The organism is Salipaludibacillus agaradhaerens (assembly GCF_002019735.1).
Taxonomy (GTDB): Bacteria; Bacillota; Bacilli; order Bacillales; family Salisediminibacteriaceae; genus Salipaludibacillus; species Salipaludibacillus agaradhaerens.
Window position 1 is genome coordinate 1,506,211 of record NZ_KV917378.1, and the last position, 57,671, is coordinate 1,563,881.

At 37.2% G+C, this 57,671-nt stretch carries 51 protein-coding genes and 3 pseudogenes (1 of these 54 running past the window's edge); 6 read left to right on the forward strand and 48 right to left on the reverse strand.

The window, feature by feature from the left end; all coding sequences use genetic code 11:
- The 13 genes from BK581_RS07300 to BK581_RS07355 all read right to left on the reverse strand — a co-directional run.
- On the reverse strand, positions 1 to 181 hold the beginning of the coding sequence (locus BK581_RS07300; RefSeq protein ID WP_245828926.1) for an erythromycin esterase family protein. The gene continues 938 nt to the left of window position 1, outside the view; 181 of the gene's 1,119 nt are visible here — the first part of the coding sequence; the start codon lies at positions 179 to 181; its stop codon lies off the left edge, out of view.
- A gap of 166 nt (positions 182 to 347) precedes the next feature.
- Positions 348 to 3,254 (reverse strand): type 2 lanthipeptide synthetase LanM family protein, encoded by a 2,907-nt coding sequence (locus BK581_RS07305; protein WP_078577548.1) that lies wholly within the window; start codon positions 3,252 to 3,254, stop codon positions 348 to 350.
- Positions 3,255 to 3,348: 94 nt separating this feature from the next.
- Positions 3,349 to 3,516, reverse strand: a complete 168-nt coding sequence (locus BK581_RS20095; protein WP_169837599.1) for a class II lanthipeptide, LchA2/BrtA2 family — start codon at positions 3,514 to 3,516, stop codon at positions 3,349 to 3,351.
- Positions 3,517 to 3,647: 131 nt separating this feature from the next.
- Positions 3,648 to 5,777 carry a peptidase domain-containing ABC transporter gene (locus BK581_RS07310; RefSeq protein WP_078577549.1) on the reverse strand — a complete coding sequence of 710 codons (2,130 nt, stop codon included), beginning with the start codon at positions 5,775 to 5,777 and terminating at the stop codon, positions 3,648 to 3,650.
- A 16-nt stretch (positions 5,778 to 5,793) separates the two neighbouring features.
- A complete protein-coding gene (locus BK581_RS07315; protein WP_078577550.1) occupies positions 5,794 to 8,952 on the reverse strand; it encodes a type 2 lanthipeptide synthetase LanM family protein in 3,159 nt (1,052 codons plus the stop codon).
- Positions 8,953 to 9,066: 114 nt separating this feature from the next.
- Complete coding sequence (locus BK581_RS07320) at positions 9,067 to 9,240, reverse strand: plantaricin C family lantibiotic (protein WP_078577551.1); 174 nt, start codon at positions 9,238 to 9,240, stop codon at positions 9,067 to 9,069.
- Positions 9,241 to 9,662: 422 nt separating this feature from the next.
- Complete coding sequence (locus BK581_RS07325) at positions 9,663 to 10,322, reverse strand: response regulator transcription factor (protein WP_078577552.1); 660 nt, start codon at positions 10,320 to 10,322, stop codon at positions 9,663 to 9,665.
- Between the two features lie 238 nt (positions 10,323 to 10,560).
- Positions 10,561 to 10,755, reverse strand: a complete 195-nt coding sequence (locus BK581_RS07330; protein WP_078577553.1) for a hypothetical protein — start codon at positions 10,753 to 10,755, stop codon at positions 10,561 to 10,563.
- Positions 10,756 to 10,838: 83 nt separating this feature from the next.
- Positions 10,839 to 11,573 (reverse strand): ABC transporter permease, encoded by a 735-nt coding sequence (locus BK581_RS07335; protein WP_078577554.1) that lies wholly within the window; start codon positions 11,571 to 11,573, stop codon positions 10,839 to 10,841.
- On the reverse strand, positions 11,557 to 12,483 hold the full coding sequence (locus BK581_RS07340) for an ABC transporter ATP-binding protein (protein WP_078577555.1): 927 nt from the start codon (positions 12,481 to 12,483) through the stop codon (positions 11,557 to 11,559). The genes BK581_RS07335 and BK581_RS07340 overlap by 17 nt, the downstream gene beginning before the upstream one ends.
- Before the next feature lie 207 nt (positions 12,484 to 12,690).
- Positions 12,691 to 14,049, reverse strand: a complete 1,359-nt coding sequence (locus BK581_RS07345) for a HAMP domain-containing sensor histidine kinase (protein WP_078577556.1) — start codon at positions 14,047 to 14,049, stop codon at positions 12,691 to 12,693.
- Entirely contained in the window at positions 14,046 to 14,720 is a 675-nt protein-coding gene (locus BK581_RS07350; protein ID WP_078577557.1) for a response regulator transcription factor, read from the reverse strand. Before BK581_RS07350 ends, BK581_RS07345 begins: the two co-directional genes overlap by 4 nt.
- A 747-nt stretch (positions 14,721 to 15,467) precedes the next feature.
- Positions 15,468 to 16,379, reverse strand: coding sequence for an AraC family transcriptional regulator (locus tag BK581_RS07355; RefSeq protein ID WP_078577558.1), 912 nt, complete (start codon positions 16,377 to 16,379; stop codon positions 15,468 to 15,470).
- A gap of 381 nt (positions 16,380 to 16,760) precedes the next feature.
- Here BK581_RS07355 and BK581_RS07360 point away from each other — a divergent pair, with 381 nt between their 5' ends.
- Entirely contained in the window at positions 16,761 to 17,213 is a 453-nt protein-coding gene (locus BK581_RS07360) for an OsmC family protein (protein ID WP_078577559.1), read from the forward strand.
- A 280-nt stretch (positions 17,214 to 17,493) separates the two neighbouring features.
- Here the strand turns inward: BK581_RS07360 and BK581_RS07365 are convergent, their stop codons facing one another.
- The 4 genes from BK581_RS07365 to BK581_RS07380 all read right to left on the reverse strand — a co-directional run bounded on the left by BK581_RS07365 (position 17,494) and on the right by BK581_RS07380 (position 20,854).
- Complete coding sequence (locus BK581_RS07365; protein WP_078577560.1) at positions 17,494 to 17,937, reverse strand: methyltransferase family protein; 444 nt, start codon at positions 17,935 to 17,937, stop codon at positions 17,494 to 17,496.
- Positions 17,938 to 17,960: 23 nt separating this feature from the next.
- Positions 17,961 to 18,959, reverse strand: a complete 999-nt coding sequence (locus BK581_RS07370) for an NAD-dependent epimerase/dehydratase family protein (protein WP_078577561.1) — start codon at positions 18,957 to 18,959, stop codon at positions 17,961 to 17,963.
- Between the two features lie 71 nt (positions 18,960 to 19,030).
- Positions 19,031 to 19,633 carry a TetR/AcrR family transcriptional regulator gene (locus tag BK581_RS07375; RefSeq protein ID WP_078577562.1) on the reverse strand — a complete coding sequence of 201 codons (603 nt, stop codon included), beginning with the start codon at positions 19,631 to 19,633 and terminating at the stop codon, positions 19,031 to 19,033.
- A 321-nt stretch (positions 19,634 to 19,954) separates the two neighbouring features.
- Positions 19,955 to 20,854, reverse strand: a complete 900-nt coding sequence (locus BK581_RS07380; RefSeq protein WP_078577563.1) for a LysR family transcriptional regulator — start codon at positions 20,852 to 20,854, stop codon at positions 19,955 to 19,957.
- 206 nt (positions 20,855 to 21,060) lie between these two features.
- Here BK581_RS07380 and gdhA point away from each other — a divergent pair, with 206 nt between their 5' ends.
- On the forward strand, positions 21,061 to 22,443 hold the full coding sequence (gene gdhA / locus BK581_RS07385; protein WP_078577564.1) for an NADP-specific glutamate dehydrogenase: 1,383 nt from the start codon (positions 21,061 to 21,063) through the stop codon (positions 22,441 to 22,443).
- Between the two features lie 168 nt (positions 22,444 to 22,611).
- On the opposite strand, the gene BK581_RS07390 is transcribed toward gdhA, so the two are convergent.
- From BK581_RS07390 to BK581_RS07440, 12 genes and pseudogenes are all read right to left on the reverse strand, one after another.
- Complete coding sequence (locus tag BK581_RS07390) at positions 22,612 to 23,430, reverse strand: GNAT family N-acetyltransferase (RefSeq protein ID WP_078577565.1); 819 nt, start codon at positions 23,428 to 23,430, stop codon at positions 22,612 to 22,614.
- Positions 23,431 to 24,315: 885 nt separating this feature from the next.
- Entirely contained in the window at positions 24,316 to 25,509 is a 1,194-nt protein-coding gene (locus BK581_RS07395) for a macrolide family glycosyltransferase (protein WP_078577566.1), read from the reverse strand.
- On the reverse strand, positions 25,506 to 25,946 hold the full coding sequence (locus tag BK581_RS07400) for a helix-turn-helix transcriptional regulator (RefSeq protein WP_078577567.1): 441 nt from the start codon (positions 25,944 to 25,946) through the stop codon (positions 25,506 to 25,508). Before BK581_RS07400 ends, BK581_RS07395 begins: the two co-directional genes overlap by 4 nt.
- Positions 25,947 to 26,343: 397 nt before the next feature.
- Positions 26,344 to 26,700: a hypothetical protein gene (locus BK581_RS07405; RefSeq protein WP_078577568.1), complete on the reverse strand. Its 357-nt coding sequence runs from the start codon at positions 26,698 to 26,700 to the stop codon at positions 26,344 to 26,346.
- 317 nt (positions 26,701 to 27,017) lie between these two features.
- A pseudogene (locus BK581_RS20260) lies at positions 27,018 to 27,125 on the reverse strand (GNAT family N-acetyltransferase); the annotation flags it as partial.
- 13 nt (positions 27,126 to 27,138) lie between these two features.
- A complete protein-coding gene (locus tag BK581_RS07410) occupies positions 27,139 to 27,672 on the reverse strand; it encodes a ClbS/DfsB family four-helix bundle protein (RefSeq protein ID WP_169837601.1) in 534 nt (177 codons plus the stop codon).
- 192 nt (positions 27,673 to 27,864) lie between these two features.
- Positions 27,865 to 28,818, reverse strand: a complete 954-nt coding sequence (locus BK581_RS07415; protein ID WP_078577570.1) for an arsenic resistance protein — start codon at positions 28,816 to 28,818, stop codon at positions 27,865 to 27,867.
- 184 nt (positions 28,819 to 29,002) lie between these two features.
- Positions 29,003 to 29,608, reverse strand: coding sequence for a class I SAM-dependent methyltransferase (locus BK581_RS07420; RefSeq protein ID WP_078577571.1), 606 nt, complete (start codon positions 29,606 to 29,608; stop codon positions 29,003 to 29,005).
- Between the two features lie 193 nt (positions 29,609 to 29,801).
- Entirely contained in the window at positions 29,802 to 30,020 is a 219-nt protein-coding gene (locus tag BK581_RS20265; RefSeq protein ID WP_245828930.1) for a hypothetical protein, read from the reverse strand.
- A gap of 415 nt (positions 30,021 to 30,435) precedes the next feature.
- Positions 30,436 to 30,723, reverse strand: a complete 288-nt coding sequence (locus tag BK581_RS07430) for an RNA polymerase alpha subunit C-terminal domain-containing protein (RefSeq protein WP_078577572.1) — start codon at positions 30,721 to 30,723, stop codon at positions 30,436 to 30,438.
- Positions 30,724 to 30,840: 117 nt separating this feature from the next.
- Positions 30,841 to 31,635, reverse strand: coding sequence for a class I SAM-dependent methyltransferase (locus tag BK581_RS07435; RefSeq protein ID WP_078577573.1), 795 nt, complete (start codon positions 31,633 to 31,635; stop codon positions 30,841 to 30,843).
- A gap of 302 nt (positions 31,636 to 31,937) precedes the next feature.
- Positions 31,938 to 32,594: a GNAT family N-acetyltransferase gene (locus BK581_RS07440; RefSeq protein ID WP_078577574.1), complete on the reverse strand. Its 657-nt coding sequence runs from the start codon at positions 32,592 to 32,594 to the stop codon at positions 31,938 to 31,940.
- Positions 32,595 to 32,972: 378 nt separating this feature from the next.
- On the opposite strand from BK581_RS07440, the gene BK581_RS07445 reads away from it, so the two are divergent.
- Positions 32,973 to 33,557, forward strand: a complete 585-nt coding sequence (locus tag BK581_RS07445; RefSeq protein WP_078577575.1) for a TetR/AcrR family transcriptional regulator — start codon at positions 32,973 to 32,975, stop codon at positions 33,555 to 33,557.
- A 272-nt stretch (positions 33,558 to 33,829) separates the two neighbouring features.
- Here the strand turns inward: BK581_RS07445 and BK581_RS07450 are convergent, their stop codons facing one another.
- The 5 genes from BK581_RS07450 to BK581_RS07470 all read right to left on the reverse strand — a co-directional run bounded on the left by BK581_RS07450 (position 33,830) and on the right by BK581_RS07470 (position 38,173).
- A complete protein-coding gene (locus BK581_RS07450; RefSeq protein WP_078577576.1) occupies positions 33,830 to 34,306 on the reverse strand; it encodes a DinB family protein in 477 nt (158 codons plus the stop codon).
- A 222-nt stretch (positions 34,307 to 34,528) separates the two neighbouring features.
- A complete protein-coding gene (locus BK581_RS07455) occupies positions 34,529 to 35,248 on the reverse strand; it encodes a VanZ family protein (protein WP_078577577.1) in 720 nt (239 codons plus the stop codon).
- Entirely contained in the window at positions 35,245 to 35,571 is a 327-nt protein-coding gene (locus BK581_RS07460) for a PadR family transcriptional regulator (protein ID WP_078577578.1), read from the reverse strand. Before BK581_RS07460 ends, BK581_RS07455 begins: the two co-directional genes overlap by 4 nt.
- Before the next feature lie 303 nt (positions 35,572 to 35,874).
- On the reverse strand, positions 35,875 to 37,284 hold the full coding sequence (gene rlmD, locus BK581_RS07465; protein ID WP_078577579.1) for a 23S rRNA (uracil(1939)-C(5))-methyltransferase RlmD: 1,410 nt from the start codon (positions 37,282 to 37,284) through the stop codon (positions 35,875 to 35,877).
- A gap of 16 nt (positions 37,285 to 37,300) precedes the next feature.
- Entirely contained in the window at positions 37,301 to 38,173 is an 873-nt protein-coding gene (locus tag BK581_RS07470) for a DNA-3-methyladenine glycosylase family protein (protein WP_078579886.1), read from the reverse strand.
- A 127-nt stretch (positions 38,174 to 38,300) separates the two neighbouring features.
- Between BK581_RS07470 and BK581_RS07475 the strand changes: the two genes are divergently transcribed.
- Positions 38,301 to 38,666, forward strand: coding sequence for a GAF domain-containing protein (locus BK581_RS07475; protein ID WP_078577580.1), 366 nt, complete (start codon positions 38,301 to 38,303; stop codon positions 38,664 to 38,666).
- Positions 38,667 to 38,706: 40 nt separating this feature from the next.
- On the opposite strand, the gene pdaA is transcribed toward BK581_RS07475, so the two are convergent.
- The 3 genes from pdaA to BK581_RS07490 form a co-directional block, all read right to left on the reverse strand.
- Positions 38,707 to 39,501: a delta-lactam-biosynthetic de-N-acetylase gene (gene pdaA, locus BK581_RS07480; RefSeq protein WP_078577581.1), complete on the reverse strand. Its 795-nt coding sequence runs from the start codon at positions 39,499 to 39,501 to the stop codon at positions 38,707 to 38,709.
- A gap of 259 nt (positions 39,502 to 39,760) precedes the next feature.
- A complete protein-coding gene (locus BK581_RS07485; protein WP_078577582.1) occupies positions 39,761 to 40,405 on the reverse strand; it encodes a histidine phosphatase family protein in 645 nt (214 codons plus the stop codon).
- Between the two features lie 774 nt (positions 40,406 to 41,179).
- Positions 41,180 to 41,458, reverse strand: a complete 279-nt coding sequence (locus tag BK581_RS07490) for an SE1561 family protein (RefSeq protein ID WP_245828933.1) — start codon at positions 41,456 to 41,458, stop codon at positions 41,180 to 41,182.
- 128 nt (positions 41,459 to 41,586) lie between these two features.
- On the opposite strand from BK581_RS07490, the gene yfkAB reads away from it, so the two are divergent.
- Positions 41,587 to 42,711 (forward strand): radical SAM/CxCxxxxC motif protein YfkAB, encoded by a 1,125-nt coding sequence (gene yfkAB, locus BK581_RS07495; RefSeq protein ID WP_078577584.1) that lies wholly within the window; start codon positions 41,587 to 41,589, stop codon positions 42,709 to 42,711.
- A gap of 101 nt (positions 42,712 to 42,812) precedes the next feature.
- Here yfkAB and BK581_RS07500 read toward each other — a convergent pair whose 3' ends face one another.
- The 7 genes from BK581_RS07500 to BK581_RS07530 all read right to left on the reverse strand — a co-directional run bounded on the left by BK581_RS07500 (position 42,813) and on the right by BK581_RS07530 (position 52,191).
- Positions 42,813 to 43,733: a C40 family peptidase gene (locus BK581_RS07500; protein ID WP_078577585.1), complete on the reverse strand. Its 921-nt coding sequence runs from the start codon at positions 43,731 to 43,733 to the stop codon at positions 42,813 to 42,815.
- Positions 43,734 to 43,758: 25 nt separating this feature from the next.
- Entirely contained in the window at positions 43,759 to 44,505 is a 747-nt protein-coding gene (locus BK581_RS07505) for a gamma-glutamyl-gamma-aminobutyrate hydrolase family protein (RefSeq protein ID WP_078577586.1), read from the reverse strand.
- Between the two features lie 165 nt (positions 44,506 to 44,670).
- Positions 44,671 to 45,594, reverse strand: a complete 924-nt coding sequence (locus BK581_RS07510) for a S66 peptidase family protein (RefSeq protein WP_078577587.1) — start codon at positions 45,592 to 45,594, stop codon at positions 44,671 to 44,673.
- A 634-nt stretch (positions 45,595 to 46,228) separates the two neighbouring features.
- Complete coding sequence (locus tag BK581_RS07515; RefSeq protein WP_245828936.1) at positions 46,229 to 47,053, reverse strand: YfkD famly protein; 825 nt, start codon at positions 47,051 to 47,053, stop codon at positions 46,229 to 46,231.
- 93 nt (positions 47,054 to 47,146) lie between these two features.
- Entirely contained in the window at positions 47,147 to 49,822 is a 2,676-nt protein-coding gene (locus BK581_RS07520) for a tetratricopeptide repeat protein (RefSeq protein WP_078577588.1), read from the reverse strand.
- A gap of 362 nt (positions 49,823 to 50,184) precedes the next feature.
- Positions 50,185 to 51,552 carry an MATE family efflux transporter gene (locus BK581_RS07525; RefSeq protein ID WP_078577589.1) on the reverse strand — a complete coding sequence of 456 codons (1,368 nt, stop codon included), beginning with the start codon at positions 51,550 to 51,552 and terminating at the stop codon, positions 50,185 to 50,187.
- A 255-nt stretch (positions 51,553 to 51,807) separates the two neighbouring features.
- Positions 51,808 to 52,191, reverse strand: a complete 384-nt coding sequence (locus BK581_RS07530) for an OsmC family protein (RefSeq protein WP_078577590.1) — start codon at positions 52,189 to 52,191, stop codon at positions 51,808 to 51,810.
- A 160-nt stretch (positions 52,192 to 52,351) separates the two neighbouring features.
- Here BK581_RS07530 and BK581_RS07535 point away from each other — a divergent pair, with 160 nt between their 5' ends.
- Entirely contained in the window at positions 52,352 to 53,581 is a 1,230-nt protein-coding gene (locus BK581_RS07535) for an MFS transporter (protein WP_078577591.1), read from the forward strand.
- A gap of 59 nt (positions 53,582 to 53,640) precedes the next feature.
- Here BK581_RS07535 and BK581_RS07540 read toward each other — a convergent pair whose 3' ends face one another.
- From BK581_RS07540 to BK581_RS07555, 4 genes and pseudogenes are all read right to left on the reverse strand, one after another.
- Positions 53,641 to 54,435, reverse strand: a complete 795-nt coding sequence (locus tag BK581_RS07540; RefSeq protein WP_078577592.1) for a VLRF1 family aeRF1-type release factor — start codon at positions 54,433 to 54,435, stop codon at positions 53,641 to 53,643.
- A gap of 479 nt (positions 54,436 to 54,914) precedes the next feature.
- Positions 54,915 to 55,352 (reverse strand): hypothetical protein, encoded by a 438-nt coding sequence (locus tag BK581_RS07545; RefSeq protein ID WP_078577593.1) that lies wholly within the window; start codon positions 55,350 to 55,352, stop codon positions 54,915 to 54,917.
- A gap of 260 nt (positions 55,353 to 55,612) precedes the next feature.
- A pseudogene (locus BK581_RS07550) lies at positions 55,613 to 56,209 on the reverse strand (5-methyltetrahydropteroyltriglutamate--homocysteine S-methyltransferase); the annotation flags it as partial.
- Between the two features lie 228 nt (positions 56,210 to 56,437).
- Positions 56,438 to 57,599: pseudogene (locus BK581_RS07555) on the reverse strand (IS3 family transposase).
- Positions 57,600 to 57,671 lie beyond the last annotated feature (72 nt).

The following is a 57,671-nucleotide window of genomic DNA, read 5'->3' on the forward strand; positions in this document are numbered from 1 at the left end:
TCTCAAACGCTAGAACATTGAAACCTAATTGCGCATGCAGGAATTTAATGAGTTGTATTTTCGCCATGCTGTATTGTTTGACACAATGGCTGCTCTCTCCTATAAACACAAACCTTTTATCTTTTAGTTGATCTTTCAAAAAGTCAAAACGGTATTGCGACTCCTCTTGGCCGATATCCACACTTTTTTCTTGTACTTCTTTTATTAGGCTCTCCGTGTTCATCCTCGCATTCCTCCCATCACGATTAGGCTGTGACACCCTCTGAATTTAAACTGTAAAGGTGAGGATAGTAACGTTTCATTTTAAACGCTGTCTCATAAACTGGAAACAATGAGGGAGGAGGAAGTCAATCTAGTAACAAAACAGAAGGAATGTGATTATTTTGTGCTCTTAATAGTGTGTATAATTGACCCGTTCTACCAAGCATAAAACCAACACTTGAAAAATCATTTTTCACACCATTGTTCCAACCATTTGTAATCATATCCTCACGATAATGAGTTAACCATTTGTTAATCGTTTGTTCAATTTCTTCTTTCCTCTCTGCTAAGAAGGGATCGTCTTTTATCGCAAGTAAACTATCAAGGTTGCCTAACGTGCCATGACATAAGGAATTTCCTTGTGTATGATCGTCACCGTATTTTAAAGTGGTGGATAACGCGTCATTAATATAATTTACCGAGCACATCGTCCCCATATTTTGCTTAATTTTCAACCTTCCTAGTAAAATCCCTGTAGCACCATGACACCAAAAAGGGGAAGAAAAAGTCATGTTATTTTGTCGGTTATCTTTCCAATCACGTTTATCATGATCGAAGAATTTATCTTCATAACGTAAAGCTTTTGTAATAACATTTGCTATGTCTTTTTTTGTTTCAGTTGATGCGATCAGCGAGAATTCTGACAGAGCATAACATATACCTGTTAAGCCATGAGAAAAACCTGTTAATACAGTATCTTTAAAAGAATCTGCTTCCCAATATAACTGATTATTCTCTCCCTTAACTTTGGAAAGAAGCGAACGATAAACGAGAGACGCAGTCTTCTTTAGCAAAGGTAACTTATGATTTTTGTAAAGCAGGCTAAGTAGTTTGAGGATACCTGCTAATCCACCGATAAAATCAGTTGCATGGATATTATCAAGGTTCTTAGTTAGCTGGAAACAAAACTTTTCATACTGTTTGGTGACATTTTCCGTCGTTAATATATTTAATTCTCTAAGCTTTTCGATATAATAGATATACGATCCTAAGCCATAATAAGCTGAAAAGCTATCTTTCACCGTGCTATTTTCTAGTATGTTGACTACTGAATGATGTATATGTTGTAGTTTTTCATCCGAAATTATTGCTCCTGGTGCATGATAATGAGTATACGTAGCTAAGTATAATACAATACCAGCGAGTCCATCATATAATCCGAAACTTAGAGGCCCAGCCACCATCTGTCCGGATGGACTTATAGATAACGACATCCACTGAACGCCATCTCCATATTCTAAGCGTTCGTTAAAAATAGTTGTCGTCTCTTTTTGTAGTAAATCATCTATACCTTTTATTTCCAATCCCACCCTATACACTTCCTCCGTATTAGAAACCTCATGTGTATCACAATTAGCCAAACTAGCTGACAATGACATATTAATTAATTTCACTTGAAAATCAAGGTCTTCAGTAGACAAGTTTGCCATTCGACTTTCTACTTCTTGTTTCGGACTATTTTTAACGATTTGACAGTTAACGACCTCATCTTGACTATTGTACAACTTCGTTTCATTAAAATTTGCATAAAAATATGGGACATCTCCTTTATAAAGATCACACTTTTCATATGGCACGATGGTACGAAATGATTGAAAATCTTCATAGGAGTCATTAAAAAAAGACAATACTCGTTCTCTTTCTGAAAACTCCCCTAAATACTTTGGGTGAAGTAATGACTTTAAGAAACTCGTATATATATAAGTGGGTCTCGTGACGATCCGGACAGGAAAGTCTGGGAACTGATTAATGATTTTGCTAATAGAAAGATAGTTTTCCCTAAAAAAGGCATATACATGTTCAAATCCTTTAATAAATTCCTTTTCATATCCAAAAATCTCAATAATCTCATTTTGATAGACTGGTAAGTTGTCTCCCCTTGTCATCAATGTAGGCACCTTTTGAAGGGCCAGATGATCCGTTCCCTTATACATCACTTGTTCCTCGTCATACGACTGATTCTCTACATTCGAAAGCGCATATAAGTGCATTATTTTCGTCTCTTCCGGATATGTCGTATGATTTAAAAAAAGTGATTTATAAACTGTCCGATTCAGGTTATCTAGAAATTGTTTTGGTTTTTCTATCTCATCAACGCCGTTAAAATACAAGTTCGGTTGAAATAACGTTTCAAGATCTATTAATACCGGTTTTGATCCATGTGCCATTATATTTTCATAATGAAAATCAGAGCCTTGAAACATATAAATAAATCCTAGATGCATGCCTAATTCTTTATAGAAAACCTCTGCCTCTTGTTTTTCTTTCAAAGGTAATGGTTCTATATATTCCTGCCAACCGTAATCACCTCTATCACATGTTCTCATTGTTTTTAAATTGGTTTGACACGTTTCATTAAAAAAAATAATAATGTCTTCGTATAAGCAGTCGACGGTTAGGGATCTTGGTTTATATACGAGTGTATTTTCTTCACATTCGAGGATAGCTACTGAATTTCCATCTCGATGTGTATCACCCATATCAATGGATGCCTTTAATAGATCACCTAATGTTATCCTCAGTTTTTTTTCTATATATGTATGGTCATTTTGATAGCGTTGAATGATTTTTATATGATTATGGAGAAAATTATCTTCAATAGAAGTGATCATTTCAACTAATACAGGGTATTTCTCTAAGATGGCCTCAATATTATTAGGGTCACCCAACAAATTGTTAAACGCTTTATAATATTTCGTATCATCGGACGGATCATACTTCTCAAATGTATTATGAAATTCGTAAATAACCATTTTAGACATGACATTAACTATTTTTCGTTTATAATTGACTAGTAATGATGCAAGCAGAGATTCTTTTTGAACCTTATCATCTGGAAGCCTGTTTATTGCTTCAGTGACGCGTTTTTCAAAGGTTGAAACAAAGTATGAGAAAAAAGGAATAAAAAAGTCATCTTTATTAAATACGTTATTAAACTCTGTGATACTTTCTTTTACTATTTGATAGCTTGCCTCTTCTACATATCTATCCACGTGAGATGTCCCCTCCTTCTTTCAATAGTACAGCCTTTTAAATGGTTATCGGGTGTGATAAGCATCACACCCGATATTCATTAAGTATCTAAAATTAGCCATTACACGGTTTTACTACTGAAGCGCATTGTGTTGTTGGACAAGCAGCAGCTGAAATCGGGATTGTGATTGTCCACGTTGCAGGTTGGTTATCATTAGATCCACCAGCAAGGTTCTTAAGCTCTGTTTCAGAAATTTCTTCAATTCCGTTAACTCTTTTCATGTTCTCACCTCCTTTCAATAAAACGAACCTTCAATCAGGATATTAGCGGCCGTTATCTCTCTCCTAAATAGATTTAACTCTTCTTTCTATTTTGAGTCGGCCGTTATACAAACGGTTATCTGTGATATAGGTTATACTAATTGTTTTTTATCTCTCGACTTTAATTGAATTAACATGCCATTGTTTAATTCATAAATGGATTCATACTCGCTTATTGAATCTGTACGATGGGTGATAGAAACCACGGTCATATCTCTTTTATATAAGTTAAACAATATTTCTTTCTCCGTCGCCTTATCGAGGTTGCTTGTCCCCTCATCAATGAGAAGAATTTTTGGATCTTTGGCTAGAACTCTCGCAATAGCAATTCTTTGTCTTTGTCCCCCAGACAGGCTGACGCCATTTTCTCCTATTACCGTGTGATAGCCCATTGGAAGACGTTCAATATCGTCATGAATACATGCATCCTTTGCCGCTTGTATTGCAGCATCATCAGAAACTAAATCGTTGAAATACTTAATGTTATTCATAATGGTTTCATTAAAAAGACTCACATCTTGTACAATAAACCCAATATTTTCCCTTATTTTCATTAAATTAATATCCTTGATGTTATGAGGACCGAAGTATATCGAGCCTTTTGTAGCTGGATAAAGACCTGCAATCAGTTTGAATAGCGTTGATTTTCCACTTCCAGTTTTACCGATGAGCGTTATCTTCTCTTTTGGATGAATGACTAAACTAATATTTGAAAGAATATCTTCTCCATTGTCATAGCTAAAATGTACGTGCTCGAACGTAATATCATCCGTAGCAGGATTAAAGGTTGCATGACTTTCAACGTTATTTTGTTCATCTTCTTCTTGAAGAACATATTCCACTCGATCGACCATTTCTTCAACCATCTTGACAGATTCTAAACTACCAATAATCGAACCTAATGGTGCCATAAATCTTCCCGCAATTGTGGCAAAAGCAACTATGGTACCAATCGTGAGCCCGTTTTGCATGCCAATCGCTATACCGATAATTAAAACAAATAATGGTAATGATAAATTAATAGAATTCGAAACTCCTCCAAGTAAAGCCGAAGTATTCATCCTTTTTGAAAAATGACCGATCTGATCATTGAATAATTGATTCATTCTCATTTCGATCGATTTTGTATCTCCTACGGTTTTGATAAATGTCATAGATCTCAATATTTCAACGAGTTGACTTTGAAAATTGGCTTGGCTGTTTACTTCTTGTTTTGTGAACATTTCAATTCTCGGCAATAAAAATGTGGTGAAAAACACTTGTAATCCAGCGCCTATAAATACTAGCAATGATAATGTTGGAGAATAATAGAGCATAACTCCGCAAAAAACAATTAATAAGCTGATATCTAAAATAAGTGTTGAAGCTAATCTTGAAATTATTTCTCTTATAACTGCTATATTATTAATCCTTGTGGCAATATCACCTGAAGAATTTACTTCGAAGAAATTCATAGGCAAAGAAAATATTTTTTTAATAAATTGATTCGTTAATCCTTTGTTAATACAAACTTGAAGCTTGATTATCCAATACATTCTGAGAATTGATAGACCAAAAAATAGGATGGTCACGCATACTCCTAATATGGCTAACAAGTCCAAGCGTATAGCGGTTTGTTTATTGTCCATAAAAGCGTCAATCACATATTGCGTGAGAAAAGGTGTAATTAAATTGAGAAATTGAAAAACAAATGAAAGGAGAATAATGTAAACGAGCATTTTCTTTTCTTGAAGTAAATATTTCCTAATTTTATTAACTAAGGAAACACCTTTTAACTTAGTATGAGAGCGTGCTGCGTCTTTCTTTGTAAGTTTAATCGCAACTCCGCTATAATCTCGTTCAAATTCTTCTGCTAAAATCGTTTTTCTACCTGCGGCCGGATCAATGATAGTAATAGTATTATCTTTAATTTTTTCAATAATGACGAAATGGTTGTTTTTCCAGTGAACAATCATCGGACATTTAAGTGCATTTTCCGCTATTTTTTCCGTTAAATTTAGGGCTTTAAAAGCCTTTAAATCGTAACCATGCGTCTTCGCCAAAGTTTTTAGATAAAGTAAATCAGTGCCTTCACGTCCTATCTGCTTCCTATCTTGTTTTAACTTTCTTGGATCAACACGGTAACCTTCTTCCCAACTCATGATCATCGCAAAGCATATGATGCCACAATCATAATTGCTTTTTTGAAGAATCACTGGTATTTTCTTTTTTAACAATTTCATAATATGCACCCTTTGGCTACTCTATTTTATCGAGTTTCAAACTCAGAATATTCGGAACTCGTTCATCACATGCAAAGAGCGCTCCATAGATAATCCCAGCCATTCCTACCATTAAATTCGGGGTTTCTACTTCCCTTCCAACGCCACATTTATAGCCTTTCTCTTCACCAATTTGTAAGCTTTCCAACATTAAATTTTGGGCCATTTCGACCACATCAGGCTGGTTTGTTTCCCGCCCATAGGCAATTAATATTGCGGCATTTCCTATATCTCCGTGACATAAACTATGTTCTCGCCCAAAACCATCATAGAATATATTATCCCTCGCCATATTCATATCAATTTCAGCTTGCTGGGATATTTTCTTCTCATGAGAAACGGCGAGACCTAACCGACTCAATAAAATACCTGGAGAGCCATGGCACCAAGCAGAAGTGGCTGCTTCTTCAATCGGTTTCCTTCGATCAATCCAGTTGTCTTGAACCATTTGATTATTCTCGTAATTCATCCCTTTCATAATCACTTCAGAAATGGTTTCATCCTTTAAGTAATTATTAAGCAATGAAAGCGAATATATGATGCCGGCATTTCCATGAGAGTAGCCAGTTAAAGGCTGTTCCGCTACACCAACCCATGAGATCTCATTCTGATTAATGTCTACTGCATTGTTCATAATATGTTCGCAGCATTGCGCTGCCGTTTTTAAAAATACATCGTTTCTCGTCCACTCATAACAACTTATTAAAACTGTTATTGCGCCAGCTGCCCCTCCGATAATGTCGAATTCTTTATCCTGTTCAATTAGTATTGTAATCTTATCTGTTAACTCCAATGAAAGTTCTTTATATTTCTTTTCTTTCGTTGCAATGTAAAAGTTCATCAACATATATATGATAGAGGAGACTCCAGAAAAAGCACCAACGGAGATATGTGTTTTTCTTTCCTCTGATAGCTCTAAATCTTTAAATCTAACACTTATATCCTCTACAATGTCTATTGCTATATCTAAGTACTTTTGCTTTTTAGTCACAATCCATAATGACAGATACGTCATCGCCATGCCCGACAACCCGTCATACATTGTGTCCCCCATCGGAACGAGATTCCATTGAATTTCCTCTACACCTACAGGGGTTGAATTTAGCCAGGAATAGTTAGGCTTACCATTATTAGTCCCTTTAAAAGATTGTGAGTAGATATGCTCTGCTATCTCCTCAGCCTTTTTAATAAAATACTGCTGGGAATGAAATGGCTTCTTGTAGTCCTCAGGATTTTTTGTAACAAATTTCTTTAATTCTCTCTGTCTGTCATCTCCTGATGCCAGCATCGATAAATCAATGACTTCTAGTTGAAAATCTAACTCTTCTTTGCTTAATCCATTTATTTTCTTCCGCACAAGCTCAAATGGGGAATGTGTGAAATAGTCTGCTATGACTTTGTTTCTCGACGTGAACAAGTCTTTAGAATGAATAGGTAATTTAAAATAAGGAATATCATCATTTATCAAATCACTGTATTCATGTTTGGCTAAAGGAATATAATTCTCATTCACTTTTATTTCTTCCCAAATCTTTGCTAAGTAGACCTCACGATCAATCGCATTATGGAGAAAACGAGGGTGTAAACTTAACTCAAGAAAAGAAGCATATTTAACAGTTGGTTTTGGAATGAATCGTACAAATACAGCGTCCGAAAAGTCGTTAATAACTTTTAAGATTTCCTCAGAATATGAAGAGATAGTTTCAAACACCTTAGCGAATCCATCTTTTATTTCACTAACATAATCTTGTGCATAAACAAACTCACCATTCCATTTAGGATGATTGGATGAGGAGTCCATGCTGACATATTCTCTCTCAATTTTCATATCATCTTTGTTAGGATTTTTAATCTGCGGAAGCTTGATAAATGATTGCACTTTACCTTTTCGCCCTATTCCACTAATATCAACATTTTCCTTACCAAAGAAAAATGGAAGTAACCCTAACGTCCTTACCGAAGAATTTAATTTTTTTTCAGCTTTCACATAGGCACTTTCTGTATCGGTCTTTAAATGTTCATATGGAATATGGAATAGAGATTCTAAATCTACTAGTACTGGGAAACTACCATTGGCAATAATGTTTTCCGAGTGAAAATCTACGGCGTTCAGTGTATATAAAAGAGCTATCTGTCCACCCATTCTCCGATAAAAGTTTTTGATATCTTGTTCATCTGAACATTCTTCATAATGGATAAATTCAACCCAACCGTATTCTTTTCTACTTATCACTTTAGGAGTAGAGATCTGGTATTGATCACCATCAACCTTTTCATTGAGCCAAACGACTATTTTTTCGTAAAGTAAATCGATATTTAAGTTGCGTGGTTTATATATCAAGACGCTATTCTCTAAAATGACTTGGGCTACTTTCCTACCATCCGAATGCGCATCTCCCAATCCTACTTCTATCGTTTCAATTTGTTCAATTTCAGTTTGATTAGAGAGTGTTGCGGAAATTTCCAATTTATCATGGTCGTATCTGGTTAGTAATTCAGTTATAAACTTTTTAAATTTTCTTATCTCATTGGCTATAATTCTTAAAAGACCTAGATAAAAATCAAAAAATGAATTTAAATACTCGGAATCGTTTAAAAGGATATGATTATAATAGCGATACTTCTCTTCTTTAGTATTCCCTTGTAATTTCCCATTTTCGCGATTTATATTTAAGTCCAATACAAGCGTTCTATAAGAAGTTTTTAAAATTTGCTTTTGAAACTGAGTAGAGACATCCTTTAAAAATTGACTTTCATCTTTTAAATTATGTTTGGCTGCTTGATAGCGATTTGAAACCGTTAATTTTTTTATAAAATAGGAGGTAATTTTTAAAGCAAATGTATGAAATAAAATATCCTCCGAACGCTCTTTAGGATCTATTTCTTGATTGGCTATTTCTTGCTTTAAACGTTGATAAACGTTCAATTTAAATGTATATTTATGTAAATCAGTGTTATAAAGGCGACGGACTCTCTCTAAAGAATTAATAGATAAAACATTATGTAAGCTTTCTGTGGCGAGTTGTGTATCACCTTTGTATACAATGTCAATATTACGATCTAAGAGGCTTGCGTCTTGAGCCGCTCCGCTCTCCTTTTTCTCGCCGCATCTTAAGATTTTCAGCATATTATTCATAAATCTATCAACTCCTTTTAATGAAGAAGGGGGAAGCCCCCTTCTATCGTCTTTTGCAATACTAGGTGGATCTTTTTTGCTATGATGTGTATGGAGCCTAAGTATGATTTCTTACTAGCACCAACATGTGTGAGTTGGGCAAATGCTGCATTCCCAAGTAATGGTACAATATTTCCCATCATTACCTTGGGAAATCCCTTGAACGTCAGCTCCTCCGCTAACAGAATTCAAAGAGATCTCTTCCATCTCTTCTGCTACATTTCCAGCAATAGCATATAGCTCTTCCATCTTTATCACCTCCTTTAATTATTTAAAAACTTTACTATTTTCTGTTAATTCAACTTTAATAGATTTATAGAGTTGTGTCAGCGAAAATATTGCTTCGCCTATACGCATTTATAAACTGGTTTACCGAAGCATATTTTGCGTCCTTTCACTAAATTAACCTTTTCACGTTAATTACTGAATGTTGATTAGCTGCATCTGAAATAAAAACGTGCCCCACCTACCTCTCCCTCGATTATTTGATGAACGACAAAAAATAACAGCAAGATACCGCAGAAACACGACATCTCGCTGCTGTTATATTAACCATTGTATACACTAGATACGCTAAAAAATCGTTCACTCTCCTCAAAGGTAAATTCATCGTTCCAATGATTTTACTTGATTAAACGTTACTTAATACCTTTTTTAAATTACATGGCAGACTAGCTAGGGATTTCTTTTAACGTAATAAGCGAATACTTATTTGCCTTACTTAAAGCCTCCGTTCTAGATTTTACGCCTAACTTATGGTAAATCTCTGTCAACGAATATTCTACTGCTCGTTGACTAATAAGAAGTCTATCGGCAATTTCCCGATTCGTTAAGCCTTCAGAAATAGATAGAATAATCTTCTGCTCTCTTTCCTTTAACGTAATATCTCTTAAACCATGTTTAGTAGTGAGTTCAGCTTTTGGCTCTGTTCGTCTTAGCTGCTTAAACAGTTGAGTGGGAAGAACTGTTTCACCTCGGACAACACATTCTATCGTATTAATGACCGTTTCATATGAGGCTTCTTTGCTGATGAATCCAGACACCCCAATTTCCATCAGTACATTGAAATACTGAGATATATCGCCCCCTGTAAAAATAAGGATTCTTTTATCAGGATCATTCATTAAAATTTGTTTTGATAACTCAAAGCCATTTAAATAGGACATGAATAAATCGAGTAGAATAACATCGTAATCAACGTTTCCAATTCGTTCAAGAACATTTCTACTATCCGTCGCAATATCTACTGCCATTGTTTTATTTTTCTCCAATAATAACTTGAGACCTTGCACAACACATACATGATCATCTACCAAAAGCATATTTATCATAATATTTTTCTCCTTAATTATTATTCATCTCTTTATCAACAAGAGATCTTATCTAAAAAGTAGAAACATATCACTCTATGAATGATTTAGCATATCATGTACAGGTTACTTCAGCCTGTACTAAGTCACTTTGAAGCTAGGTTCAGAGAAGAAATCTTCCCTGTCCCTTTCACGATTGCGTTGTATAAGGTATCTCACTAAAATTTCCATACCGAATAAACTTTTTATTCGTATAAATCTAATTGGAGCTAATAAAAATAAACATTGCAAAACTAATAATATAAACAATAAATAACCCAATTACCCATTTAGTAGACTTACGTCCTTTATTCAATATACCTCCTTTGAGTCCAAAGTTAAGAAGGTTAGCAATAAAAACTGCCAGCGCTCCACCCAATGAAATAATGGCGATAATAAATGTTATTTTTTCCATTAGAATCCTTCCTCTCTATTGAATGTATTTAACACTTCATAGAATGTGAGGCTGACGTTTAATACCCTCCTGATTTCGTACCATCAACTCATTCTAGTCTTTTGCGAATATTTATATAATCCTAATAAGGAGGTCGCAATATAAGCAAAAAAGATAGCACTTCCCCACAATTCTAGCTGAGTTCTACCGTATCCCATCGATGAATCAAAAAATTGGATACTTAAGCGATAGGCAAATGAAAAAGGGAAAATAATTGAAAAATCAGCTCCAAGTAAAATCGTCGTAACGAAAATAAATGCAACACCTGCAATCACTACGCTGAGAATATTCCTTGTCATAAACACCAATAATGCCGCAACTGGAATAATCAGCAATATTAAAAATGAAAACAGAAAGGAGGTGAAAAAGTGGGTAACAACCGTCATTAACTGGATTTCTGTTCTAAATAATACCCACAAAGTCACGAGATGGATCACATGATTTAAGATAGCTGTCCCTAGTAATAATATAAAGGCAGCAATCATCTTCGAGCCCATTAGACTGAAATTATGAAACGGATACGAGATCCAATTTAATGTCGTCCTGTTTTGAAATTCAGTGTAAAAAAAGAAGCCAGTAAAAATGAATACAAGTGTAGGGAAAAGAATGGCATATTGATTAAACACAAAATAATAGTATTTACCTGCATCCATCTCGCCACTCATCATTAACATGCCAGCTGTATTGATCAAAAAAGGTAAAAAGCTGACGACTAAAATAACATACACCATCTTCAAACGTTTTAATTTGGTTAATTCATTTTTAATAAGTAAGTTCATATTCTTCACCTCTAGATAATAGCTTTAAATATAAATCTTCTAATGAAAGCTCGAATACTTCTAGTTTTATAACTGGAATCTTATATTGTTCCAGTAACACCTTGACCTCCCTTTGTCCAAAGGGGGACACAAATTCTACGTAATCTTCTTCTTGAAATATCCGTTGTCCATGAAGTTCTGTCATTAGCTCTGGTTGTAAATCAAAAGGTGTACTCAGCTTATACATATAATTTTTTGTCCGATCCACCATATTCATAGCCATTTCAAAAATAATGTTGCCATTATTCATAAAAATGATGTCGTCCGCCATCAAATCAATTTCATTCAGTAAGTGACTGGAAATAATCACCGTCGTTCCTTTACTTGCTACCTCTTGGATAAGCATCTCTCTTACTTCCTTTATTCCGTGTGGATCTAACCCATTTGTCGGTTCATCAAGTAACAACAGTTTTGGCTGATGAGCCATGGCTCTCGCTATACCTAACCGCTGTTTCATACCTAATGACGTTTCAGAAAATAACTTCTCTTTATGTTTGTAAAGACCAACCTTTTTTAATAAAGAACAAATGTGGGCCTCTGACAAATCTTGATTTAAATATCTCATATGAAGAAGGAGATTTTCCATCAATGTTAAATTGTCATAAAAACCAGGAAATTCAATAATACTGCCAATCGAACTTATTAAACTCTTATCTGGATGATCATATAAATTTTGTCCTTGAAAAGTAATGGTGCCTGACGTCGGGCGAAAAACACCTAGTAAAACTTTTAAAAGTGTCGTCTTTCCAGCACCGTTAGGGCCTAAAAGGCCATAAATCTTTCCCTTTTCAATATTTAAGTTGACCTCACTAAGAACCGTTTTCTTTTTTATTTTCACCGTCAAGTCTTCTACTTTTAATATATTTTCCATATAAATGACACCTTACCTTCCTCTCCATTTATAAGTTAAGTATAAACAGGCAAGGTTAAATTCTATCCTTTTTCTAGGTTAAAAATAGATTAAAACACCGTCCCCTGTAGCCCAAATTAAAAAAAGTGTGTATCCATCTTGCTTACGGATACACATTTAACGTACATGTTCATATACATATCAAGTTAGAGACTCAGTTAACCTTCACTACTCACTGCCTGTCTTTTTAACGATAGGCTGAATCGTAATTGTCGTCCCTAGTGTTTTATCAGAAACCGTTTTCTTTAAGTTCATTTGCTGCAACATCATATCTACAATCGATAGTCCAATCCCCGCACCACTTAACTTCGAAGGCGTTGTCATGCCCGGACCGTGATCGCATATTTTTAAAACAGAGGTACCTTGTTCTCTCATCGTTTTCACAGCGATATACTTTCCTTCCCTTGCATGCCGTTGCACATTTTGAAACAGATTATCTAGAACCCTCCGCAGCCATGTTTCATCAACTTCCCATTCAATCGGCAGTGTCAAATCTACCTCAATATCAAACCCGAGCTCTTCAAAAATAGGATACCAAGCGATGATAGACGAGCGGACGACTGTTGTAATATTCAATGATTGTTTATTAATTGGTAGTTTCCCTTCACTTAGTACAGTGTACGACGACAAGTTATCAATTAGTTCAGCCATAAAGTTAACCTTTTCATTGATAATTTTAAGTGATTCGTTTGCTCTCGGATTTAATTCGTACTGATTTAATTTATGGGAGTGACCATTTATAATAGACAACGGTGTACGTAAATCATGCGATAAATTAGCAATGAGTCGCTTACGAATGACCTCCTCCGTTTTTTCTTTTTCTCTACTCTCCTTTAATTGCTTTACCATTCTGTTAAATGAGTGCTCTAATTGACCGATTTCATCATCCTTTTCTACGTTCATTTCCGAAGGAACGAGCTGATTTTTACTGACCTCCATGTTTTTTTGAATTCTCACAAGTCTTTTCCTTAATTGGTTAAAGAACACCCAAGAAATGAAAACAAAGAGAAACCAAATTAACCCTAAAGCAATAAACCAGACAAACGAATAACGGTCTCGAAGAACTTCCCACTCTGATCCAATATAAGCTTGAGGAATTCTCAGCAAGGCATAGCCACTATTTTCCGCTCCTTCTACATAAGAAAATGTTGTAAAATAATCATCCTCTTGTTCTGCCTTCATATATGCAATCGTCTCAGATACACGCCATTTTTCATTTAGGTCCTCGGTTTGACCGTCAGACATGAGCAAATCTCCTTCATCACTGAGCCAAAAAATCATAGATTCAGGGAACAAATCAATACTTTTTAGATGATCTATCACATCATCGTTCGCCATTCCTGTTAGGGAAGTGACTTGCTTGTTCCATTCTTCTTCTATTTCATCCTGTTCATAAAACTCTTCAGACGTAAAATTGCCTAACTGCATAATAACGGAATAGTAAAGGAAATTCACACCTAAATAAGAAATCGGAAAGATAAAAAGCGACAACAAAATGATCATGATATACTTTGTTGATAGTTTCACTGTTTCACTCTATAACCGAGTCCGCGAATCGTTTGAATGATTTTCGGGTCCTCTGGCTTTTTCTCAATTTTTTGTCTTAAATAACGGATATGTACATTTAACGTTTTATCTCCCTCAATATACGGCTGGTTCCAGACATTGGAATAAATTTGTTCTTTCGTTAAAATTTGATTTGTATTTCTTAATAAATAATGAAAAATTTTAAACTGCTTTTCAGTTAGAAAAATCTCTTCATTCGTTTCAGTATTAAAAATCTGATTTGCTTTTAAATCAACTTTTAAATGGTCAATATACACAACGTCTAACGTTACTTTCTCAAATCGACGCAGCAAAATATCAATTCTTAGTAGAAGTTCTTTCGGGTGAAAAGGTTTAGTTAAATAATCATCCGCGAATTCTAATCCTTTGAGTTTATCCTCGATGGCCGTTCTTGCTGTCAAAAACAAAATAGGAATAGTTTCATTCATTTCCTTTATTCTTTGTCCTACTGTAAAACCGTCCAACCCTGGAAGCATTATATCTAAAATAACCATCTCTACCTTATCAAGGTACCGATCAAATTGGTTGCCTGATTTTAACCATGTCAATTCATAACCATTATCTATTAAGTTTTGCTTTACTAAATCTCCTACCTCATTGTCATCCTCTATGTATAAAATATGATTCCCCATAGTATAGCCTCCTCCGAAACAATAATTAAATGTGCGGATCATATCTTTCCATCAGTCCCTTTTAATACCTTTTTAGCTTAACATGATTTTCCAAGCTCGTGAATATTTAATTAGATATTTGGGAGATGACCAAAAACTTCCACTGATTGAAGCTTCGTTTTATGACAGAGGTAAATAAAGTATTGAGCTGTGCAGGCTTCCATTATTTTAAGGACTTCAGAAGGACATTCCTCTACTTAAAGGCATTCAACTGTTGAGTCACGTTGAAATTGCACCTCCCGTCTATCTAAATTTTTCTCTTCTCTCTATTTTGACACGGGCGTTTTAGGGGCGATCATTTGGAAAAAATAGGTTTACCATTATGGAAGACTAACCCACGTTATCACTTTAAGAGCGGTGTATGTTTATTTCTTGTCAACTTGAAAAAAATTGAATCATGCAACATTATCAAGCTAAAAAAGCGTCAGGAAAGAAAATTGTCCTTACTGACGCTTTTGATTTAATAGATGGAAGAATTCAACATCTAAATAAATATATTTATTCCCTTTTCATGAAATACCATTATAATGTTTACTAATTATAATCTATTACAAATCACCAATGATCAATATATCCCCCATCCGTTTATTAAAGTTCAGTTCCCAATGTTACTAGCCTTAATTCATAGTTTGTCCGTCTCTTTCTGGAATATCATTTTTTCAAATGACAAATTAATCCGAACTATTTAATTTCTCATCTAGAACGAGATTACTTTCCTACTGGTCTAACCCATATTTCCATATATGCCACATCCGAGTTAGTTTTATAATATTTTTCTACTGAGAAAGGGTGTGTTGCCAACTGATGGTTAACAAGCCACGTGCCAAAAAGGTAATTCATCGCTTTACTTAGGACTGAAGTTGTTAATAACTGGAAGTTTTCTGCCTCAAAACAACATACTACATACTCCCCAGGGGGTAACGACCATGTCACAAACTCTCCAGCATCATAAGAAGTAGCGCTCATCTCACCCCCAACAAAATAAGTAAATGTATTTTGTCCATCATCACCCATAGAAGAAACGCCTACTTCTTTCCCATCTGGCTTAAGTATTGGAAGGTGTGATACCATGCTGTGAAAGGTATCCCATAATTGACCAGGCTCATCAACACCAGTGGTTTCTCCAATTGGTGTTTGAGAGATCAAAACTTGACCGGACAAACCGATATATGTCTCAGCTACCTCAAGTGTCTTTCGTTTTATTTCTAGAACCATGCTGTCTGTAATCAGAGGAACACCTAAATCAACCACCGTATACTTTAACAGTAATTCAGGTTTCATAATATGATTAAGGTGAACAGGATGAGTACGGTATTCTTCTGGTGTTATGCCGTATGCTTCCTTAAAAGCACGAGTAAACGTTTCGTGCGATGAAAACCCAAAATCTAATGCGATGTCTATAATCCTTTTACTGAGATCTCCTAATTTTTCAGACGCTCTTGCAAGACGTCTTAGCTTTATATACTCGTTTACAGATCTCTTGACCAACCTCTTAAAGAGACGTTGAAAATAAAACTGTGATAGGGCCGCTTTTTTGGCCAGTCCTTCAATTTTAATTTCTTCAGACAAGTGTTCCTCAATATAATCGACAGTTTTTTGAATCTGTTCCCATGAGTGCATGATAAGCACCTCCTCACAAACAAGATAACACGATATTTGCCCATATCGCTTGACAACCAATGCCATCTTTATGAGATGTGGTATTATTTTTGAGTTCAGCATTTTTATAGTAAACATAAGAGATGATTAAGCCACACAGTTTCCCATTCCTCTAACCCCTCTTCTTTCAAGCCAGATTAATTTAAGCTCACGATAAACTAGTTTTAATACTCAGTTAACATTTCTGACTGTGCCTTCTAATAAGGAAGCATACTTACTGCGGTCATGCTTTCTATTTGACAAAACATACAAGCATTTAATAAACTTCCTTTGCAGGTTTAAACAAAATTAACTATTCTCATAACCATATACAATTACTATTGCAACACCTAAGGAGGAAAAATGGCAGAGCACCGATTTCATTTAAAAGCAAACTGGCCTGGTTTACGTAATGATGTAGGTGAAATTGAAACAGCAAACCTATTCACAAAAGTGTCTATCCCACCTGAAATGGACGGCCCAGGGATAGGAACTAACCCTGATGAAATGCTGCTTGGTGCAGCCGCTACCTGTTACATCATTACATTAGCGGCTATGATGGAACGCAGCCAATTAGATAAAGTGAGTTTAACGATGACATCAGTTGGCATAGTTGACGTTACCAACGGTACCATTACTTATAAGAAAATCATTCACCGCCCAGACATCGTATTAAAATCTAGTGTCAACGATGGAGATTTTAAGCTGGCAGATAAGCTTGCTAACAACGCGGAAAAAGTGTGTATGATTAGTCGAGCACTTCAAGGGAATGTAACCATCGATGTATATCCAACTATTAGTGCTGCCAGTGAGTGAACTCGTATAGATTTTAAAAAAATGTTGCACCTCATCGTAAGAACAAACACTACTAAAAAATGCTGATGGAGAATTATCTTTATTACAATATAAACATTTATAGTTTTCTCACATACCCTTTGCATCTGAACTAACAAGATACCTATCTTTATCATTAATAGTGTTGAAAATAAATACATTAACGCCTTGACTAAACAACAGCTTAATAACAAACCTATTGTATAGGATGGACACCATTTAAAAGCTAGCTCTCTCACTTTAAATACCGCTTATGTTGATTTCAAAGCCATCTCCTAACACTCTTTTTGTAAGCACGATAGGTTTCACCGAATTTTTCTTCCAGCATTTTCTCTTCGAATTTGATATACCAAAAGTTTGTAATTATAAAAAATCCCACCACGACAATGAAAGGAGAGAGACTTCCCAATACAACGGCAAGGCCTAGGAGCATTATCAAAAAGCCTAAATACATTGGGTTTCTAGTCCTTTTATATAAACCTTCCGTCACTAGCAAATCTGGTTCATTAAACGTCATTTCTGTTGTTCCTTTTATTTTAAACAATCGGGCCCCTTGTAAAGTGGCCCGCCCTCCTATTAAAATTAGAAGAACACCAAAAAGGTTGTACGGAACTTGAATAAAAAAGTTTATTGGAAATAGAATATGGCCTATTATCATTGATACGATGCAAAGAATAAATAATACTGGCGGTAATAAATAGCTCATAAAGCCCCTCCTAGTCGCTTATTCTAGTTAAGATAGTCATTTTCTTCAAACCAGCTAACAGTATCAGAGAGTGTTGCCGTAAGAGGTCTGAAAGTTAAGCCCAATTCCTCTTTTGCCTTCATAGAAGAGTATTCTTTTTGGTTTCTCAGCTTTTTAAGTTCATCTCTTTTTGGTAGTGGTGACGGTTTTCCAGTTATTTTTGCCCTCATTGTCATCATGGCAGACATTAACATGATTAGCTTAAAACTAGGTGTACGTTTAGGGATAGGCTTTCCTGATATGTCAGAAAGAGCACTCACAACGTCCTTTACTTCATAAATTTTCCCACCAATAATATACCTTTCTCCATTCCTACCTTTATCAATTGCAGCTACAATTGATTTGGCCACATCTCTAGCATCTACAATCACCGTTTTCACAGGGAGGATAGCGGGCAGACTTTCCTTTAAAAAACTTATTACAAATTCCCCCATTCGTGTCACCCCATGATCATTTGGCCCCATCATAATAGCAGGAATAACAGTGATAAATCTTAAATTAGGATGTTTTTTATTAAATGCCATTGCCATTTTTTCTGCCTCAATTTTGCTTTTAAAGTAAGGGTTATTAGTCGTCTCGTCGTAAGGTGTATTTTCATCAACTACCTCCCCACTCGATGTATCTAACACTCCCGTTGAACTAACGTAAATAATGTGACGCACTCCTCTTTCGTAAGCCCCTTGAAATAATTGGTTTGTTCCTTTTACATTAATTTCGTATAAAGCGTTATCTACATTACCTTTCTTAAAAAATTCAGTAAAGTAAGCACCTGCATGAATTAAAACATCACCCCCTTCTAGTTCAGATACAAAGCTAGTGACATCTCTTAAATCTCCTTGGATAATCTCTACACCTGCGGGGATTAATCTTCGCGCTTTTTCCAACGACCTTGCTAAAAGTTTTACTTGATGATGGTTATCCAGAAGCTCCTTAACAATATGACTACCTAACAAACCAGTTCCTCCTGTCAAAAAAACTTTCATGTTTTCTCCTCCTCTTTTTTTAACCAAACGTTCGGTTAATTAAAATGTTAAAAAAATAAGTTGAGCTATGTTTATTTTAAATGCGTCTTTTTAAAAGCTTCCATAAAATAATCTGTCAACTTATCCTCATCAATATTAAAATAGGTGCTCCATTTATCCTTTAAGGTGATAAACGAAAGAAGGGGGATGATTCCCGTAAAAAATTCATAGACAAAGATGCTGTCTTGCTCTTCCTTCGTTAACTTCTTTTCGTCTTGATGATTGTCACGATTCGTATGTTCATTAGCAATAATGACTTCGGCACACTTAAACAGGTGATCCGACGACGCGCCACCTTTCATAGCTTCCATCAAAAGGATAGACAACATACTTTTCTTACAATGCAAATAGTCTATCTCAGCTTTAATTTTATCTTCGAGCTTTAATTGTCCATCAGCCATTTTTTCTCTATTAGCGATGTTAAGATGCTCTTCAACATCTTGAATGATATTTTGAAATAATGACTCAATAATGTCGTTTTTATCTTTAAAATGGTAATAGATAGAGCCTTTATTAATGCCTGTTTCCTTGGCAATTTTATCAACACTCGTACCATCAAAACCATTTTGTGAAAATAGCTTTTCGGCCACTTGTAAAATACGTTCCTTTGTTAATGCACCATCTGTTTTAGGCATTCTCTGACCTCCTACAATCCTCAACCAAACATTCGGTTAATTAAAATATACACCATACATATTTTATGTCAAGGCTTACACACTGAAATAGACTTGTATTACATGCCTTTGTTCCTAAAGAAATAATGATTTGAATTTTTAATTTGACAAACTGCGGATTCCCATTTCCACGGGCACATTAAATTAATGAGAGTTTTCGATTAGTTATATTTTTTCTTAATAATTTTCTTATATAAAATGCATATTGCTCTAGCCTAGATTTTCCACAAAAAAAGGTGATAGCTCATTTTGAGCCTACCACCTCGTATTGGAAACATATTATTATGTCCTCCAACTTTTCAGGAAAAATTCCTCTAAAAAAGCATAAAATAATTCTTCCATTGGTAAGAGCGCTCGTTCTGTAGGAGTTATGACACCGACTGTTCGGGTCACACTCCGTTCATTCAGTGGAATTTTCACCGTTGAACGAGGCGTGCTGTCAACGAGGGTGACCTCTGGCATTAATGTCACACCTAGTCCAGCTGACACTAACCCTTTCAATGCATCGATATCATCACCTTCAAAGGCAATGTTCGGATAAAAGCCTATCTCAGAACACGCCTTAATTACAATATCACGAAAGACAAATCCTTCCGGCAGCAACACAAATGGATCATCTTTTAGGTCTTCTAAATGGATTATCTTACTTTCAGCCAGTGGATGATACATGGGGAGAAGCGCAACAATTTCTTCAGTAAATAGAATCTTTCGTTTAATTTTCTTTTCCTCCATCGGGACAGGACCAATGAGAGCCATATTATAATCTCCCTTAATAACACCATCGATCAACTCTCGATAAAGGCCTTGTTTTAATTGAAATTTAGCTTCCGGCTTCTGTTTTCTAAACGCTGAGATGGCTGTCGGCAAAGTATAAGCAGCTAGACTGATGGGAAACGCCACGCGAATCGTCCCTTTTTCCGGATCCAAATACTCTTGAACCTCTCTTTTAGCATCATCTAGTGCATTCATAGCGTGATTTATACGCTCCAAGAAAACCCTTCCAATTGGTGTTAATTTCACGCGTCTACCTTCTCTAATAAATAGGTCAACACCTAATTCATTTTCCAGATTAAAAATCTGTCTACTAACAGCAGACTGAGCCACATGTAGAGCCGCTGCCGCCTCAGTAACATGCTCCCGTTTAGCTACCTCCATAAAATACGTTAATTGCCTTAATTCCATAATACCCCACCCTTATATCAATCTGAAAAAAGCATTAAATTTATCAATTATTGATATTGATTAGATGATTTGTTTAATTATAAAATACTCCCAAGTAGAAATCTATCCTTGTACCGCATGAATGACAATTAGCATGGTGGGGAAAACCATTGTTGTATATTTCATTATAATATGTTTGGTTTAAGGGGAGTTTAGGGAGGCCGTATATGAAAACATTAGAAAAAGAGAATTACACATATGCTACGGACGTTCAAGCATATGTGCAAAAGGTTTATGACACTGTGATCCAGCGTAACCCACACGAAAACGAATTTCACCAGGCCGTAAAGGAAGTATTTGACTCACTCCTACCAGTTCTAGAAAAAAACCCGCATTATATTAAGCAAGCAGTACTTGAAAGAATCGTAGAACCAGAAAGACTTATTTCCTTTCGTGTTCCATGGGTAGATGATGACGGAAATGTACGAGTAAATCGCGGATTTCGCGTTCAGTTTAACAGCTCTCTCGGCCCTTATAAAGGTGGCTTACGATTCCACCCTTCTGTCAATGCAAGTATTATTAAATTTCTCGGATTTGAACAAATCTTTAAGAACGCATTAACAGGCCAGCCCATCGGTGGTGGAAAAGGCGGATCTGATTTTGATCCAAAAGGAAAAAGTGACGGAGAAATTATGCGTTTTACCCAAAGCTTTATGTCTGAACTCAGCCAATATATTGGACCGGATACGGATGTGCCTGCAGGCGATATCGGTGTAGGGGCCAAAGAAATCGGTTATATGTTCGGCCAATACAAAAAAATGCGCGGCGGTTTTGAAGCGGGAGTGTTGACTGGAAAAGGTATTGGTTACGGGGGAAGCCTTGCTAGAAAAGAAGCAACAGGTTATGGAACGGTTTATTTCGTAGAGGAAATGCTTAAAGATAACGGCTTCAGCTTTGCCGGCAGTACGGTTGTCGTCTCTGGATCAGGAAATGTTTCCATCTATGCTATGGAAAAGGCGATACAGCTAGGTGCAAAAGTGGTAGCATGTAGTGATTCAAGTGGCTATATTTACGATAAAAATGGCATCGATCTATTGACGGTAAAACGTTTGAAGGAAGTAGAAGGTAAACGAATTAGCCACTACGTCGATGAGTACCCCCATGCTCTTTATGTGCAAGGCTGCTCAGGCATTTGGTCTTTACCATGCGATATTGCCCTTCCTTGTGCAACACAGAACGAGATTGACGAAACAGCAGCTAATACATTAGTCTCTAATGGTGTAAAAGCAGTGGGCGAAGGGGCTAATATGCCTTCAACATTGGAAGCTGTTCATCTTTTTCAACATCATGGGGTACTGTTTGCCCCTGCGAAGGCGGCTAATGCAGGAGGCGTATCAGTCTCAGCATTGGAGATGGCACAAAATAGTGCTCGTATTGCTTGGACCTTTGAAGAAGTGGATGCCAAGCTACATGATATTATGAGAAACATCTACAGAGAAAGCATGCAAGCTGCGGAGAATTATAATGCTCCCGGCAATCTCGTAGCTGGGGCCAATATTGCTGGATTTATCAAAGTGGCCGAAGCAACGATTGCTCAAGGGGTTATATAAATCTGTTAGAAAAAGCCGATGACTCGTCATCGGCTTTTCTTTTTTATGTTGATGACGGATTACCTTGGCTTCAGCATTGGATGCTTGATTTTCAGCAACAGACTCCAATTTCTCAGCTTCTATCCTTGTTTTTTACGCAACAAGCTCGTTTTTTTAAGCAACAAACCCTTAGTTTGCCGACGAATGGCACTTATAATTTGGTTTTAATTTAAAATCAACAATCGATCGCTCAGCTGTCGTTTCATAGCCTAAGCCTTTATATACATTTACAGCAGGTTCATTTTCTGATAATACACCAAGGTAAACATCTGTGGAACGTTGTTTACCTAGACGTGTAAGTTGGCTTGTTAGGAGCTTGCCTAACCCTTTGCCACGATAAGCTTGCCTCGTAACAATGTTCCCAATTTCCACAAGTTGAGCGTCATAAAAATGAAAGCCACCTACAGCAATGAAGTTCTTTCCGTCTTTAATAACAAGGAAAGGGAAACGCTCAATTTCACTTTTCGTAAAGAATCTCATTCCCTCATTTTGTAGAAAATGTACGACCTCATCATACTCTTCTACTTTAACGTCTTCCGCTCTATGAGATGCCAGTAGCTTTTCTTGGTCCACATGCTTCATGGTTAAAAAACGTTGTGGTGTACCTGTAATAAGACCATAAGATTGAAATAGCTGAAGGTCATGTTCACAAAGGATCGTACCACATGTCACATGGTCATTAAGGCGGTATGCCTCTCTCGCAAACATTATTAGTTCAGGGAACAGCACTTCTTCCCGTTCTATACAGTAAAAACTAAAGGCTGGAAAGGACAATTCACTGATATAAGCTAAGACAGCAGTCAAATGATCATCGACATATTGTCCAATGAACTGAGCCTTTCCCCTTCGCTGAGTTAAATAGCTGTAAAAAAGTAAGTGCTTCTCTCTGTCAACTTGATTGATTAACTGATCAAGTGTTTCTCCAGTAAGTAAACGATGTAGCACCATTTCATATACCTCACTTTATAAATTTAAACCTACTTGGTTTAATTCGTTCTTTTATTAGTTTGCATTTTCTTTAGTATATTTCCACTTGCTGATTGTTTCAGCTTTTCTACCTTGTTTAGTTTCATCACCATTTTTGGTGCTTGTTCGTAAATATCACGTGAACTATCATTTCTCTTTATTTATCAATCTCCTAAATATACCATATATTAAAGTCATGTTTACTGTCATTTATTATTTAAAAAATTTATCACTAGCATTGGATAAACAACTTGAATCATTTTTAGTTTAATGATTCAAGTTGTTTAAGACCAAATAAAAAAATACCCGATTAAAGAGGGATTTGTACGGATTACCACCTAACTCACAGAATTTTCTCTTTGGATAACCTAACTTTAAAGGAAGATTAAAACCAGATAATATTAGTAAAAAAATAAAGTCCTTATAGGACAAGGTTGTCATTAATAAAAACCTCGGTTTAATATCTTCACATTTAGGCAAGAAGTCTTGTCAATAGTCGGGTCATTGGTGAAAGTAAAATAAGCGGATATTTTTCGGTTAGATGCAGAACAGAGCTCATTTTACGGAATATAGGGGGAGTTTTTCCGGTTATGCAAAGCAAAACGATTCATTTTCAGATTTTTCAAGGCAATAGGCGGAATCTCTCCGTCTATTTTAAGCTATTATCGTGACTAATGGCTATTTAAGGGGACTTTTTCCGTCTATTTCTCAGATCTGCTTCTTAATTTGATTCCCCAATCCTCACGATCCCAGGTGGGAATCAACATCTTTTTCTAAGAGCACCATAATTGTTTACCGGACATTAAGTCTACGGTAGATATGAGCAACGAAAAGCAGAGCGAGCGTCTCCAAGGACGGTGTCAGCTCTCATTCTACGACTGATTCATGTTCAGCCGCCTTAGCCAATATGACATTAGCTGCTTCTCTAGCACCGCCAGCATGTTGTATACTTTTAGCCAATTTCTCTACATTTTTTTGATATAGTGGATCCGTAAGCACTTCTTCTACTGTTTTAGTCAAATGTTTCACATGATATCCTTTTAATTTGATACCTGCTCCTAATTCAACGACTCTATCGGCCACTAACCGCTGTTCACTATGTAGCGGATATAAAACCATCGGTACACCGGAATACAAACTTTCATTTACACTGTTCATACCACTATGTGTCATAAATACATCTGCCCTCTGTAAAACGGCAATCTGGTCGACGTGGTGTTGGATAGTAAAGTTGCTTGGTATTGTACCAAGCGAGGCAATGTTTGTTTTTTCACCAACAGACATAATCACATCATAGTTACTATCTGTAAAAGCTTTTATACAATTTTGATAAAAGTGAACATGCTGATTAAGTACTGTTCCTAATGATATGTAAATCAATTTTTTGTTAGTGACGGTTTCAAAAACGCGAGACGACTTTCGGATTGAAGGACCCACAAAGGCATACCTATTCGAAAAAGTTTCCGCCATTGGCTGAAAATCCTTTGATGTAAAGACAATCGTATCCGTTTCATTATCATTTTGAATAATGGACAACATATTATCCACTTCATATCCATGCGTTCGTAACATTTTTATTTTTTTATTAATTCGTCTTATTCCAATGATTGTTCTCCATATTTCTTTTACACCAGGTTTCATTAGTTTAGCCGTATACTGATTGAACGCGAAACTTGTCGTTGAACAAATGTATGGAATTTCCAACTTTTGCGCTAGTAATTTCCCCCACAAGGCTAATGAATCAGATACAATACAATCTGGCTGATAGTCTCTTAGCTCCGCACTTATCTCCTTCTCTAAGGCGACGGTGGTATCTGCAATCATTTCAATCAATGCAGCAAAGTCTTTTCCTACTTTTCGTTCTAATTCTTGTTGGGGGATCGAGGGTAAAAAGGTATCACACGGAATAAACTTAGCACCACAACTTTCTATTTTTTCTCGAAATTCAATGAAAGAGTAGTATCGTACTTCATGGCCACGATCAACTAGCTCTGATACAACAGGCAGTGTCGGATTCGTATGACCATGTGCAGGAATTGAAAAGAAAACGATTTTACTCATTCTAACTCCCCTTCTGCCACTTCAAAATGACGTATCATATCTGCAAACTCTAGGAAATGCTCGCTTTTTAAGAGTGCTATTCCCTTTGTCGCATCTTCACCTAAAACGACAAGTTTGTCACCTGCCTGAATGTGATACAGATCTCGTGCCTTTTTTGGAATAACTACCTGTCCTCGCTCCCCCACCTTTACCACACCAAAGAAATGTTTACCTTTTGGTGCCAGTTGATCTACTTCCTTTTCACTCATATCATCAGCCAATTGCTCCAATGTGATGTCAAACAAATCAGCTAACAATTTACATTTTTGAATATCAGGTAAAACCTCGTCATTTTCCCACTTCGCTACGGTTTGGCGAGACACATGTACTCTCTCAGCGATTTCTTCTTGACTCATTTTATTCTTTTTACGTAAAAGGCGAATAGTCATACCAATCATATCTTCATCTCCTCTTATGTTTTAATATAAATAACGCTTTTATGAAAGTCTATCAACAATCCAACACATTTTTTGTTAAAAATTGTAGCATGCTTATTTAACACTGTGGATCGTTTGCAGAACCATTGCCATAGCACTACTTTTAAATGCTTTGTGTCATTTATTCATAAACATTGTTGGACCCATTTTTTCTCACAAAACAAACTATCAATCATTGGGCGTTTTCGTTCTTCTGCCACTGATTGATAGTTGAGTGAATCAAAGGACTCTAGCGACTGGTTTTCGGACGGTTAGCTGTGATAAACTACAGCGTATATGTAAAAAGTTTAGACATCATCTCCATGTCTTTTTATGTTGATTATTTCACTAACACAATTGTTATAATAATAAAATTTAGTCATCTTTCCTTGCAAAAAAAGGCTTTCGAAACAAAACTAACTAATAATTGTCCTATTAAGAAAACAATTGCAGTAAATATAATGGTTAAGTCTCTACCTAATGGCTTAAACCAATCTCCATCATCAGGAATTAAATAGATAGCCAGAAATAATGATAAAATTCCTGTAATAATATTAATCAAAATAATGTAGCGATATTTTATGTGACCAGCTAGGACACCCGTTATTACAACATGCAACAATGAACCTAAAAATAGAAAAGAAGCTTCTACCTGCCTAACATGTTGCCCATATTCATAAAAATGAAACAAAAATGGTGCGGGTATTAAAGTGAAAATTAACCATAAGAATCTCATAAAACCTCCAAAATTTTTAAAATTATTAACCTGATTTTAACCTATAAAATAAACCTTCAATCAGTGGTGGTTCTTCTCCACTGATTCATAGTTGAGTGAATCAGGGCTTTAGCGACCGTTATCTCTCGCCTATATAGAGTTTGCTCTCCTCTCTATTTTGACGCGGGTGTTTTCAGACGGTTAACTGTGATAAAACCCTTTTCAAAAACGTTTTTATTCTAAAGAAAGTAATGCCGCCGTTATCATACAACTAAACTGCTTCATAATTGAAACAACGACAATTTTGTTTTTTTCGCACTCCGTGTAAACGACCAGACCTATTTTTTCATATTTACTTTAAACATGCCTGTCATATTCGGTGTGTAGTCTATAAAATCATATTTTTGATAGAATTCCTCTTTATCCTCTGAAGCAAATAACCCAACGAGCTTAATAACTTCATTGTACGACCTTGGCCTTTTCTCCTTCTAAGATAGCTTTTGCAATAGCGTCACATTTTTTTATCGCCCATATGTAATGATTAGTCGTGTTTGCTGAAAAATAGCTGTATAAATGGCTTGTTTTTGTCCACTTATAATATTTTTTTGTCATGATTTCTTCATTGGTATGTGATTTAATGAGGTCCATCACTCTTTCATGGCTTAACGTCACTTTTTTTAGAGCCTGATTTAACGTAACATCTTGATAACGTTCCCAAATTTGCATATTAAGTTGCTTAATATCTCGCCATTTATAATCAGCTGCTGGGATAAATGGGGTATCTCCATCCATCCCTTCTCGATACCACCTTTCCAACATAGCATGCCATTCATATAAATGCATGATTACATCGCGAAAATTCTTATCTCTTTCATGAGTTTCAACGGACATGTTTCTTTTTCTGCTAGGGATAGAGTCAATGATGTTAAGCAATGATTTAAAGTTTTCGTCACTCTCCAATAATAGAACCTCTTTTTCACTTTTCGCTATCACATTAATCCACTCCTTTGGAATACGTAAGTTTTGCAAAAAAATCGTGCTAGTTGTCAAAAAACTAAAATGCATAAGCAACTTCTTATGTATATCCTTTCTCTTGTTCACCTGATAACGTTAATACGACTCTTTTCACTATTTGTTAGTTCGTGAGTCGTTCAATGGCCAATTCTAAAAGCAAAGCACTAATAGCTAATTTTCTTCACTCTTCGCCGTTACTAACAAAAGTTGGGTGATGATAGCTAGAATAGGTAATTCTAATAATGGACCGATCACCAACGTTAGCGCTATAAGCGGTTGTTCAGGAAAGGCTGTCATGGCAATAGCTAAGGCGATAGGTGAATTTCTCGCCAATGTCGTTAAGCTTAAACTCGCTCTCTCTTTATAAGAAAATGACATGAATCGCCCAACTTTTTGTCCAATAATAAAATTGATGATGAAAAAGAAAAAGATTGGGAGGGTTATTTTCCACATAAGGTCTAAGTTCTCAATTAACAACTTACCTTGTGATGAGAACATGGCCATGATCGCAAGGCTTAGAAAAATAATTGGAAGTGCACTTAATTTAGATAAGAGGTTATCAGCAAATTGTTGCTTGTTCTTTAGAAGTATTTTTGTAAGAATGGCTAGCATTAGAGGAATAAATATGACCACGAAGACACTCTCTATTAAAAATGGGAGTTCAATGACTCCTGTCGTTCCTCCAAATATCAGTAAGTAGACAGGTAAAAGTATCACTTGCAACACTAAATTCAAAGGTAAAATGGCCGTTGATAAAGCCACATTTCCTTTTGCCATTCCTGTAAATATTAAGTACCAATCAGTACATGGGGTAACCATTAGCATGATAAAGCCAATAAAAATAGCCGGATGATTCCATAAAAAAGTGGATGCTAATAGCCACGCTAATAGAGGCGTCCACAAGAAATTGATAATGAGTGAGGTAGAGGTAAACTTGATGTTTCTAAGAGATGTCGTTATCTCTTCAATTGGGATATGTAAAAATGTGATATAAAGCATTGCAACTAACAAAGGCAGAATAAAGCTTTCTGCATAGGCTCTTATGAGGTCGATTTGTCCTAAACTTAATCCAACAACCACTGCTAAAAATATAATTAAAGAATATAACTTCTCTAGTAAACCCATGTACAACAGCCTGCTTTCTTAAATGCTTCTCTTGTTATTATTTTATCATTTTTTTCCTCCTAAATTGTTAAAAGCTCGAATTAGATTCATAATGATCCTAAATAGTTTAAAACATGTTTAGGATGTCCAACTCTAATCCAACCTCCATCGTCCAGTGATAGAGAATTTAGAATTGAAAAGAACCTTACTCTTTTTTTGCATCTAAAATAAACATCGACGCATCGTGCCCCATGAATATTTTACTGCCGGTATAAATAGTTTTAAATTGAATATCTTTGTACCCTATTTTTGTCATGATATCAGTTAATTCTTCTGGGTTAAATCCATTATGCACCATATCTGAAACAATATTTTCATTCTTATTAAAATCTACTATTAGTAAATGTCCTCCTTCATTTAGCACATCAAATAGGCGTGATAAAACTAATTTGACATCCTCAATATGGAGTAGAACCTGAGCCATAAAAACATAATCAGCATGAACACCCGATAAATTTTCCTTTTCAATATCAAAACATAACGTGTCTACATTTTGATTATTAACATCAGTTATTTTTTGCTTAATTTGATTAATCATGTTTGGTGACGTATCTAAAAAAAGCAGCGAATCAAATTCATTTAACAAATTCATTCCCACAAGTCCAGTACCACATCCAAAATCAATTGCTTTCTTACTTTTAGCATCAACTAAATACTGGCGGATGGCATCAGAGGATACCTTTGCAATCTTCATTCTATCAGGCGTGTCATACGTATTAGCAATCATTTCAAATTTATCCGTATTTCCCATGAGTATCACATCTCCAGTCATTTTTCATAATTTTAGTAAAACGTGTTCTTATTGTGTTTAGAATAGCCCTCAATCTAGGACAATTCAAGATATCTGCTCCATTCAAAAAAAGAGTTTCTTAGTACAAGAGCTACATTTTCTTATCCGGCTAGGCTCTCGCTTATTTAAGTATATATTCTGCAATTTTTTAGAATCACATTTGCCAGTCTTTCTCCCACTGTTTCGGTAGCTCAAATCTTGATTGTTTAAGTGCCACAAAATATTGTCCTTGATGAATCCCCTCGTGTTGTATTGCTGTACTTAATAAATCCATGATAGTTAGGTGCTCCCTTCCCATTCTTATAGATTTAAATTTTGTATGCTTGAATTCAACTTCTAATTGTTTCATACTCCGTTCTAATGCTTGAATCAAACTGTTCTCTCCTGATGTCCGTTTACCAGGAAAACAAATCTCTCCAGTTTTTAAACCGTCACAATAAACATCTCTTACCCGAACCATATGTTTAAAATGCTTTCTCAATGTACCAATTGTGGTGTTAATTGAACATCCCAATTACTTTCTGACATTTCTTTTGCTAATGAATTAGTCTTTTTTTCAGCATATATAAACCCATGTGTATCCATATTGTTATTTTCTCACTCCCTATATATATGTGTCATTCTTTCACAAGCGTCTTCCCCCGTTTATTCCAAATAAAAAAATACCTTTTCCCCCATATAATATTTATGACTGAAATTGTGCGATTAAAATTATTCCATACTTGCAGTGTTCATTTTCTACTTCCTGATATTATCCTACTTAAACTAAAGTACGTGCCATTGTTTATTCATTCTTTAAATGATAATCCTTCTTCCTTTAATAATGTTCTCATCACAGGTAAGGAAGCTGGTCCAATACCATGAATGTTTAAGATTTCCTTTTCAGTGTACGTTGATAATTTTTTCAAGGTGTCGATCCCTTCGTGAAGCAAGGCATTTCTTGCAGGTGAACTAAGTTTCGCAAGGAAACCATTTTTAGGCTTAGCTTTATCACAGGTAGGGCAGCTTGGACATTCACTACTTTTGTAATACTTATGCCCCTTTTCACACACCCTTAAATTTTTTTCAACTGTCAATATAACCCCTCCTCCAGAATTAATTGTAAGTAGGCTTAGAAAGAACAAACTTTCTAAGCCTTTTTGTCACCATTAGTCAACTAAAATCTCGTGTTATTAACTTAAGAATAACATTCGTTATTTTTTTAAAGCCATTATAACTGTTATGTTTACTTGTTCCTTAAACACACCTGTTTCTTCAATAGATAACAATTCTTCTCTTAGATTTTGTTCAAAGGAATTTACGTTATCTCCAAGAAACCTTTTAGCCCCAAATGAAGTGGAATATAGATGGCCGATTATAGTCTCGACTGACCAGTAATACTCATAAGTAGGTAATTGATAAACATCTAATTCGAACTTGGAATTTGCTACAATTTGCTGATGGCTGATAGTAGGGTGCGAGTATGTAGTATCCCCGGCCCTTCTTACATGCCCGTACCACTGTTTCACTACCTCATTCACTGTCTTTTGCCAAGGTGATAGCTCTTTATTTGGGGAATAGCTATCAATTATAGCTATCCCACCTTCATAGGGAATCATTTCGTATAATGTTTCCAGCACCATCTCCCTGTCCATCCAATGAAAGGCCTTCGCTATCGTTACCAATTTAAAAAATGTATGAGCATTAACCTTATATTTATCAAGGTTTCCATTAAAAAATTGTATATTTTCAATTCTCATATCTTTGCTAAGGTCAATTGCTTCCGTTATCATTTCAGGGTCTGTATCAATTCCGACTATCTTTTCAAACCAATCCGAAAATCTAAATGCTAATTGTCCCGTACCACACCCTAAATCGAGCAGATGACCTTTACCGTCCAGAGAAAACTTTCTAATTAAATATCTTATTAAAGAAGCAGGATATATGGGTCTATACTTCGAATAATACTTAGCTGTACCTTTAAACAGATCGTCACCATAATATACCACTGAATCATTTCTCCCCTTTAATTTCACTTTAAAAAATCATTCTCATGTTATGAACCACCATTACTTAACCTAGACTTTAAAATATCCACTATCAAAAGAGTCTTTTAACTGCTCAAAAGGTGCCACACTATTTGTTTCATGTTTATTTTCCTCCACATATATGAAACGGTACACACTTCCCAGTATTCCTCTTTACTCCCCTGTCAACCTTCACTTCATCACCAGTGTCAACCTTAAAAGAGAAACAAGCACTTTCCCTTCTTTACCGCTTATTCTATCATAGCTTTTTTCTATGATATTATTTAATTAATTGCTGGCGGATCTATCATCATCCGGAAACTCCAATTTCCAATAGTTGTCCCCTTCCTCTCTATCGGTGTGTAATCAAATTCTGTAAATCCATTTTTAAGATAAAACTTTTTATTTCTCTCTGTATTAGTAAAAGTAACAAATGTCTCCTTGGTACCGGAGCTTTGCTTCGAAATATACGGTATAATACAATCATTGAGCATTTTAGTCCCTAATTGCTGTCCCCTACAAGATTTATCAACTGCTAGAGATTCTAATACCCACGACTGTTCTTTGATCTCACTGATCGGCCCATGTCCTTCTTCAAGAATATTTAAAAGCTTAAGAAGCTTTCTAAGACTAGCTTTCCTCAATAGTTTGAATGCACCCGAAAGGAAATAATCAAAAACACTCACTTTGGAGCTATTAGGACGTATTAAAACAGCAAAACTTTTAATCTGTCCGTTTTCCTCCCCTACGAAAAAATCTGCGTTTTTATAGTAAGCTTTTAAATAAACATGTTGGACTTCACTCATTAAATCAATAAAGCTGTCCATATCGCTAAATTCATTCCTAAATTCATGAAATATTGGATAATCACCAAATGTTATGGCACTCATCTTCGCGATACCTTTTAATTCTTTCATTTCTGGCCTTCTATATTCAATCATCTGTTTTCCTCCTTAAGTAAATTCACATTGATGCAAAAAATCATTTACTATCATTCACAGTTTTTAAATGATACTCAATGCAAAAATAGTGATTATAATTGTGACTATATCTCCAAGTTCATACCTCTAATACGTTCATTTTTCAAAGCCTATCCATTTACTTCTCACGCCCTTTCTAACTTCTTAATAGAATGTTTGAGCTATTCCTGTCACTACACTTTTATTTGAGTAACAAGTACAAAACACGACAACCGTTGTTCTACTCTTATAAGTGTATTATAATTTAACTAGTGTCGCTTATCTATATTCAATTGTGTGTCTGATTGTCTGTTAAGCGACACATTGAAACTAAAATGTCGGGAGGTATAACAACTTTTTATGGATACTTCTAATGAAGATAGACGAGTAAGAAAAACAAAAAGAGCATTGCGTAATGGCCTTGTAGAATTGATGGTGAATAAGGATCTCCGAAATATAACGGTTAGAGAGTTAACCGATAACGTTGATATTCACAGAGCTACATTTTATGCTCATTATAAAGATATCTATGATTTGTATGACCAGGTGGAGGATGCCGTAGTTGAAGAACTAAATGATTTAATTATGCAAAACTACTCTCAACCTCCCAGTCACTTTTACCGCATATTATTTGAATACATTATAGAAAACAAACAATTATGCCAAATGCTGTTTGGTACTAAAAGGGAGAACAGCTTTATGGTTCGCCTTAATGTGTTATTTGAGCAGAAGTGCATTGAAACGTGGCGTAAGGATTGGAAAGTTTCTGAAGTCAACGAAGAATTGAAATATCATGTGGGATATCATGTACAAGGTTGCCTTGCCATCATCAACAGATGGGTAGAATCTAACTTCACATACCCAATGGACGAATTGGTCAAAATCATAGCTGATATCGATAGAAACATGGAAGATTATTTTATGAAAAAAAAGAAGAAAGTATGAAGTGAATTCATGATGATTTACCATGCTGCCTCTATGCAGTTGATATTATGTCTCATCCTTTTCGAAAAGGATAAATGGGGTCGAACAAACAACGTAATAGAGGCAGTCGGAAAGAAGATATAAGGTGAGGAGAAGACTATTCGACTGTCTTCGTTGCCATATCAAGGTTTACAGGTTATTCAGTAAACCCTAATTTCAGCAATCCCTAACTTTGTCACATAGTATCTGCACCCACCACATTCTATATTGCTGCTGCCCCCTAATCCACTCGTTCAATTAAAGTGAATAGATTCGAATTTTCTTCCAATAAAGTTAGCAGTGACAGGGCTTAGTTCTAATTCTCTTGCCCAAATAGACAGTTGACCTATGTGGTGAATCTCGTGGGCAATTATATGGTGTAATATGTCATCCCCAGTGTATTCATCTTCATCCCATGAAACACTTACAAGTTCTTCTTTTAGTTCATTTAAATTTGTTTTTAATAATTCCGCTATTTCTATTCGACATGTATTTGAGAGAGATTTAACCTTTTCAAGTGTTTTATAATCAGTAAATTGAACGACTACATCTTTTTTAGCTTGAATACCACAAAGCCAACTATATTCCACATCAATAATGTGAAAAAGAGTATATAAAATACTTCCTGTTCCACCTCTACGTTCTTTTAACAACTCTTCAATTGTTAGTTGATTACACCAGTCAAACCATTCATCTCTAACCTGCCAGTTATACTCAAAAAATTTTATCACTGTTAAACACTCCCATACCACTTCTTACAATCATTTGCTAATCGCTATAATCCTCTTTCTTATAAAAATAAATGTTCGGTTACTTGATCAAGTAAATTTTAATACTATCTACCAATTATAAAAAGACAAACTCCAAAAATAAACCTGGTTTATTAGAAACCAGGTTCACCACCGCCATTTTTTACTAAAGATCACCCGTTACTTAGATCCCTTTTTTTAAAATTAAGGTAATTTAAAGTGTATTTTCTGACTGCGAATAGATCTCATTTTTCTCATGCCTATTCCTGAAGTTAATTTGAAAAGGAAGTATCCTATTAATGCGCCTACAGTATTTAATAAAATATCATCCACATCGCCTTGCCCTAATCTAAAAACTAATTGGCTGACTTCTATAAACAGACTAATTACAATTGAAACTAGGAGCACACTGCCTAGGGATTTAATTCGTTTAACTAGATAAATTAAGAAAAACCCTAGAGGAATGAAAATAATAATATTCCCTAATGTATTGTAAATAATCGTATTTAAGTTAATGTGTTCAAATCCTGTAGTGTACCAAATTATTGATTTAAACGGTATAAAGTTAATATTTATCCATAGATCCTCATGAAAAAATGAAGCAGTACTCCTCCTCAAAGGAGACAATAAAATTAAGAGCACAACTGAACTATAAAGGATGAAGGAAGCCCACCCTATAATCCTCAAAGCATTTCGGTATGGATAAAGTATGTTGTTCAACCCTTCTCCAATTGTTCTTTCATCCCCAAAACCTCTAATTGCAAACTTAACTGCTTCTTCTTCTGTTAACCCTTTTTGTAAGTATTCGTTCGTTAATAGCATTAAATGTTCTGATAACTCGATTTCCAGCTCTTCTTTCTCATTTCCTGTTACCTCAGCTTTATTAATTGTTTCTTTTATGTATTTTTGTACTAATTTGTTCACGTTAATCCCTCCGTGCAACTTTGAACTAATTTATTTACCTGATTCCACTCCATAGTTTTCTTAGCGAGTTCTTGCTTACCTTTATCTGTTAGTTTATAATGCTTTCTTCTCGCAGCTACAACGGACTCACCCCAATAAGACTCTAAAAAACCTTTATTCTCCAATCGCTTTAAAGCAGGGTACAATGTTCCTTCACTCATTTGATATAAATCATCACTCTGTTCCTTTAATTTTTTTGTGATTTCATAACCATAAGTAAACCCTTTACCAATAACCGAAAGAATGAGAATATCAATACTACCTTTCATTATTTCTTTATCCATAATATTACATCACCTCAACTAAAATTGTAACACGACATACATCGTTATACAATGTATATGACAAAAAAATAATGTCTTTAGTCAACTTTTTCTATATTCAGTATTAACTAGCTTTATTTTCACTAACTACTTCGTTAGTTGGATAACGGCTAAAATATTTAATCTACATCCCCGTTGATATTACCATCATTTTCTACATAAAAGTGGAAGAAAACATCATATATTAGTTCAGATTTTTTTATTCTTAAAAACAAAAAAGCCTTTCAATTGCTAAGAAAGGCTCTCAACTGTTGGCGTCAGAACTTATTTACCTTCATATACAAGAAACGATACGCACTCCACCTGTGCCGTCTGAGGGAACATGTCCACGGGTTGGAGGCTTTTTAGTGTGTAGCCGCCTTTTACTAGTTCTTTGACGTTTTTGGCAAGGGTGGAGGGATTACAGGACACGTAGACGATTCGGGATGGTTTTGTCCGGAGCAGTGTGGCGATGAGTGAATCATCAAGACCTGTTCGCGGTGGATCAACGATGACCACATCTGCTTGCCAGCCTTCCTTTTCCCATTTTGGCAGCCATGTTTCTGCTTTACCTACTTCATAAACGGCATGATCAATGCCATGTGCCGCTGCATTTTTTCGAGCATCGTTAATTGAATCAGCAATGACATCCATCCCACGGAGCTCTTTCGCTTTGTCTGCTACCCATAGGCCAATCGTGCCGACTCCGCAGTAAGCATCCACAACGTTTTCTTTCCCAGTTAGTTTAGCCGCTTGCTTCGCCGCATCATAGAGTTTTTCCGTTTGCACTGGATTTAATTGAAAAAAAGCACGGGCTGATAAATGAAAGGTAAAATCACCTAACCGTTCCTCAAGCTTCTCTTTTCCGTATAATACAATCGTTTCATCACCGAAAATAAGGGATGTTTTTTCTTTGTTGACGTTTTGAATAACTGACGTGACATCTGGCAAGCGACGACGCAATTCCTCTAAAAAGAGTTCCTTTCTTGGAAACTCTTTCGTTGTTGTTACAAGAGCCAGCTGCCATTCTCCTGTTTTGAAGCCAACGCGCGTAACGATCGTTCGTAAAAATCCTCGATGTTTCCGTTCGTTGTAGATTGGTATATTTAAATCGTCTGCTATTTGTTTGACGACTTTCGTAATGGTGTTTGTTTGTGGATGTTGGACGATACAGTCCGTAATATCGATCAGCTTATGACTGTTCGAGCTGTAAAGTCCAGCGATCACGTGACCATCTTTCATCCCTACTTGCATCTGGCTTTTATTGCGATAATGCCAAGGGTCGTCCATACCGATCGTATCGTGGAAATCTAACCGCTCTAAATTTATTTTTGTATACCGCTCAAATGCTTGCCTGACGATATCTTTTTTCTCACGAAGTTGGGCGTCATATGTCATATGTTGCAGCTGACAGCCGCCACATTGCTCATAAACGGCACATGGTGGTGTCGTCCTATCTTTAGATTTCCGGCGCAACTTCACCACTTTCCCAGTAGCAAATTTTTGCGATACTTTCACTGCTTCACAGACTACTTCCTCACCTGGTAATGCCCCCGGTACGAAGACGACTTGTCGCTTAAAAAAACCCACACCTTCTCCATCAATCCCTAGCCGTTTAATGGTTAAAGGGAAGCGCTGACCCTGTTTTATTTTCAACTCTGTTTTCGGCGCTCTCGCCTGTTGTTGTCGTTTCACATTTACACCTCAAATACTATGTTTCGATGCTCTCCCACAAATAAAGAGAGGCATACGTTCGATATGGCTTCCATTCTTTTGATTTTTCTAGCATCACAGCATGAAGCGGCTTTGCTTCCCAATTATAAAACTTTTTCATGGCGTTTTGTATCCCAATATCTTGAATGGGAAAGAGGTCCATCCTCCCTAGACCAAACATGAGGAAGTTCTCTGCTGTCCACGGGCCAATCCCCCTGATTTTTACAAGTGTCTCGATCACTTGTTCATTAGGTAATTGTACAAGCTCGTTTAAGTTCAAATCACCCTCTGCTATCATTCGTGATGTATCAATGACGTATTCAGCTTTTCGCTGGCTAAACTGAAGCTCCCGAAGTTGTGCTGGCTCAATGGTCGCTACTTTCTCTGCGGAAGGGTAAAACCATGCACCTTCATGTTGAAAGCCGAATGATTTTACAAACCGTTCCGTTAGCGTATAAGCAAACGCCATGTTGAGCTGTTGATGAATAATCGTCTTCATTAAGCTCCCGTAAAGCTGAGAATCACAGACAAAAGGGGTCCCCCGATACTGTTGAAAAAGAGATGCTAATTCTGTTTTCTCAAAAAAGTCAGCAATTGCAGCGAGCGGGGTGTCCCAATGAAATAGATGTGTCAATTTCTCTGTTATCGCCTGTTTCGTCACCTTTTCGTGATCTGTCACTTGTATATGAAACATTGGCTCTTCGAATGTGCCTACTTGCTTCACTGTCACGGTCACTGGATTGTCTTCAATCCAAATCGGCAGCGTTAACGTTTCCTCTACCACATTTAATGTCAAAAGTGGATCAATTTTCAGTCGTTTTAACGCTTGGTTAAAATTGTATGGTCCTGTAATCACATGCGTCCATTCCATTGTTACACCGCCTTCCATCACTAACAGCATACCATATTTCATTGATTACCTTAACTTGGCATGCCCATTCCTCTTGCCTGTCTGATAAAATGATCGTGCAGAGGTTAATTGAGATAGGAGAGATCATATGTCCATTGCAACAGATATTGCGTCACTAAAAATTATGTCCGACGTATATAAACGAAAAGAGTTACCTGAACTGTTACAAACAACTGCCACCTCTTTAGAACAGCACGTCCCATATATCGATTGGGTCGGTATTTATTTTTTTGAGAGAGAAGAGAAGATGACGCTTGCTGCGGCTTCAGATTTAGAAGAAGACTTAGCGTGGGAAGCGAACGGTGAATTAAAATTCCCGTTAAAAAATAGTTCAAATGAAGCTGTCGGCATCATGGTCGTTAGAAGCCGGGAAGCAATCGCCTTCGATGTAACAGATGTGTCGACACTTGAAACAATCGCACATGCTCTCGGAGAAATGAGTTTTGCTAATTAATTGCAAAAGGAATCAGCCCAGAAGCTGATTCCTTTATCTTTTAATGGAAGAACATTTCCTCTTTAATTCGCCACTCATCAAGGCTTTTAAACGTATAGCCTTCCTTCTTCAAGTCATCGATCACTCTCGGAAGGGCTTCAGCATTGTCACTGGAAACTGCATGCAGCAACATGACAGCTCCAGGATGTACTCTCGCCATGATTTTATCATAGGCATAGTCGGCTCCCTTTTGACGGTCAATTTCCCAATCTTTATAAGCGAACGACCAAAATACGTTCGTATAGCCCATCTCCGCCGTTTTAGCAAGAGTTCGTTCACTAAACGTCCCTTGTGGTGGACGCAAATACATCATATCTGTCCGGCCAGTGACCTCTTTATACTCATCTTCAAGCGTGCGAATTTCTCTTATGAGTCGATCATCTGATACTTTTGGGAGACTCGGATGGTGAAATGAGTGATTACCGACAATATGCCCTTCATTCACCATCCGATTAATCAATTCTTTTTCCTCTGACAAATAATGCCCGGTTACAAAAAACGCCGCAGGCACATTTTTTTCCTTCAATGTGTCTAAAATATCTGCCGTATAGCCATTTTCATAGCCATTATCGAATGTTAAATAAAGTTCTTTCTTTGACGTGTCGCCAATATACAAGCCCCCATATTTATCGATGAGCTCCTGGTAATGTGGTTCAGTAGTGGGTGGTTCGTGATTTTTAGCCGGCTTAAAATTCCACTTATATTCTTCGTTACTTAACGCCGCCTGAGCGCTCATCTCTGTTACCATTATCGTCATCATCATTACTACCGCACACATCATCATGACACGCTTCATATGTAATCCCCGCTTTCGTATTAGTGCAATTATCATTCATTATGTGAAAAAATCATGATATTCATTCACTCCCACTTCGTTTTAAAGTGAGCTTAACGCTGAATATAGTGGGAGATGCGGAAATTAATGAGGTTTATGCTGAAAATTAAGGCGGCATTGCTGAACTTTTAAGTGGGGTTGCTGACTTTCGCGGGCGGATTACTGAAAATCCAGCGGCCGTTGCTGAACTTTAAAAAAAGACTCGCCATAAGGCGAGCTTTCAATAAGCAATCGTGGAGCTATGTAGAAGATTGCCTTCTATATCTAAATGTTCTGTTCGGTTTGTATAATGAATTGCCGCTTTCCCTGTTTGAGAGAGAGAAACTTTTGTAATGCCAGTGTTCCCTATCATAAATGGCCGATTCATCTTATACCAGTCTGCGCCAGCAATCATGTAAGTAAGAAAAATACCAATAAAGCCGCCGTGACTCACTGCTGCTATACTCCCATCAGGATGAGTCTGAGTCATTTTTTCAACCAAATGTGCGCAACGTTCCGTAAGATTTTCCACTGGTTCAGTTCCCTGAATCCCTGATGTCAGTAACGCTTCTGCTTTCAACTGAGGATAATCTATTGCCATTTCTTCACGTGTTTTCCCTTCTAGCGGTCCTAGTCCAACTTCACGTAATCTAGGCCACGACTGGACTTTTAAGTCTTGGTGTGCAGCAATATGCTCAGCGGTTACCATAGCTCTTCCTAAGTCACTGGCATAAATAGCGTCTAATTCAACATTAGCGAGCCATTTGCCAGCAAGCTCTGCTTGCCGTATGCCTAAGTCAGATAACGGAAAGTCAGCATGTCCTTGAATAATCCCTTTGGAATTCGCTTCTGACTGACCATGCCTGATAAAATAAATCGTTGTCATGCTTCTTCCTCCAATATACGTTAAATAATTGTTTATTTTACACTACTTTCTAACGTTAACGCTATATCACTTTTAGCACCTATTTGAGTTGATTTCATAATGATGTTTTTAAAGCAATAACACGAATAATAGCAATAAATTTCATTTAATATGTGGATGATAAAGCACATATTAAATCAGTAGGGCTTTCGTTCTTCTCCTACTGATTGGTCGTTGAGTCAATCAGGTCATTAGCGTCCGTTCACCCACCTAAATAGATTTATCTCTGCTTTCTATTTTAGTGCGGAGTTTTATGGACGGTTATCTGTGATAGAAATTATTGAAACGTAAGACGGCGACTCCCTGAGGATTAAGCGCAGTCTGAAGATCCACTTTTGCTAGGGTTTCCCGAGCAAAAGTTAGCTGAAGACAAGCCCTCGGGAAAGCGTCCGTCTGAAGTGAAAGTCACAGTCGTTATTCGAATTTTGACATCTTATTTTGAATTATGAAATTCATTCATTTAGCTAGAAATCTAGATTTTCATGAAAAAAATAGGTCAGGTGTCAGGACTCTATCTTCAATACTGATTTTACCTGGTTTCAGGCAATAGAAACCATTCACTAAGAAGTGAAATAAAAAGGACCTTCAATCAGGGGACATTTCTGGTAGTTGAGTTAATCAGCTCATTAGCGTCCGTTATCTCTCGCATAATAGATTTTCTCCACTCATGAGTTTTACAGTCGATTATCGATAAGAAAAGCTCCCAAACTAGGAGCTTCTTTAAATCTATCTCTATTAATCTGCTTGCTGACGATATTGTTTACATTGATTTTCAAGGTCATCAAGCATCTCTATTAGTCGGTCAATATCTTCTACCCCTGTTTTTTCTGGGTCTAGGGAGTCAAGTAACTCAACTAAATTTTCCATTCTCTCATGTAATACTTCAAGTTTCAGTTGTTTCCCCTGTTCTAAATCTGGCATCATCGTACTCCTTCCATGCTTGTCCAAACGTCTTTTCAGATCATATTGTAACAAAAACACCGGTATGTTCAAACCTTTAATTGTCTTTTTCATAGTTTATCCATTTCTTTTCAGTTGTATATCATGTAACATAAGAAATCGATAATGACTTATTCATGACTATTTTTCCATCATCAATCATGCCAAGCGGCGCCGCACCGTTTTTAAAGGAGTGATAGAGCATGCAAACAGAGCAACAGGCATTAAGTCCCACAAATGACCCTTGGGAAGCTTACGTGGATATAAAAGAATACGGAAAGCCACAACTTACAAATGTAGAGTTTACCACAACTAACCTGTGTAATATGAGATGCGAACATTGTGCTGTTGGTTATTCGTTACTAACGAAAGACCCGGAAGCACTTCCTTTACAGCTTTTCATTGACAAACTAGATGAGATTCCACATCTTCGGGCTTTTAGCATCACAGGTGGAGAGCCGATGATGTCGATGAAGTCTGTGAAAGAGTACGTCGTGCCCCTCCTTAAATATGCCCATGATAGAGGTGCCCGAACACAAATTAATTCGAATTTAACTATGCCATTAGAAAGATATGACTTAATTACACCTTATTTAGATGTTCTTCATATCTCGCATAATTATGGAAGTGTGGATGATTTCGTTGATATTGGGTTTGCTGTAATGGATCGAAAGCCAATGTTGAAGCAGCGTGAAGCTTACTTCGAGCGTATGGTAGAGAACAGCCAAGCGCTATCAAAGCAAGGCGTCTTCATCTCTGCGGAAACGATGTTAAATCGCCGCACGTTACCTCATCTTGAAAAGATTCATGATCAAATCGTTGCTATGGGGTGTAGTCGACATGAGGTGCACCCTATGTATCCCAGTAACTTTGCCAGTGATTTAACGATTGCTAGCCTCGAAGACATTCGTCAAGGGATTCACCGTTTACTCGATCATCGTAACAAGCAGATGTGGATGCTGTTCGGCACTCTGCCCTTTTATGCTTGCAGTCACAACGACGAGGACCTTTCCCTATTAAACCGTCTTTATAGCACAGAAAATGTCACTGTCAGAAATGATCCCGATGGGCGTTCCCGATTAAATGTCAGTATATTTGACGGAAGCATTCACGTCACTGATTTCGCTTCTGAGGGAGCTCTCGGTAGTATCCATCACCAATCACTTCCCGAAGCGTTTGAAAAGTGGCAGCGCACAGAGACTGCCAAAAGTCTTAGCTGTCACTGTCCAGCCGTTGAATGTCTCGGGCCAAATTTATTAGTTAAAAATGCGTACTATTCTAACGTGGACTTCCACGAACAAAAGGCTCAAATTTCCTTATTACGCTAATCAAATTCATTAAATGAGCATCTACAAAACCTTTGGTGCACAAGCTCCAAAGGTTTTGTAATTTATCCTTCTGTTTACTCACTTTCCCCACACTTCGTATCTTAATAAAAGCGTTTAATCGTGTAAAAGTTATCCCGATGTACCGTCTCTTCAATCGCTACAATCTCAATACTTTTCCCTGAACTAGGTGCATGAAGCATGCGATCCTCACCGTAATATATACCCACATGATACACTGGTCCTCTTCCTTTATCTTTCGCAAAGAAGATAAGATCACCAGGCTGACAATCAGTTTGTGCTATTGAAACACCTTGCTGCGCTTGTTCTGACGCATCTCGTGGAATAACAATGCCCCACGCTTTATGTAGCGTATATGTAAAGCCGGAGCAATCAAAACCAAATCCACTTATGCCACCCCACAAATAGGGTAAATCAAGAAACATTTCACCACTTTTGACTAAATCCGTTCCATTTGGTCGCGGAATGCTAGCCAAGTCAGAATAAATCACCGCATCTTGTTTATTAATGACACGTAACCCATGTGGAGTCAAAACTCGCAGCTCCTTTTCCTTATCGGGAGAATCTATTAACGGAAATGTCGTCTGATAGCTTACTTCAAGCGTTCGTTGGCCATCGTCTGTGTAAACAAAAGCTGTCGGCTGTTTAATGACAGCAAACTTTCTATCTCTATGATAGGCTTTTAGCTGCGATTCTGCTATAACATGTGTTGCTGGCAACCATCCCGGGTACCCCGCTTCGTGTTTTGAAGATGGTTGTTCCGTCACAGCTACCTTGAGCCAGTCAGTTTGCTTGTCTAACACAACCACCTTTTCCCCATATAATACTTGGGTTTGAATGAGGTCATCATCACTCAATTGTCGTCTTTCTGTTTGTGACAACTCTTTTAACCAGCCCCGGATATTAACTGGCGATGTCAGTACTTTTTGGTCACACGCCCGAGGTGTTTGAGGTGACGTCCAAAGAGTGGCTACTGACACGCCTACTCGGTACTGTTCTTCCATTAATAAGTCAGCTCCCTCCAGTCTTTTAGCTGTTAATTCTATTAGTTAGTGATTCAGACAGACCATTATGACAGGCATTAATAAACGTAGAAAACAATTTACGTGACGGAATATCACCGGCGGATGTCATAGACTCTGGATGCCATTGTACCGCTAGAACAAATGAATGCTTGCTGCTTTCAAACGCTTCAATGATACCATCGTCAGATAATGCACTAATGTGAAAGCCTTCTGCTAGTCGTCGGACAGCCTGGTGATGGAAACTATTAACGCGATACTTGGACTTGCCTGTAATTTTTTTAAGAAGGCTTTCCTCAGTCACATGGATAGTGTGAAAGGGAAAAGACCTCGGAGCTCGTTGCGTATGTTGGAGAAGGGGTTTCGTTATTTGACTGTAAATGTCTTGATACATATCCCCGCCCGCTGCAATGTTCAAAATTTGACACCCACGGCACAGAGCTAAAATGGGGAGATTACGTGCCATCGCCTCTTTTAATAATGCCACTTCAAATTGATCTCGTTGAGGATGGAGGCATCCTAAATGTGGAAGAGGTTCTTCATTAAATAAACTTGGATCAATGTCCCCACCTCCTGTTACAAGTACGCCATCGAGTTTTTCGATTGTAGCATTAATGGCATCATCAGTCGTAGGCACATTCGGTAAGACGACAGGGACACCACCTGCTTGAGTAATGGCATTAATGTTGTCGTAAGACGTCTGCAGCGTCTTTTCGTCACTGTAAGACGATGTGATTCCGATGAATGGTTTCATAACACCTATCCCCCCTCACTTAAACGTATTAGCTCGGTCAGTTTCCCCATTATGGCAAGCTTAAAAAATGGCTAGGCTAACCTCTCGTTGACCTCCTTCTCGAACATCCGGCCATCATGTAAAAGATCGCGTGGATCATTGTTACAAGAGATGACGTTAATTCACCTAATCATGTGTAAATGGATTTTTTATAACCACTGTTTTATCATATGTATTAACCTCACAGAACGCGCCGAGAGGCATAGGATCATTCGGCTCACAGTGACCAACGTTAAAGCCTGACAGTACAGGTTTCCCCGCTGGCACTATATACTGAATGAACAACTCATTAAGTGTAAAAGAAGGACGCCCATTTTTTGCAACACAGGCATTGAAGTGACCTACTATAACGGCTGACACCTTCGAAAATTTTCCTGCTAATTTTAACTGATTTAATAAGCGATCAATCACGTACGGTTCTTCGTCAATTTCTTCAATAAAAAGAATAGCCCCATCTGTGTCAACTTCATATTGCGTGCCTAATGAACTAACAAGCAAAGACAAATTGCCACCAATAAGCTTTCCATGAGCTGTACCATGAAAAAGAATATCTTCTGCACGGTAAGTTAGCGCTGAAGGTGCCCGAAGCCAAGCAAGCAGCTCTTTCAGTTCGTCTTGTCTCGTCTCAGTTCCTAAATCAGAGCTTAGCATCGGACCGTGAAACGTTGTTAATCCGGTTAATTGTTGAATGGCCACATGTAAGAAAGTGATATCACTGTAGCCCCAAAAGATTTTAGGGTGCTTTTTGATAAGCCTATAATTTAAAAGGGAGGCTATTCTTGGTGACCCATATCCGCCACAGGCACAAAATATGGCGTCGATATCACGACGTTGAAACATCGTGTTAATATCGTCTGCCCGTTCCTCATCTGTCCCGGCTAAATAACCATGTTTTCGAAAAATCGCGTCACCATAAACTACTCGGTAGCCATTTGATGTTAAATAGGCCACGGCTTTCGCCAAGTTCTGCTCATCAGGTTGGCCGGCTGGTGCAACGACGCCGATGACTGAGCCACGTTTCAGTCTTTTTAATTGTAAAAGAGAAGCCATCATATGCCACCTTCTTTTCATGCCCTTTATAGTCAGTAAACGTGATAAAACGAACCTTCAATAAGTGGAGGGTTTCGTTCTTCTCCCACTGAGTAGGCGTTGAGTGAATCAGTACATTAGCGTCTGTTATCACCCATCTAAATAAATTATCTAGTTTGAGCAGGGAATTTTTATGAACAAACCATTCATGAACAGCAAGGGCTTTCATGCATTGAAAGTACTATATGAACCGTCTAATGAACTATCAAATGCGGGATTTCATTCATTTCTAAAACTCATCTTTCCCGTGTCCTTACCACATTATATTCGTGTAAAAAGCAGGCATGCTTACGATATAAAGCGAACCTTCAATCAGAATATTAGCGTCCGTTATTTCCCGACTAAATTAATATGGCTCTCCTCTCTATTTTGAGGCGGGAGTTTTACAGACAGTTATCTGTAATAAATAGCTCCTAGTGAGTCTCTATCAAGACTGTCCAACTTTCTTAGGCAGTGGCTTTGGCATGAATTATGACGGAAGCTTTCCGCCCATCACAAAAAGCAACCGTCCATCTTCACGTCCCTTCAAAGAAACGCGTAAGAATGACTGTTGCTTATATTAACTATCACCAGCTCATTTTTCATGTACGTCAGACTAACGCGGCTGCTTTGTGGATTCTAATTTCAAGTTGAGGTAATCTTGGATAGGTATCCATGCCCCAACACCTTGCCTTGTGACGTTTTTAATCTCTAAGGCTGCGTTGCCTCGTTTCACTTTGAGATACACTTCACCATACGTTATCTTCCCTTTTTCGTTGACAGCTGGGGCATAAGCAGTCAAGTATCCCATTGTTTTCGGGGCCACGTCGTAGACGCGATCAGTTTGAGTCCCAAAGCCAACAGTCGTTGAAAAACTTAAAGGAAGTTTTGTTCTTTCAGCAGCTTCTTTCAGCATCATTTTCTTGACCATTTCAGCATCACTCATGTCAGCGGTAAGTCCTCCTTTAACCCGCTTTTGTTGCTGTTGGTTAAATTGAATTTTCTTTTTATCAGAACCGCCTCTGTTATCAACCATATTTGTATTAATTTTTTCAAAATCCCAGTTCACCATCGTATCTTCCGATTCATATGACAGCGGCCATTCCCCAAGGTAAATGGATATGTTCGTTCCGATCCCTATCTTTGAGCTCTTAATGGTGGATTCATTCATCATTTTGATTAAATCAGGATTGTCAATTTTTACATCTGTCGAATTTAACAATTGGGAAGTGAGTTTACTTGGTTGCAGTCTTGGGACATCCTGTGTCGGATTGGGATACGTATTTTCTTTTGTAATATCAATAACAGATTCCGGTATTTGATCAGACTTCGATTTCTTCGTTTGTTGCCCACTTTCTGCATAAGCTATGAAAGGGGAGAGAGTAGTAACTATAAATAAACAAACGAGTAGGCCCGTTATAGCCGTCATTGTTCGTTTCACAAATATGCGTCCTCCTTTTGTTGAAAAGTTCTTAATAGGTAGTTTTGCTTAAAACAAAAAAAATATCCCCGTTCTTACAACGGGGATCGTCGACTATTGATTGAATTGAACATTTTTTTCACTCATTAAATGGTATTGATGAAGTCTGATTTCAAATATTTTTAGCGGGTCATAAAAGGATGCTGGATGATCTTTCATTAACGTCAGATTGTCTTGGGCTTTCTTAACTTGAGCACCTGCATCCACTTTATGTTCTTCTAAGTCACTAGACGCCGCTTCAACACATAAGCTAATGTCTGCCTTCAGGTTCTTTTCAAATAAATCAAACTCAAAGAAAACATGTTTAATGATTGACGTTGCCGCATCTTCAAAGTTGTCGTTTTCAATATATTTTTGATATTGATTATAAAGCATGTGATTGTTTTGCTGAAAATTACCTAGCAATTTTCCAGCACTCTTAAGAAGAAATTGCGTTGGTTTTAATCGATTCATAATATTAATTTCTTGTAAGTCCACTCGATTTACCATGCGATTTAAATCACGCTTCCAATCAGTCACGACTTGGAAATCTGTTTGCAAGGAAACATTCGTTTCACCGTACATATTATTTAATGTTGTGGAGGCATGATCTAAATAAGCTTGTAAGTCATTCATACTATCCTTCGCATCAACTAGCCAGTCATTAAATGCCGTCTGCATATCTGGTATAAGTTGTTCTGTTAAATATGTTTGGATTTTATGATTCATTTTGTCATTTAGTTCATTATGCAAATTTTTAAAGTCTGCCTCTTCATCAATTTCATTCGCTGTCTCTTTAAGAAAAACTGGAACGTCTTCCCAAACCTTGCTTTTCATTTCTTCTTTAATGTCGTGATAAGCTTCAGCTAATTCCTCGTATTTCTCTGTTTCTCTCTCTGTCACACCTGTTTGATACGCCTCTATTTGCTCAATAAGCTTCTCGTTAAACTTAATCGTTTGTTTATAAGTGTTTTCTTTCGTTTCACGACGATCGAGTAGATGACTTAATAGCGACTGCAAGACACTTAAATACGTTGTCGTGTTGCTACTGACTTCCCCATTTTTTCCTGTCTCCTTAATGGCGTCAACCAGTTGGCGCGTATCTTTGGTTGAAAATACAGGAAGAATGTGGGCATTTGTAAACAATTCATTTATGCGTGAGGTCACATCATTTAAATGGCGGTCTGGTGTACTAGAGATAACGAAATGAATGACGTCATCCCGATGCTTTTCTGCAAATGCAAGTAGGCGTTCATATTCCTTTTCCATTCTTTCGACAGTGGCATCAATCAGATAAAATACGTCATCTGCAGTTGCAACAAAATCAAAGTCAGGTCCTGCACTTGCCGTTGGATCAGCTGAATATTTAGCAACGATAATGGACGTATCCTCCTCCGTAAATAAAGAAGATGGCCAGGTTAATTCAATTAAATCATTTGCTGTTAATTCGTTCATATCTTCCACTTGGGTAAGACCGTCCATATTAACAGCGTTTAAGGCTGGCTTCTCTCCATGTTTGACATACACAGTAGCTGTCTCACCTTTAAATAATTCCTCACCTAACAGGTGATTAAGCATCGTTGTATTATGAGATTGGGAACCACCAGTAATAAGAATATTTCTACCTTGAGAGGCCCATAATTGTGATACAAGCCATTTAATTTTCGGCTCCACTACCACATCGTTATCATCAGCCCATTGTAAAATCGTTTCAAGCAGGGCAGTCATGTTCTCCATACTTATTGTCTGTGTGGCATTATCCGAAAAAGTGCTTTCCGCTGTCGCTGCCGTTTCTTGTGAAAGTGTTCCTGATACGCTCTCATCCCAAGCAAGAATCGCAGCAGCAGGATAAACAGAGTCGCTCCCTTTCGTCAGCTTGATCCAGCCATTAAGCATCTCCGGAAGTAATGGCTTAAGCTCATTCAATAAATAACTGCCGCTCATAAATTCTAAGTAGTTTTTATAATATAAGCGGTTAAGCGAATGCCAATGGACGTCTTTTGAGAACGTCAGTTTAGTCGTAACAGCATTCAATGTTTTCACCCATGCTATGTTTGCAGGTGTTGGGTAATAGCTTTCCCATAATGCGGACGCCAGTTTAGATAACGCTCTCTGTTCTGTTTGTGCCACGGTTAAAAGTACATTCTCAAAATATTCCGGAGCAAACGATGTTGTATAACCTCTTTCAGCATAATCTGTTAAAATAGAAAACCATTTAGGTGATGCGGTTCTCACAGACTCCCGAACGGCTAATTCTACTGCTTTATACCAGTCTTGTTCATCTTCGTAAAATGATCGGGCAATATCAGTTACATTCGGATAATTTGGGTCAATAGCCAGGGCCTTTTTAATGTATTGATGTACTTTATCCTTATTGTTTTTATCTGCATACACCTGCAAGAGTTGTAGTGATATTTCCACTGACAGCACCGGACTTTCCGATTGAATAGACGTATACGTACTCTCTGCTTCCCTGAGCCAGCCCATTTCATAATAAGCGTCACCAATATTTTTTCTTGCCCATGGTTGAAGCTCATTTTTCACGAGCTCCCACTTGTAAACAGCGGACTCCATATCCTTATGATGGTAATAGACTTCCCCTTGCGCAAATCTTACAGATGACAAATCGGCCGTTTCATCCATCTGTATATCATAGAACTGCTGTCCCAGTGATTTAACAGGGGACTGCTGATTTTCTTCATCAACGATTGTTTTAAAAAAAGTTTTATGAATCATATGTTCTTCTACCATATCTCGTCATCCCCTCATAAAATAAAGTCATGCCATTACACTTATAACGTCTTCTTTCACTCTATATAACGATCATACATATCGTGTAAGATTTTATGGCATCACTACTTTTGCTTTTATCAATATGCATCCATTTTATAATTCAAACTATCACCTAAAAAACGACTACTGCATTGATCTTCTACTACAAACGGACGATTATCTGAGATAAATTCTTCCGCATTTGATCTTCAGACGCCGCTAATCACTGCCTGCCACCGCATCCTTAAGTGGTAATTCCATTGTAGCATTGTATTTAATCATTATACCTTTCGTGTAACCTCCAATTTTTCAGACCATTGTTTTTAGAATGACACAAACTATCAGCCCCTTCGTTCCGTGTCTTCATCATTGTCATCTAAAACAGTGATATTCCGCCAATTACCAAGCTTATAGTAGCCGATGGCAAGCAGACTGCTTAGCATAAGACTAAGAGCCATTCCTACCCCTATTCCTGCTTCTCCAAGCCACCGAGAAAAACCATATGTTAGCGGAAACCGAAGTACCCAAAACGAAAAAACGTTGAGGATAAAGACTTGAAACATCGCTCCAGCTGCTCGAACGACACCATTTAATACAAAATTTATGCCTAGAAACGGATAAAAGAACGCAACAGTTTGTACATATAATGTTCCAAACGCAACTGTTGCTGGGTCTTGAACGAATAAAGAAACAGCATATTCAGCAGTGAGAAATACGAGGGCACTTAAACTTAATGACACTAAGGCAATTAATAAGAGACCATTTTTTGAGATAGCACTCACTCTGTCCCATTTTCCAGCCCCAATATTTTGTCCCGCCATACTGTTAATGGCCGATCCTAACGTTAAAGCAGGTAGCATAATAAGGCTATCAAGGCGTTGAGCAGCCCCAAATCCTGCAACCACTTCTTCTCCAAAACTTGTCACCACCGTCATAATTGCTAATGTCCCACCAGAAATGACTATCATGGACAAGCCGGAAGGGAGGCCTAATTTAAAAATATGTTTCACTTCACTTACAGCAGGTAAAAAAGGAATGGTGAAGGGTACACCCGCTTTGTATATAGAATAAGTAAGCCCATAAAGAAAAGCGATTCCTTGGGACACGATCGTGGCATAAGCTGCCCCTGCAATACCTAAATCAAGGACATAAATAAAGAAAGGGTCTAATAACGTGTTTAAGATGACAGCTAGCAATACGAACCGTACGGGCGTTTTGCTATCGCCTAAAGAACGTAAGACGGTGGCAATGAAATTATATCCGAATAGAAAGAGAATCCCGATAAAATTAATTCTTAAATAAAGTATGGCCATAGGCAAGATATCTTCTGGGGTTCCCATAAGTTGAAGGATGCTATCAGAAACAATGACCCCTAGAATCCCAATGATAAGCGTGAGAGCACCTAATATGACTACAAAGCCATTCAGTGATTTCTTTAGTCCAGTGTCGTCCTTAGCCCCTTTGTACTGTGATAAAACCGTTAAAGCCGCTGTATTAATCCCAATGATAAATGCTAGGAGAGTAAATACGACGGTACCTGAAATGGATATGGCACCAAGAGCATTAGGTCCGAGAAGATTCCCTACCCATAAAGAATCGATCACTTGATACGATGTTTGCAAAATATTTGTTAAAAAAATGGGTGAGGAAAAGAGAATCATCTTTTTCATGATACTCCCTTTAGTAAAATCATGTTGTTCGTGCTCCATAATGTGCTCCTCACTCTCTTGTCAGGTGATACTTATAAAACGAACTTCAATCAGGGGGCATTTTCGCCCTTCTCCCACTGATTGGTGTTAAGTTAATTAGGACTTTAGTGGCCGTTAGCTTCCGCCTAAATAGCTTTACCTCTCTTCTCTATTTTGAGGGGCGAGGTTATCTGTGATAAACCAAACATTATCTTTTAGACAATGTGAGTTAAACTGCCTTTAAAGAAGGGAGAGCACACCTTTTCTTTTAATTATTTAATGTAATTCAAATGTTTCAGTGATGGCGACTGTGTCACTAACCGTTTGCGCCATAGGGCAATTTTTAGCGGCAAGTTGGACGGCTTTTTCTACTTTTTCTTCAGTTAAGCCATCACCTTGAATCACGTAATGAAGCTTAATAGCCGACAGTCTGTTTGCTCTAGCAGGATCCCGTGTGACATCAGCCTCTACTTGAATGTCATGAACGACCATCCGTTGTTTCGTCAGTACTTTTCTTAAGACAGATGCGCTGCATACTGCAATCGAACTCACCATCAATTGAAAGGGGCGAAATCCTTTTTCCTCATTCCCAGACACTGTCAGCTTGCCGAATTCAAAATCTGTTTCAAAAGCCTCATCTTGATTATACGTAAATTTCATCAAATAACGTCCTTTCCTGTCAATGTTCTTCTTAAATTATAGTTTACTGTTTCAATCTAGGCCAGTCACGCTAAATGCTTAATGTCTTGCACTATTTTAAGTTAGGTATACAATGAAAAGTGGTGTTTATTTTGTCAATCGTTAGGGGGCTTTCATTCAAATGGATCATTCAACTCACTACACTGAGCCTAACCACCCTGGCTATAGATATTGGGTACTCGTGGGGATGGTACTAATTGCTGGTTTTTCTCAAGGAATGTTGTTACCTGTCCTTGCCGTCATGCTGGAAGGGGCCGGCGTCTCATCTTCTTGGAACGGGCTAAATGCGGCAGCTCTATACATCGGGATTATTTTAATTTCTCCCTTTATCGAAAAACCCGTAAGAAAATATGGTTATAAGCCTGTGATTATTATTGGACTAATCGTCATGGCGATTTCACTACTTCTCTTTCCGTTTTGGCAAGCTTTCTGGTTTTGGTTTGTGCTAAGAATGGTCGTAGGCATTGCGGATAATCTGATTCATTTTTCAACGCAAATTTGGATTAGTACCACGAGCACGCCAGCTAATCGTGGAAGACAACTAGCCATCTACGGGCTGGCTTTCGGCTTAGGATTCGGGTTCGGGCCGATGATGACCCGATTATTAGAAATAAATGAATTATTACCGTTTATTTTAGCATCAGCTGCCAGTTTGATTGCGTGGATTTTTATGCTGTTTTTAAAAAATGAGTGGCCAGCAAGTGATTTTGAAACAGCTTCACAACTTAATACGCTTTCCCGGTATAAAAAAGTTTTGAAGCTCGCCTGGTTTGCATTACTACCAGGATTTTTTTACGGTTACTTAGAAGCATCTCTCCACGGTAGTTATCCTGTTTATGCCATTAGAATGGGGTTAGATATGAACTTTGTCACCGTTTTCCTTCTACCTGGCTTTGTGTTTGGGAGTTTAATTACACAGCTCCCCCTCGGTATCTTAAGTGATAAAATAGGACGGGATAAAGTATTGATCGGTCTTATCGGGATAGGCCTTATGTTATTTTTATGTATGCCTTTAGCAGAAGAGGTGACTTGGCTATTATTTTCCTTATTTGCAGTGGCAGGTATGACACTTGGATCCCTTTATTCTTTAGGGATAGCTTATTTGGCTGATCTAGTCCCAGCCAATTTATTACCGACGGGGAATGTCATGACCGCCATCCTTTTTGCACTTGGAAGCATGATCGGTCCAGTTGTAGGAGGTTTTCTCATTGAAGCTGTGGGTGATGGTGCCATTTATTATTCAATGTCAGTCATGCTCGTCGTTATGCTTATTGCTGGGATTATTTTTCAATATCAATTACACTTACAGACTAAAAAAAGTAGCCAAAGTACGGCAAATATAGAAAGTTAATTAGTAGCACAGATAGACAGGACTCCCATAACAGCCATCACTGTTATGGGAGTTAAGATTTAGTTAAACACCTCTTCTAATACTTTCGTCGGTTCGGCATTATTTAAGTTTTTACCAACCATCCCTGCCGGCTTTACATTAAGGCTATTTTCAAACGTGCGAATCATGTCTTTCTCTCCGACGAGATGCACTTCTTGCCATTCCCGTTCTTTTTTTAATTTTTCCACGTTCGTCGCCATCTTTTTATAAAATCTATGACGATTTTCCTCAAAACGTTGTTGAATTTTATCAACGTGACTTGCTCCCGAAGCGATTCTATCAGAGGAAGCTAATCCTTCTTTAAACGTCCACTCTTCATTTCCCGGATCGAACATATACGTCCTTTCATCATGAAGCTCTCCGAGTGACGTATCCAGTACCCGGACTTCATCAAGGTTAGGCATAATAACACCAGACCGGGGATAATCTCTTTGTAGTTCTTCCAACTGGTCAGTGACAGCATATGATTCCCAATGAAAGCTTGTTTCAACAGGAACTTGTAAATAATGCACGCTCCATAAATCGTCATAATCGGAAGCGAAGATGATGACACTTTTCTGCAAATTTGTGCGATTTGATTGAATTTCATCATCTACTTTTTTCTTAAGCCGTTTGTAGCTTTTAATTTGGTCTTCATTACCTGAGGCCTCTAAATACTCTTGTATTCGTTTCAAACCATTTTTTAATCTTATTTTCCACTCACCTTTTTGTTGATCTTGGTTAGCAGGATCCGTATTTAAATAGACAGATAAAACGCATTCGTTGTCAGCACAGTTTAAATTTTTTAAATAGTTAAGCTCATTCGTTAATGCCATAATCTTATTCCTCCTAACATTCTCTTGTATAATCCTGTAGCCGAATCTCCCCTTTTCAAAACATTTTTTGAGTCGATTTTATTAAATACGTTAATGTGACGTCACAATTCAAATAATGACTGTGACCTATACTTTTTAGGCGGATATTTTCCGCGGGCTTGTCTTCAGCTAACTTTTACTCAGGAAACAGTCACAAAAGTTCCTCATTCAGACTGCACTTCATCCTCAGGGAGACGCTGTCTTACGTTTCTCTCACTTTTACCGTCTGTAAAACTCCCTGCTCAAAATAGAGAATAACGAAATCTATTTAGAAGGGAGATAACAGACGTTTTTTTCAAAAATACACCTCGATCAATACTTTAATAGGGAATCTCAATATCAGTTATGACTGGTTCAGGCTTTAGAGGTCCTGTGATCTAGTTATCCACAAAAAACCAAAATCGTTAGCATACATCTAACGATTTTGGCCGTGTTTAGACTTATAGTTCTTCTAGTTTCTTTTGGTCATCTTCCTCATCAGGAGCAGGTAATAGCTCTTGACTTGGTTCAAGCATGTCTTTTTCTGCTTGAAGTTTCGCTGTTAGTTGTAGTAATTCCTCTTTTGAATCCTGCACACTAGACACTAAATTTAGTGCGTGACTTTTTAAATTTTTCGATGTTTCCATTAATGTTTCTACATCCTCAGAGGCTTCATCTACAATGGTCATAATGTTATCTTTCGACGCTTGAAGCTGTTGCATCACACTATCACGATTATCATTAATAACTTGAATCCAGTGTTGTGTCCGCGTTTTCGTTGTATTAGCTATTGTTATTACCTTCGTACGCGCTTGCTTATTTGAAGCGACAAAAATGGACCCTGCTATAAACCCTAATAGTGAACCTCTTACAAGCCATTGCTTCGTTTGTTTTTCCATTTCCGTTCCTCCATTCAGATTCATGTTTCGACATGTCTATTCTTATTCTACCAACAAAGGGAAAAGCCTAACAAAGGTTTTTTAAAAACGTCATGAAAATGTATGAAAGAATGGGGAAAAGCAAATGCAAATAGGTTGGAACTAAGAACCGTTAAATGTCGTACTATGAACTGATGACGAGGCACCATAATGAATGCTGCCTCTAGATAGATATACATTTAAACAGTTTATTTGCCAGAAAATATCATTCCAAATTACTATTAATCGTTCCATACTTCTTCAGCAACATCTTTGACGAACTTCATTTTTTCCCATTGCTGTGCTTCCGTTAAAATATTCCCTTCTTCTGTTGAAGCGAAACCGCATTGTGGGCTAAGGGCCAATTGGTCTGATGGGACGTATTCGCTTGCTTCTTTAATACGTGCTTTAATGGTTTCTCTCTTTTCAAGTTCTCCTATTTTTGAAGACACGAGTCCAAGCACGACAGTGGCATTTTTTCTAGTTAGATATTTTAACGGTTCAAACGTCCCTGATCGCTCATCATCATACTCAAGGAAAAAACCATCAACCTTAACCTCTTCAAAAATCGTTTTCGCTACAGGATCATAGCCGCCGGACATCGCCCATGTTGAACGAAAGTTTCCCCGACAAATGTGCATCGTTACAACGAGATCGTCCGGTTTGTCTTCAAGAGCCTCATTAATGATTTGTTTAAAATACTGTTGTTTTTCACGCTTATCTGCTTTTACTTCTTCTGAATCCTTTTCAGTAGGGATTAATACTGCCCATGCCACATCATCAAGTTGTAAATAGCGACACCCGGCCTCATAGAAAGCTTTAATTGCTTTTTTGTAAGCAGCAGCTAAATCTTAGCGAAATTGTGCTCTGTCATCATAAACACCTTCTACAAAACTATAATCAGTATAAAGCATATTCGGGCTTGGGATGGTTTGCTTGGCAACATGCTCATCTCCTACAACACTTTTTAAGAAACGAAAGTGCTCAATAAATGGATGATTATTAGGAAAATCAAGCTTATCGATGACACGTGAACTGACCTAGAAAAATGAGATTTAAAAAAACACCTAGGCTGCCATACTCCTGAATTCTACTGGGGTATGGCAGTTTAACTTTTTAAATGGTCGTATATAATTGTAATAATACATGTACGTTTCTACTTTTTCTAGTACAATAGAATTTGTAAGGTGCACTCGTTGCTGAGTGCTGAATTCTTCCGACTTTAGTGAGGAATGGAAGGATTCAATGACGGCATTATCAAAGCAGTTGCCTTTCCGAGACATGCTTGTGGTAATGCCTTTTTCTTTTGCTTTTTCTTGAAATTTATAGGATGTATACTGAGCTCCTTGGTCACTGTGTAATAGGACGCCATAAGTCTCCCTACCTCTACAAGCATCTTCTAAAGTGTTTATCACGAGCGAGAGATCTTGTTTATCACTGATTCGATAGGCAATAATTTCGTTGTTATACAAGTCCATTATGGTTGATAAATATAGCATCTTTTCACCATAAGGTAAGTATGTAATGTCAGTCACCCACTTTTGATTCGAACTCTCTGCGGAGAAATGTTGTTCTAACAGGTTCCCAACCACAAGTTTACTTTCCCCAGCTATATAGGATTGTCGCTTTGGCTTTACGCGACATTGGATATTAAACTTCTGCATGATCTTCTGAACGGTGTTTCGATTGACGTTAATATGATGTTCCTTTTTAAGAAGATCCCTCACCATTCGATGCCCGACTCTATATTTAAATTCTTTACAAATAGTTAATACCAATTGTTCTAAAGGTTTAGGTTTCCAAGATGTCTTTCTCCAACGATAATAAGTTGATTGGGAACATTCAAACAATCACAAATCGACGTAATCGTGTATTTAGACTTCAATATTTCAACCAATTCTACGAATGCTTCTGGCACCACTTCCTTTCGATTTCCTGGTACTTTCCCAACAGTTCTTCTCTCATTTCATAATAGGACAATTTTCTTTTTAACAGGTCAATTTCGCTCATATCCTCTGATCCTTTTCCATACTTATACTGCTTTCCAGCAGGTTGAGCTAATCGTTGTTCTTCTCCTTTTCTATACCATCTCATCCAAGTCTTAATCTGTGTTTTATTTTTAATGCCAAAGCGTGCCATCAATTCTTTATTCGTATACTCTCCTGTTAACTTTAATCGAATAACCTCTTTTTTTATTTCTTCTGGATAAACATTATTTTTTCGGCCCATAAGAAAAACACCTCCAAATTTGTCGTTAAGTTTATATACGACTATGGGGGTGTTTTTTCCTTGTCTCATTTA

What these genes read in the sequence shown, in the direction of transcription:
- BK581_RS20095 (WP_169837599.1), bottom strand. Translation starts at nt 3,516, where the DNA reads ATGAAAAGAGTTAACGGAATTGAAGAAATTTCTGAAACAGAGCTTAAG.
- BK581_RS07310 (WP_078577549.1), bottom strand. Translation starts at nt 5,777, where the DNA reads ATGAAATTGTTAAAAAAGAAAATACCAGTGATTCTTCAAAAAAGCAAT.
- BK581_RS07315 (WP_078577550.1), bottom strand. Translation starts at nt 8,952, where the DNA reads ATGAATAATATGCTGAAAATCTTAAGATGCGGCGAGAAAAAGGAGAGC.
- BK581_RS07320 (WP_078577551.1), bottom strand. Translation starts at nt 9,240, where the DNA reads ATGGAAGAGCTATATGCTATTGCTGGAAATGTAGCAGAAGAGATGGAA.
- BK581_RS07325 (WP_078577552.1), bottom strand. Translation starts at nt 10,322, where the DNA reads ATGATAAATATGCTTTTGGTAGATGATCATGTATGTGTTGTGCAAGGT.
- BK581_RS07330 (WP_078577553.1), bottom strand. Translation starts at nt 10,755, where the DNA reads ATGGAAAAAATAACATTTATTATCGCCATTATTTCATTGGGTGGAGCG.
- BK581_RS07335 (WP_078577554.1), bottom strand. Translation starts at nt 11,573, where the DNA reads ATGAACTTACTTATTAAAAATGAATTAACCAAATTAAAACGTTTGAAG.
- BK581_RS07340 (WP_078577555.1), bottom strand. Translation starts at nt 12,483, where the DNA reads ATGGAAAATATATTAAAAGTAGAAGACTTGACGGTGAAAATAAAAAAG.
- BK581_RS07350 (WP_078577557.1), bottom strand. Translation starts at nt 14,720, where the DNA reads ATGGGGAATCATATTTTATACATAGAGGATGACAATGAGGTAGGAGAT.
- BK581_RS07355 (WP_078577558.1), bottom strand. Translation starts at nt 16,379, where the DNA reads ATGCACTCATGGGAACAGATTCAAAAAACTGTCGATTATATTGAGGAA.
- BK581_RS07360 (WP_078577559.1), top strand. Translation starts at nt 16,761, where the DNA reads ATGGCAGAGCACCGATTTCATTTAAAAGCAAACTGGCCTGGTTTACGT.
- BK581_RS07365 (WP_078577560.1), bottom strand. Translation starts at nt 17,937, where the DNA reads ATGAGCTATTTATTACCGCCAGTATTATTTATTCTTTGCATCGTATCA.
- BK581_RS07370 (WP_078577561.1), bottom strand. Translation starts at nt 18,959, where the DNA reads ATGAAAGTTTTTTTGACAGGAGGAACTGGTTTGTTAGGTAGTCATATT.
- BK581_RS07375 (WP_078577562.1), bottom strand. Translation starts at nt 19,633, where the DNA reads ATGCCTAAAACAGATGGTGCATTAACAAAGGAACGTATTTTACAAGTG.
- BK581_RS07380 (WP_078577563.1), bottom strand. Translation starts at nt 20,854, where the DNA reads ATGGAATTAAGGCAATTAACGTATTTTATGGAGGTAGCTAAACGGGAG.
- gdhA (WP_078577564.1), top strand. Translation starts at nt 21,061, where the DNA reads ATGAAAACATTAGAAAAAGAGAATTACACATATGCTACGGACGTTCAA.
- BK581_RS07390 (WP_078577565.1), bottom strand. Translation starts at nt 23,430, where the DNA reads ATGGTGCTACATCGTTTACTTACTGGAGAAACACTTGATCAGTTAATC.
- BK581_RS07395 (WP_078577566.1), bottom strand. Translation starts at nt 25,509, where the DNA reads ATGAGTAAAATCGTTTTCTTTTCAATTCCTGCACATGGTCATACGAAT.
- BK581_RS07400 (WP_078577567.1), bottom strand. Translation starts at nt 25,946, where the DNA reads ATGATTGGTATGACTATTCGCCTTTTACGTAAAAAGAATAAAATGAGT.
- BK581_RS07405 (WP_078577568.1), bottom strand. Translation starts at nt 26,700, where the DNA reads ATGAGATTCTTATGGTTAATTTTCACTTTAATACCCGCACCATTTTTG.
- BK581_RS07415 (WP_078577570.1), bottom strand. Translation starts at nt 28,818, where the DNA reads ATGGGTTTACTAGAGAAGTTATATTCTTTAATTATATTTTTAGCAGTG.
- BK581_RS07420 (WP_078577571.1), bottom strand. Translation starts at nt 29,608, where the DNA reads ATGGGAAATACGGATAAATTTGAAATGATTGCTAATACGTATGACACG.
- BK581_RS07440 (WP_078577574.1), bottom strand. Translation starts at nt 32,594, where the DNA reads ATGATTGAATATAGAAGGCCAGAAATGAAAGAATTAAAAGGTATCGCG.
- BK581_RS07445 (WP_078577575.1), top strand. Translation starts at nt 32,973, where the DNA reads ATGGATACTTCTAATGAAGATAGACGAGTAAGAAAAACAAAAAGAGCA.
- BK581_RS07460 (WP_078577578.1), bottom strand. Translation starts at nt 35,571, where the DNA reads ATGGATAAAGAAATAATGAAAGGTAGTATTGATATTCTCATTCTTTCG.
- BK581_RS07470 (WP_078579886.1), bottom strand. Translation starts at nt 38,173, where the DNA reads ATGGAATGGACGCATGTGATTACAGGACCATACAATTTTAACCAAGCG.
- BK581_RS07475 (WP_078577580.1), top strand. Translation starts at nt 38,301, where the DNA reads ATGTCCATTGCAACAGATATTGCGTCACTAAAAATTATGTCCGACGTA.
- pdaA (WP_078577581.1), bottom strand. Translation starts at nt 39,501, where the DNA reads ATGAAGCGTGTCATGATGATGTGTGCGGTAGTAATGATGATGACGATA.
- BK581_RS07485 (WP_078577582.1), bottom strand. Translation starts at nt 40,405, where the DNA reads ATGACAACGATTTATTTTATCAGGCATGGTCAGTCAGAAGCGAATTCC.
- BK581_RS07490 (WP_245828933.1), bottom strand. Translation starts at nt 41,458, where the DNA reads ATGAAAAAGACAATTAAAGGTTTGAACATACCGGTGTTTTTGTTACAA.
- yfkAB (WP_078577584.1), top strand. Translation starts at nt 41,587, where the DNA reads ATGCAAACAGAGCAACAGGCATTAAGTCCCACAAATGACCCTTGGGAA.
- BK581_RS07500 (WP_078577585.1), bottom strand. Translation starts at nt 43,733, where the DNA reads ATGGAAGAACAGTACCGAGTAGGCGTGTCAGTAGCCACTCTTTGGACG.
- BK581_RS07505 (WP_078577586.1), bottom strand. Translation starts at nt 44,505, where the DNA reads ATGAAACCATTCATCGGAATCACATCGTCTTACAGTGACGAAAAGACG.
- BK581_RS07510 (WP_078577587.1), bottom strand. Translation starts at nt 45,594, where the DNA reads ATGGCTTCTCTTTTACAATTAAAAAGACTGAAACGTGGCTCAGTCATC.
- BK581_RS07520 (WP_078577588.1), bottom strand. Translation starts at nt 49,822, where the DNA reads ATGGTAGAAGAACATATGATTCATAAAACTTTTTTTAAAACAATCGTT.
- BK581_RS07525 (WP_078577589.1), bottom strand. Translation starts at nt 51,552, where the DNA reads ATGGAGCACGAACAACATGATTTTACTAAAGGGAGTATCATGAAAAAG.
- BK581_RS07530 (WP_078577590.1), bottom strand. Translation starts at nt 52,191, where the DNA reads ATGAAATTTACGTATAATCAAGATGAGGCTTTTGAAACAGATTTTGAA.
- BK581_RS07535 (WP_078577591.1), top strand. Translation starts at nt 52,352, where the DNA reads ATGGATCATTCAACTCACTACACTGAGCCTAACCACCCTGGCTATAGA.
- BK581_RS07540 (WP_078577592.1), bottom strand. Translation starts at nt 54,435, where the DNA reads ATGGCATTAACGAATGAGCTTAACTATTTAAAAAATTTAAACTGTGCT.
- BK581_RS07545 (WP_078577593.1), bottom strand. Translation starts at nt 55,352, where the DNA reads ATGGAAAAACAAACGAAGCAATGGCTTGTAAGAGGTTCACTATTAGGG.